Annotated in this window: 53 protein-coding genes (2 of these 53 running past the window's edge); 29 read left to right on the top strand and 24 right to left on the bottom strand. The window is 37.6% G+C overall.

What is annotated here, in order from left to right; genetic code table 11:
• From WJM97_RS06010 to WJM97_RS05985, 6 genes are all read left to right on the top strand, one after another.
• Nucleotides 1–226, top strand: the final stretch of a protein-coding gene (locus WJM97_RS06010; RefSeq protein ID WP_353932134.1) for an ADP-ribosylglycohydrolase family protein. Its footprint begins 704 nt before the window's first position; the window shows 226 of its 930 coding nt (coding positions 705–930); its start codon lies beyond the left edge, outside the window; its stop codon occupies nt 224–226.
• Between the two features lie 327 nt (nt 227–553).
• A complete protein-coding gene (locus tag WJM97_RS06005) occupies nt 554–3,184 on the top strand; it encodes an HDIG domain-containing metalloprotein (RefSeq protein WP_353932133.1) in 2,631 nt (876 codons plus the stop codon).
• A 185-nt stretch (nt 3,185–3,369) separates the two neighbouring features.
• Nucleotides 3,370–3,567: a 50S ribosomal protein L35 gene (gene rpmI, locus WJM97_RS06000; RefSeq protein WP_353932132.1), complete on the top strand. Its 198-nt coding sequence runs from the start codon at nt 3,370–3,372 to the stop codon at nt 3,565–3,567.
• 21 nt (nt 3,568–3,588) lie between these two features.
• Complete coding sequence (rplT, locus tag WJM97_RS05995) at nt 3,589–3,945, top strand: 50S ribosomal protein L20 (protein ID WP_353932131.1); 357 nt, start codon at nt 3,589–3,591, stop codon at nt 3,943–3,945.
• A 147-nt stretch (nt 3,946–4,092) separates the two neighbouring features.
• The gene (locus WJM97_RS05990; protein WP_353932130.1) at nt 4,093–4,890 is read left to right on the top strand and encodes a transporter substrate-binding domain-containing protein; all 798 of its coding nucleotides are present in this window, start codon (nt 4,093–4,095) and stop codon (nt 4,888–4,890) included.
• 124 nt (nt 4,891–5,014) lie between these two features.
• Nucleotides 5,015–5,539 carry a tetratricopeptide repeat protein gene (locus WJM97_RS05985; protein WP_353932129.1) on the top strand — a complete coding sequence of 175 codons (525 nt, stop codon included), beginning with the start codon at nt 5,015–5,017 and terminating at the stop codon, nt 5,537–5,539.
• A 653-nt stretch (nt 5,540–6,192) separates the two neighbouring features.
• Here the strand turns inward: WJM97_RS05985 and WJM97_RS05980 are convergent.
• The 4 genes from WJM97_RS05980 to fbp all read right to left on the bottom strand — a co-directional run bounded on the left by WJM97_RS05980 (nt 6,193) and on the right by fbp (nt 12,324).
• The gene (locus WJM97_RS05980; RefSeq protein WP_353932128.1) at nt 6,193–7,614 is read right to left on the bottom strand and encodes a DnaJ domain-containing protein; all 1,422 of its coding nucleotides are present in this window, start codon (nt 7,612–7,614) and stop codon (nt 6,193–6,195) included.
• A 214-nt stretch (nt 7,615–7,828) separates the two neighbouring features.
• Nucleotides 7,829–9,199 carry a glucose-6-phosphate dehydrogenase assembly protein OpcA gene (gene opcA, locus WJM97_RS05975; protein ID WP_353932127.1) on the bottom strand — a complete coding sequence of 457 codons (1,371 nt, stop codon included), beginning with the start codon at nt 9,197–9,199 and terminating at the stop codon, nt 7,829–7,831.
• Between the two features lie 122 nt (nt 9,200–9,321).
• The gene (gene zwf, locus WJM97_RS05970; RefSeq protein ID WP_353932126.1) at nt 9,322–10,851 is read right to left on the bottom strand and encodes a glucose-6-phosphate dehydrogenase; all 1,530 of its coding nucleotides are present in this window, start codon (nt 10,849–10,851) and stop codon (nt 9,322–9,324) included.
• Nucleotides 10,852–11,286: 435 nt separating this feature from the next.
• Nucleotides 11,287–12,324, bottom strand: a complete 1,038-nt coding sequence (fbp, locus tag WJM97_RS05965) for a class 1 fructose-bisphosphatase (protein WP_353932125.1) — start codon at nt 12,322–12,324, stop codon at nt 11,287–11,289.
• A gap of 285 nt (nt 12,325–12,609) precedes the next feature.
• Between fbp and WJM97_RS05960 the strand changes: the two genes are divergently transcribed.
• Nucleotides 12,610–13,182 (top strand): hypothetical protein, encoded by a 573-nt coding sequence (locus WJM97_RS05960; RefSeq protein WP_353932124.1) that lies wholly within the window; start codon nt 12,610–12,612, stop codon nt 13,180–13,182.
• A gap of 248 nt (nt 13,183–13,430) precedes the next feature.
• On the opposite strand, the gene WJM97_RS05955 is transcribed toward WJM97_RS05960, so the two are convergent.
• On the bottom strand, nt 13,431–13,895 hold the full coding sequence (locus WJM97_RS05955) for a DUF29 domain-containing protein (protein WP_353932123.1): 465 nt from the start codon (nt 13,893–13,895) through the stop codon (nt 13,431–13,433).
• Nucleotides 13,896–13,983: 88 nt separating this feature from the next.
• On the opposite strand from WJM97_RS05955, the gene WJM97_RS05950 reads away from it, so the two are divergent.
• From WJM97_RS05950 to WJM97_RS05920, 7 genes are all read left to right on the top strand, one after another.
• Nucleotides 13,984–14,292, top strand: a complete 309-nt coding sequence (locus WJM97_RS05950; protein WP_353932122.1) for a glutaredoxin family protein — start codon at nt 13,984–13,986, stop codon at nt 14,290–14,292.
• Between the two features lie 32 nt (nt 14,293–14,324).
• Nucleotides 14,325–15,815: a UDP-N-acetylmuramoyl-L-alanyl-D-glutamate--2,6-diaminopimelate ligase gene (locus tag WJM97_RS05945; protein ID WP_353932121.1), complete on the top strand. Its 1,491-nt coding sequence runs from the start codon at nt 14,325–14,327 to the stop codon at nt 15,813–15,815.
• 269 nt (nt 15,816–16,084) lie between these two features.
• On the top strand, nt 16,085–16,606 hold the full coding sequence (locus tag WJM97_RS05940) for a photosystem I assembly protein Ycf3 (protein WP_353932120.1): 522 nt from the start codon (nt 16,085–16,087) through the stop codon (nt 16,604–16,606).
• A gap of 85 nt (nt 16,607–16,691) precedes the next feature.
• Nucleotides 16,692–16,982, top strand: a complete 291-nt coding sequence (gene gatC, locus WJM97_RS05935) for an Asp-tRNA(Asn)/Glu-tRNA(Gln) amidotransferase subunit GatC (RefSeq protein WP_353932119.1) — start codon at nt 16,692–16,694, stop codon at nt 16,980–16,982.
• A gap of 86 nt (nt 16,983–17,068) precedes the next feature.
• Nucleotides 17,069–17,866, top strand: coding sequence for an SAM-dependent chlorinase/fluorinase (locus tag WJM97_RS05930; protein WP_353932118.1), 798 nt, complete (start codon nt 17,069–17,071; stop codon nt 17,864–17,866).
• Nucleotides 17,867–17,981: 115 nt separating this feature from the next.
• On the top strand, nt 17,982–18,500 hold the full coding sequence (locus WJM97_RS05925; protein WP_353932117.1) for a COP23 domain-containing protein: 519 nt from the start codon (nt 17,982–17,984) through the stop codon (nt 18,498–18,500).
• Nucleotides 18,501–18,522: 22 nt separating this feature from the next.
• Complete coding sequence (locus tag WJM97_RS05920; protein ID WP_353932116.1) at nt 18,523–19,290, top strand: serine protease; 768 nt, start codon at nt 18,523–18,525, stop codon at nt 19,288–19,290.
• A 34-nt stretch (nt 19,291–19,324) separates the two neighbouring features.
• Here WJM97_RS05920 and WJM97_RS05915 read toward each other — a convergent pair whose 3' ends face one another.
• A complete protein-coding gene (locus WJM97_RS05915; RefSeq protein WP_353932115.1) occupies nt 19,325–20,170 on the bottom strand; it encodes a DUF4351 domain-containing protein in 846 nt (281 codons plus the stop codon).
• 187 nt (nt 20,171–20,357) lie between these two features.
• Here WJM97_RS05915 and WJM97_RS05910 point away from each other — a divergent pair, with 187 nt between their 5' ends.
• Nucleotides 20,358–21,959 carry a tetratricopeptide repeat protein gene (locus WJM97_RS05910; protein WP_353932114.1) on the top strand — a complete coding sequence of 534 codons (1,602 nt, stop codon included), beginning with the start codon at nt 20,358–20,360 and terminating at the stop codon, nt 21,957–21,959.
• A 766-nt stretch (nt 21,960–22,725) separates the two neighbouring features.
• Here the strand turns inward: WJM97_RS05910 and WJM97_RS05905 are convergent.
• Complete coding sequence (locus tag WJM97_RS05905; RefSeq protein WP_353932113.1) at nt 22,726–24,129, bottom strand: protein kinase; 1,404 nt, start codon at nt 24,127–24,129, stop codon at nt 22,726–22,728.
• A gap of 134 nt (nt 24,130–24,263) precedes the next feature.
• On the opposite strand from WJM97_RS05905, the gene WJM97_RS05900 reads away from it, so the two are divergent.
• Nucleotides 24,264–24,554 carry a 4a-hydroxytetrahydrobiopterin dehydratase gene (locus WJM97_RS05900; RefSeq protein ID WP_353932112.1) on the top strand — a complete coding sequence of 97 codons (291 nt, stop codon included), beginning with the start codon at nt 24,264–24,266 and terminating at the stop codon, nt 24,552–24,554.
• A gap of 51 nt (nt 24,555–24,605) precedes the next feature.
• Here the strand turns inward: WJM97_RS05900 and WJM97_RS05895 are convergent, their stop codons facing one another.
• Nucleotides 24,606–25,637 carry a hypothetical protein gene (locus WJM97_RS05895; protein WP_353932111.1) on the bottom strand — a complete coding sequence of 344 codons (1,032 nt, stop codon included), beginning with the start codon at nt 25,635–25,637 and terminating at the stop codon, nt 24,606–24,608.
• A 301-nt stretch (nt 25,638–25,938) separates the two neighbouring features.
• Between WJM97_RS05895 and moaA the strand changes: the two genes are divergently transcribed.
• Nucleotides 25,939–26,925 (top strand): GTP 3',8-cyclase MoaA, encoded by a 987-nt coding sequence (gene moaA / locus WJM97_RS05890; protein WP_353932110.1) that lies wholly within the window; start codon nt 25,939–25,941, stop codon nt 26,923–26,925.
• Nucleotides 26,926–26,996: 71 nt separating this feature from the next.
• On the opposite strand, the gene rpsD is transcribed toward moaA, so the two are convergent.
• The gene (gene rpsD / locus WJM97_RS05885; RefSeq protein WP_353932109.1) at nt 26,997–27,605 is read right to left on the bottom strand and encodes a 30S ribosomal protein S4; all 609 of its coding nucleotides are present in this window, start codon (nt 27,603–27,605) and stop codon (nt 26,997–26,999) included.
• 303 nt (nt 27,606–27,908) lie between these two features.
• On the opposite strand from rpsD, the gene WJM97_RS05880 reads away from it, so the two are divergent.
• Nucleotides 27,909–28,433: a hypothetical protein gene (locus tag WJM97_RS05880; RefSeq protein ID WP_353932108.1), complete on the top strand. Its 525-nt coding sequence runs from the start codon at nt 27,909–27,911 to the stop codon at nt 28,431–28,433.
• 408 nt (nt 28,434–28,841) lie between these two features.
• Here WJM97_RS05880 and hetR read toward each other — a convergent pair whose 3' ends face one another.
• The 4 genes from hetR to WJM97_RS05860 all read right to left on the bottom strand — a co-directional run bounded on the left by hetR (nt 28,842) and on the right by WJM97_RS05860 (nt 35,257).
• Entirely contained in the window at nt 28,842–29,741 is a 900-nt protein-coding gene (hetR, locus tag WJM97_RS05875) for a heterocyst differentiation master regulator HetR (protein WP_353932107.1), read from the bottom strand.
• 436 nt (nt 29,742–30,177) lie between these two features.
• The gene (locus WJM97_RS05870; RefSeq protein ID WP_353932106.1) at nt 30,178–32,469 is read right to left on the bottom strand and encodes an EamA family transporter; all 2,292 of its coding nucleotides are present in this window, start codon (nt 32,467–32,469) and stop codon (nt 30,178–30,180) included.
• Between the two features lie 469 nt (nt 32,470–32,938).
• On the bottom strand, nt 32,939–34,165 hold the full coding sequence (locus tag WJM97_RS05865) for an inorganic phosphate transporter (RefSeq protein WP_353932105.1): 1,227 nt from the start codon (nt 34,163–34,165) through the stop codon (nt 32,939–32,941).
• A 45-nt stretch (nt 34,166–34,210) separates the two neighbouring features.
• On the bottom strand, nt 34,211–35,257 hold the full coding sequence (locus tag WJM97_RS05860) for a zinc-dependent dehydrogenase (protein WP_353932104.1): 1,047 nt from the start codon (nt 35,255–35,257) through the stop codon (nt 34,211–34,213).
• 363 nt (nt 35,258–35,620) lie between these two features.
• Here WJM97_RS05860 and WJM97_RS05855 point away from each other — a divergent pair, with 363 nt between their 5' ends.
• A complete protein-coding gene (locus WJM97_RS05855; RefSeq protein WP_353933117.1) occupies nt 35,621–35,728 on the top strand; it encodes a DUF4351 domain-containing protein in 108 nt (35 codons plus the stop codon).
• A 16-nt stretch (nt 35,729–35,744) separates the two neighbouring features.
• On the opposite strand, the gene WJM97_RS05850 is transcribed toward WJM97_RS05855, so the two are convergent.
• Nucleotides 35,745–36,374 carry a phosphoribosylanthranilate isomerase gene (locus tag WJM97_RS05850; protein ID WP_353932103.1) on the bottom strand — a complete coding sequence of 210 codons (630 nt, stop codon included), beginning with the start codon at nt 36,372–36,374 and terminating at the stop codon, nt 35,745–35,747.
• A 139-nt stretch (nt 36,375–36,513) separates the two neighbouring features.
• Here WJM97_RS05850 and psaK point away from each other — a divergent pair, with 139 nt between their 5' ends.
• Both psaK and WJM97_RS05840 read left to right on the top strand, forming a co-directional pair.
• Entirely contained in the window at nt 36,514–36,768 is a 255-nt protein-coding gene (gene psaK / locus WJM97_RS05845) for a photosystem I reaction center subunit PsaK (protein WP_353932102.1), read from the top strand.
• A gap of 358 nt (nt 36,769–37,126) precedes the next feature.
• Nucleotides 37,127–38,332: a site-2 protease family protein gene (locus WJM97_RS05840; protein WP_353932101.1), complete on the top strand. Its 1,206-nt coding sequence runs from the start codon at nt 37,127–37,129 to the stop codon at nt 38,330–38,332.
• A gap of 118 nt (nt 38,333–38,450) precedes the next feature.
• On the opposite strand, the gene WJM97_RS05835 is transcribed toward WJM97_RS05840, so the two are convergent.
• From WJM97_RS05835 to WJM97_RS05825, 3 genes are all read right to left on the bottom strand, one after another.
• Nucleotides 38,451–38,723: a GlsB/YeaQ/YmgE family stress response membrane protein gene (locus tag WJM97_RS05835; RefSeq protein ID WP_353933116.1), complete on the bottom strand. Its 273-nt coding sequence runs from the start codon at nt 38,721–38,723 to the stop codon at nt 38,451–38,453.
• Between the two features lie 208 nt (nt 38,724–38,931).
• Nucleotides 38,932–40,314 carry an oxygen-independent coproporphyrinogen III oxidase gene (gene hemN, locus WJM97_RS05830; RefSeq protein ID WP_353932100.1) on the bottom strand — a complete coding sequence of 461 codons (1,383 nt, stop codon included), beginning with the start codon at nt 40,312–40,314 and terminating at the stop codon, nt 38,932–38,934.
• Nucleotides 40,315–40,533: 219 nt separating this feature from the next.
• Nucleotides 40,534–41,208: a heme oxygenase (biliverdin-producing) gene (locus WJM97_RS05825; protein ID WP_353932099.1), complete on the bottom strand. Its 675-nt coding sequence runs from the start codon at nt 41,206–41,208 to the stop codon at nt 40,534–40,536.
• A 392-nt stretch (nt 41,209–41,600) separates the two neighbouring features.
• Between WJM97_RS05825 and acsF the strand changes: the two genes are divergently transcribed.
• The 4 genes from acsF to WJM97_RS05805 all read left to right on the top strand — a co-directional run bounded on the left by acsF (nt 41,601) and on the right by WJM97_RS05805 (nt 47,387).
• Complete coding sequence (gene acsF, locus WJM97_RS05820; protein ID WP_353932098.1) at nt 41,601–42,677, top strand: magnesium-protoporphyrin IX monomethyl ester (oxidative) cyclase; 1,077 nt, start codon at nt 41,601–41,603, stop codon at nt 42,675–42,677.
• 215 nt (nt 42,678–42,892) lie between these two features.
• The gene (locus WJM97_RS05815; protein ID WP_353932097.1) at nt 42,893–44,251 is read left to right on the top strand and encodes a protein kinase; all 1,359 of its coding nucleotides are present in this window, start codon (nt 42,893–42,895) and stop codon (nt 44,249–44,251) included.
• A gap of 95 nt (nt 44,252–44,346) precedes the next feature.
• Nucleotides 44,347–46,074, top strand: a complete 1,728-nt coding sequence (gene recN / locus WJM97_RS05810) for a DNA repair protein RecN (RefSeq protein ID WP_353932096.1) — start codon at nt 44,347–44,349, stop codon at nt 46,072–46,074.
• 242 nt (nt 46,075–46,316) lie between these two features.
• The gene (locus WJM97_RS05805) at nt 46,317–47,387 is read left to right on the top strand and encodes a Photosystem Q(B) protein 1 (protein WP_353932095.1); all 1,071 of its coding nucleotides are present in this window, start codon (nt 46,317–46,319) and stop codon (nt 47,385–47,387) included.
• Between the two features lie 113 nt (nt 47,388–47,500).
• On the opposite strand, the gene WJM97_RS05800 is transcribed toward WJM97_RS05805, so the two are convergent.
• From WJM97_RS05800 to WJM97_RS05790, 3 genes are all read right to left on the bottom strand, one after another.
• Nucleotides 47,501–48,865, bottom strand: a complete 1,365-nt coding sequence (locus WJM97_RS05800; RefSeq protein ID WP_353932094.1) for an aminotransferase class V-fold PLP-dependent enzyme — start codon at nt 48,863–48,865, stop codon at nt 47,501–47,503.
• A 123-nt stretch (nt 48,866–48,988) separates the two neighbouring features.
• On the bottom strand, nt 48,989–49,882 hold the full coding sequence (locus WJM97_RS05795) for a DUF4922 domain-containing protein (RefSeq protein ID WP_353932093.1): 894 nt from the start codon (nt 49,880–49,882) through the stop codon (nt 48,989–48,991).
• A 22-nt stretch (nt 49,883–49,904) separates the two neighbouring features.
• Nucleotides 49,905–50,678 (bottom strand): tryptophan-rich sensory protein, encoded by a 774-nt coding sequence (locus WJM97_RS05790; protein WP_353932092.1) that lies wholly within the window; start codon nt 50,676–50,678, stop codon nt 49,905–49,907.
• Nucleotides 50,679–50,815: 137 nt separating this feature from the next.
• Between WJM97_RS05790 and WJM97_RS05785 the strand changes: the two genes are divergently transcribed.
• Complete coding sequence (locus tag WJM97_RS05785) at nt 50,816–52,624, top strand: proline--tRNA ligase (protein WP_353932091.1); 1,809 nt, start codon at nt 50,816–50,818, stop codon at nt 52,622–52,624.
• Between the two features lie 586 nt (nt 52,625–53,210).
• Entirely contained in the window at nt 53,211–53,828 is a 618-nt protein-coding gene (locus tag WJM97_RS05780; RefSeq protein WP_353932090.1) for a GerMN domain-containing protein, read from the top strand.
• A gap of 64 nt (nt 53,829–53,892) precedes the next feature.
• Here WJM97_RS05780 and WJM97_RS05775 read toward each other — a convergent pair whose 3' ends face one another.
• From WJM97_RS05775 to efp, 3 genes are all read right to left on the bottom strand, one after another.
• Nucleotides 53,893–54,237, bottom strand: coding sequence for a metalloregulator ArsR/SmtB family transcription factor (locus tag WJM97_RS05775; protein WP_353932089.1), 345 nt, complete (start codon nt 54,235–54,237; stop codon nt 53,893–53,895).
• A gap of 66 nt (nt 54,238–54,303) precedes the next feature.
• Nucleotides 54,304–54,822, bottom strand: a complete 519-nt coding sequence (accB, locus tag WJM97_RS05770) for an acetyl-CoA carboxylase biotin carboxyl carrier protein (RefSeq protein WP_353932088.1) — start codon at nt 54,820–54,822, stop codon at nt 54,304–54,306.
• Nucleotides 54,823–55,077: 255 nt separating this feature from the next.
• Nucleotides 55,078–55,635 (bottom strand): elongation factor P, encoded by a 558-nt coding sequence (gene efp / locus WJM97_RS05765; RefSeq protein ID WP_353932087.1) that lies wholly within the window; start codon nt 55,633–55,635, stop codon nt 55,078–55,080.
• Nucleotides 55,636–55,820: 185 nt separating this feature from the next.
• On the opposite strand from efp, the gene WJM97_RS05760 reads away from it, so the two are divergent.
• Together WJM97_RS05760 and trxA are read left to right on the top strand one after the other, a co-directional pair.
• The gene (locus WJM97_RS05760) at nt 55,821–56,921 is read left to right on the top strand and encodes a peptidylprolyl isomerase (protein WP_353932086.1); all 1,101 of its coding nucleotides are present in this window, start codon (nt 55,821–55,823) and stop codon (nt 56,919–56,921) included.
• 180 nt (nt 56,922–57,101) lie between these two features.
• A complete protein-coding gene (gene trxA / locus WJM97_RS05755) occupies nt 57,102–57,419 on the top strand; it encodes a thioredoxin (RefSeq protein WP_353932085.1) in 318 nt (105 codons plus the stop codon).
• A gap of 82 nt (nt 57,420–57,501) precedes the next feature.
• Here trxA and prmA read toward each other — a convergent pair whose 3' ends face one another.
• Nucleotides 57,502–57,671, bottom strand: partial view of a 50S ribosomal protein L11 methyltransferase gene (prmA, locus tag WJM97_RS05750; protein ID WP_353932084.1) — the final stretch only. Its footprint extends 751 nt past the window's final position; the window shows 170 of its 921 coding nt (coding positions 752–921); its start codon lies off the right edge, out of view; it ends in the stop codon at nt 57,502–57,504.

Genomic DNA, 57,671 nt, shown 5'->3' with positions numbered 1-57,671 from the left:
TCCCGTTAATTGGCAAATGGTATTGTCTGGGGCTGATTCACCTGTATGGGGACAAAACATTTCGGCTCAAATCTTAAAATTAGCTAATGATATTGTGGCAGTCTGGTCAGGTGGGTATAATATCACTCCACATACTCATGGATTGACAAAAGAAGAATGTCAAGTAAATTGGGAATTAACCCCTATGCCAATCACTGCTGCACCTAGTGTAATTCGGCCACGGTAACAGACGGCTGGCACTAAGTAGGTGAGCGTTAAAAATTGTCGTTATGACAAGGCAGGGGGCAGGAGGCAGGAGGCAGGAGGGAAGAGGTTTTTAGCAATTTTATATTTTGTTACATACCTTGGTTTTTTCTTGCCGACTTACTTATCTGCTAATTATTGGCTAATAATCGCTGTGCTATATTGTAATCATTTTGGTTGTCTTGTGAAAAAATCTATCCAGTCAAATCTGTTTATGTATATAAAGTAAGGTGAATGGAATAATGGATGGAGAAGAAGTCACAATTGTTTTGTTTCGGTCTATGACAGTAAGAAACTACAGCCAGAGGTCATGAAAACGCAGCGATTTTTGCAGTCCTTGACCCAGCGACTAAGGCATTGGAGGCGACAATATAAAGTATTGTGCCGTAAAGGTAAATGGCTTTGTGTGGTAAACAGTCCTAACAGCCAAATTCTGCATAGGAGATTATTGAGGACAATTTTTAAACATCTACTTTTATATTTGTTACCTACTACTGATGATGGTGGACATCAACAGGTAAGAAAACCTCGAATGTCAAAAATAAAATCTTTACCTAGAAATCGTGGTATTTATGCAGTAGTTGGTAGTTGGTTGCATAAAAAACGTTCCTTGGTAATTTTTGCCGTAGCTGTGGTTTCCATAACGGGTTTGATGGGGCATGAATTATACAATCAGCCGCAGATGAAAACTGGGTCTATTGCCCCCCAGACATTTATGGCTCCCATGACTGCAAGTATCGAAGATAGAGAACAAACAGAAGCAAAACGCAAAGCGGCGCAGGAAAAATCTCAGCCTGTATTGATGATTAATCCTCAAAAAACTGAGCAGATTCAAGAAGATTTGCGAAAATTACTGGAAGATGGGTCAGAAATTCGGGCTATAGCTGGGTCATTTCCATTTTTTGATGTTTCTATTTTATCTGTTTCTAGCCAAGTATATCTTCGTTCTTGTTTAGAACCAGAATGGGAAAAAATTAAAGTTGCAGTGAATGAATATAGAGAAAATAATCAGTTAAAGTTGAAGTCTCAAACAGGGGATAAAAAGCGATTATTGAGATCCTTTAATCGTCCATTTCCTGTATCTAAGTCTACAATTCCCGAAGTAGATAATATTAATAGCCCGCAGTTTGATCAAGCATTATCAGAATTACAAGCTTATAGTTTAAATACTCCAGATAAAAATTTTTCCTTATTAATTGACCAAATATCGCAAGTCCGCAAAGGATATAAACAGGCGACAAATAAACTTTTTCAGATGAAGAAAGAGGGTCTATCAGGGATATATCTGGAAACTGTGTTTTTGAATTTGTCTGATCAAGACTGGGTGAAAGCACAGATGGGGATTAATAAAAGTGCAGAACGGATGCTGGCTCAAGGTATAGCTCCAGGACTACCCAACAATATTTTACAGGATGCGGCTAGTTTGCAAGTGCAAATTACTGTACCAACTGAGGCTGAACCTTTAGCAACTAAGGTTTTATTGGCTGTACTTGCCCCAAATCTCCAGAAGGATGAAGAACAAACCCAGAAACAAGCCCAAATAGTTGCGGATAATGTTCCTTCTGTGATGCGGTCAGTAAAACGGGGGGAAGTAATAGTTAAAAAAGGGGATTTAATTACCAGTTGGAAGTTTGATGTATTAGAACATTATCAACTGATTCGCCGTGAGGTAAATTGGCTGCGGTTGACAATTTTAGGTAGTTTGGTCAGTGGGGGTGTGGGGATTTTTGTGTGGGTGGATGGGCGTTTGGGTGGTCATTTGCGACAACGCGATCGCCTGTTAATTTTACTACTAACTTTGAGTATTATTAGTATTTTAGTCACGGGTGTTCCTTATACTACTTGGATTGCGACTGGTTTGTTATTGGGTAGTTTTTATGGAGCGACTTTGGGAATAACTGTGATAATTTTGTTGTCAGTTATTATTCCTATGACTTTAGAAATTGGGAAAATTAGTTTGGTTGCTGGTGCTGCGGGGGGAATTTTAAGTTGTTATTTGTCTCAGAGGTTTAAATCCCGCGAAGAGTTGGCTTTGTTGGGGATTATTATTGCTTTAATTCAAGGTGGGATTTATTTAATTTTAAATGTTTTGATTGGTGCGGCGTTTGGTTCTGGTTGGTATATTGTTTGGCAGGATTCTTTATTGTTTAGTTTATCGGGTTTGGTTTGGAGTATTACGGCTTTGGGTTTGAGTCCTTATTTAGAAAAGCTATTTGATTTAATTACACCGATTCGTTTAGCAGAATTAGCTAATCCTAATCGTCCATTGTTAAAGCGACTGGCTACAGACACCCCTGGTACTTTTCAGCATACTTTATTTGTAGCAACTTTAGCGGAAGCGGCTGCTAAGAAGTTGCGTTGTAATGTGGAATTGGTAAGGGCTGGGACTTTGTATCATGATATTGGTAAGATGCACGATCCATTGGGTTTTATTGAAAATCAAATGGGTGGCCCCAATAAACATGATACGGAAATTAAAGATCCTTGGCAGAGTGCTGAGATTATTAAAAAGCACGTAACTGAGGGTTTGGTGATGGCGCGGAAACATAGTTTACCGACGGCGATACAGGCTTTTATTCCTGAACATCAGGGTACTATGGCGATCGCCTATTTTTATCATCAAGCTCAACAATTGGCTAAGGAAGATCCTCATCTTATTGTGAATAAGGCTGATTTTTGTTACGCTGGTCCGATTCCTCAATCTAGGGAAACTGGGATTGTGATGTTGGCTGATTCTTGTGAAGCGGCTTTGCGGAGTTTGAAGGATGCGACTCCTGAACAGGCTTTGAATATGTTAAATAATATTATCCGTGCAAAGTGGCAGGATGATCAGTTAGTAGATTCGGGTTTGACTAGGGAAGAAATGCCTAAGATTGCTCAGATTTTTGTGGAGGTTTGGCAGCAGTTTCATCACAAGCGTATTGCTTATCCTAAAGGGTAATTGTTGATCACCTATTTTCGGACTTAACGGGTGACAGGTGATAGTGATAGAAGGCTTTCAGTGTCTAACTTTTAGTGTTAGTTAATGCTCTAACCTTTCTGTCCGTTGCTATAACTAATAAAATTTTGCTGAATTAGGGGTTTCTTAGTATATAATCAGGGATTGTGTTGATTAAAAATCATCCTATGCCTAAACTCAAGACTCGTAAAGCGGCAGCAAAAAGATTCCGCGCTACTGGTAGCGGCAAAATCGTCCGCCGTAAACCTTTCAAAAGCCACTTGTTAGAACACAAGTCCTCTGGCAAAAAGCGCAATTTGTCGAAAATGGCAGTTGTGAATGAACGCGACGAAGAAAACGTACGTTTAATGCTTCCTTATTTGTAAATCCTTCAGGTACTGTAGAAAATGACTCGTGTAAAGCGCGGTAATGTAGCCCGTAAACGCCGCAATAAAATTCTCAAATTAGCTAAAGGTTTCCGTGGTTCTCATTCTACTTTGTTTAGAACCGCTAACCAACAGGTGATGAAAGCACTCCGTAGTGCTTACCGCGATCGCAAAAAGAAAAAGCGCGATTTTCGTCGTCTGTGGATCACCCGTATCAATGCAGCTTCTAGACAGCAAGGTTTGAGCTATAGCCAGTTGATGGGCAACCTGAAAAAGGCTAATGTTGAAATCAACCGTAAGATGTTGGCACAATTGGCAGTTCTTGATCCTGCGAGCTTTGCAAAAGTTGCTGAACTGGCTAACTCTGTCAAAGGTTAAAGGTGGCAACGGATGAATAACGGATGTAACGGTTAGCTCCTTCGGGAAATTCAAAATTAATTAAATTGTTTGAGTTTGACAGTTTAAATTTTTAATGGGAGTTTATCGCTAAGGCGCAGTTTCTCTCTTGGAAAACGAAGGTCAATTATGAATCGCTTACATCTGGTATTATCCGCTACCTTGACTCTGATTTGGTGCTTGATTTTTTCCCTGTGTATTGGGGGAGTAAATTTGGTTGCGTCTGCTGCAACTATGGCAGAAATTCAGCAGCGCGGCTATCTAACCGTGGCAGTTAAGGATAATCTTCGTCCGTTGGGTTTTCAGGATAATCAGGGCAATTTGCAAGGGTTAGAGATTGATTTGGCTAGACAGTTGACCGCTGATTTGTTGGGTAAACCGGAGGCTGTGAAATTTAAAATTGTTGCTAATAGCGATCGCTTACCTGCGGTTTTTAATCATCAAGTTGATATGGCGATCGCCCAAATTACCGCTACTCAATCACGCTCTCGCATAGTTAGCTTCAGTGTTCCTTACTATTATGATGGGGCGGCAATAGTTACAAAAAATACTTATATTAAAGATTTTCAAGATTTAAAGCAACGTAAAATAGGGGTTCTCAATAATTCCAGTACGATATCTTATGTAAAATATTTCATCCCTAATGCAGATTTAGTTGGTGTTAATTCCTATATTCAGGGAAAAGAGAACATAGAAAATAATCAAGTTGATGCTGTTGCTGCTGATATGAGTGTTTTGAGTGGATGGGTGCAAGAAAATCCTGAATATCGAATACTAGCAACCAAACTCTCAACCCAACCTTTATCTGTAGTTATGCCCAAAGGATTACAATATGATGAATTCAGAAGAAATGTAAATGAGGCGATCGCCCGTTACACCGCTACAGGATGGCTAAAAGAACGTGCAAAATATTGGGGACTGGAGTGATGGGTGAGTGGGAGAAATATTTACCTTTTGATCTCCTTGATCTCCTCATAATTCATCATTCATTATTTCGGAAGAGTGACAAAATAGAGAGAGAAAACACATTTAATATTTTGTATGGTAGCCAATGGATACTAATCTAGCAATAATTTATCTTTCCATCTTCGTTGTTTTACTCCTGTTTGCAAGTGTAGCAGTTTTTCGTCAGATTTTTAAAACTCGTAAATTGGAAAATTCCCTTGCTCGCTTAAAAACCAAATTAACAAAAGAGAAAGGTACAGTTCAAGAATATTACGAATTAGCGAGTATTTATTCAGAGAAAAAAGTTTTTACCCAGGCAATTTCTTTATTTCAAAAAGCCATCAAAGCTGCTGAAGAAGAGGAAGAAGAAGATATTGCCCCAGTTTATAATGGTTTGGGGTATGTTTATTTTGCTCAAGAACAATATGACTTAGCAATTAGACAGTACAAAGAAGCATTGAAATTAAAACCAGATTATGTAGTAGCTTTTAATAATCTTGGTCATGCTTACGAGAAAAAGAAATTAACTGCTCAGGCATTGGAAATGTATGAAGAAGCTTTGAAACTTGCTCCTAATAATGCTACAGCAAAACGTCGGGCAGAGTCGTTAAGAAGATTAGTTTCGGCGTAATTTTCTTTGGTTTTTTGAATAGGACTCAGGGTTTAGCATTGCTAAACCCCTACAGAATTCTACCTAACTTATTTAGGGCTTGCTGAATAAATCTCAAAACATTACAGGTAAACGATTTTAGCGATTTTGACTTTCAAAAAATGCAAGCTTTGATGAGGTGAGAACTGAAAAACCTTGCATTTAATTCCTGCTTCAAGGAAAAATAGTTCCCATCCAACTCTTGAAACTGTCACCTGTCACCTGTCACCTGTCACCTGTCTCCACGACAAGACTTTTATGGCTACGCCACGCTCCGCGAACAGCAAACCCTATTTACAAAATCTGCGTGTTCAACAAACTGTAACCCAACTTGTAAAACATTGAAAAAATTTTGCATATTACCTAATTGGGGTTTGCTGTCCGCGTAGCGTGCCGTCAGGCATATAAACTTGAAAACATTGTAGGTAAAGGATTTTAGGCTATTTGAAATTGAGAAAGTGCAAGCTTTTAGGCGGTGAGAACTCGAAAACCTTGCATTTAAGTTTGATTCAAAGGAAAAATCGCTCCCATCCAACTCTTAAAACTCTCACCTGTCACCGTGGCGTAGCACCTGTCTCCACGACAAGACTTTTATGGCTACGCCACGCTCCGCGAACAGCAAACCCTATTTAATTTTACAGATCACAACGCCAAATTTTTACCTGCATATCTCGACTACCACTAGCAAGAGTTTTTCCATCAGGACTAAAAGCAATACTATTAACCCAATCAGTATGACTACCCAAAGTATATAATTGTTCTCCTGTACTAACCCGCCATAATTTTATTGTATAATCTGCACTGCCACTAGCAATATACTCACCATCAGGACTAAAAGCAACAGACCAAATATAACTGTGATGATCACTAAGAGTGCTAATTAATTTCGCTGTATTGATATCCCAGAGTTTAATAGTTTGATCATAACTACCACTAGCCAAAATCTTTTCATCAGGACTAATAGCTAAAGAATTCACCCAACTTGAATGACCTATAAAAGTATGCAGTGATTTTTTATTTTTTAAATTCCACAGTTTAATTCTTGTGTCCACACTACCACTAACAAGAATATATCTTTTTGGACAAATTGCCAAAGAGTGAATAAAGTTAGCATGACCTTTAAGAATGTGCATTAATTGTCCCATCCCTAGATGAGAAATCTTAATAGTATTGTCTTGACCACCACTAAAAATAGTTTCTCCATCTGAGGATAAACAGACCGTATAAATTGGCGTTGAATGTACTTTTAAAGTTTTAAGTAATTTACCTGTAGATACTTGCCAAATCAAAATATTGCCATCTTCACCAGCACTTACCAAAGTCTGGCTATCTGAACTAAAAGCAAGACATCTAACCCAGTTAGTATGACCAGTGAGAGTATATAGTAATTTGTGTGCGTTTAAATCCCAAATTTTAATAGTTTGATCACGACTACCACTAGCTAAAATTTGCCCATCTGGACTGATAACTACACTAAAAACCCAGCTGCTATGACTAAAAGTATGTACACATTTCCAAGGTGAAGCTTGAGATGGAGATTTTGATGGTGTAGGGGGTGGAGGTGAAGCAACTTGAGATGGTCTTTTTTTAAGCTTTAATTCTATTTCTCTAGCATTTTTAAAATCAGACTTAGCTCTATTTTCATATCCTAGTTTTGAGCAAGCTAAACCTCTATATTTATAAGCTTCAATATAATTAGGATGAAGTCGAATTGCTTGGGTAAAATCTTCAATTGCTTCACTATATTTACCCATTTGGGCTTTCTGCATTGCCATTTGGTAGAAATTTTCCGCAGAGTTAACACTATAGTCAATTCTAATTTCTTTGGACGCAGTTTGATTATTTGGCTGAATATAATCAGACTTTAATTTAGCATAAGCCTCATTGATTTCTTTGATTTTTGTCTCAGCCACTATTTTCTGTTCAGGTTGCAAGAACTGATCAGGATGCCACTTCTTAGCCATCTGACGATAAGCTTGCTTAACTTCTTCAGCAGATGCACCTAGTTTTAAACCAAGAATTTCGTAAGCGCGATGGATACCCAGATGATCACTCATGGTTAAAAATCAACACAAAAACTCATTTATATCTAGTAAATCACAAACTTGCTTTTTTTCGTCTTGTCTTCTCCTATTCCCATACTATCCGCATGGTTATTCTCTTCTTCCCTTCTTCCTTCTTGGTTCATTTAATCCTGAAAATCCTAATACAGACAAAAAAATCCCCGACCTATCAAAAAATCGGGGAATTAACAACAAATAAAAACACAAACTAACCCAACTTAATAGACTTAGTAATCACCGCCAAACTCTCCTCAAAAAGAGCCTCACGACCCCAACGTTGCACCTGTTGACTTAACAAAATTTCCGGCTTTTGTTCAGCAAGAGAACTGACTTGTTGGAACAACCCAGCAGCCTGAGCGCCACCTTGAGTTTCCATTCGCATACAACCGCCAGTCTCACTACAAATCAACGTTCCGCAATTAGCTTCACTATTAGTAGAACTCAACCGCAAAGCAATCAAATCACCAACAATTTCACCAATATCAGCCACAGGAACACCTGCTAACTCCACCTCTATTTGTCTTTGGTCTTTAGCCACAAAAACAATCTTGGTAATATCATAATCATCAGATTCCTTCTGATAAGAAACAGGTTGCCATTCCAAACGACTAGCTAACCAACCCAAATACAACAAAGCCTGGGCGGCATTGCCTTTTTCATAGTCAATATTTACCAGGTCAACTTCCCTCAAAGCCGCACGACGTTGGGGAGCATCATAAGCCTCAGCAGTTAACTCTTGCCAAGCAGACAAACGCCGCCAATTTAAATCAGCCAAAGGCACACCGGTGTCAGCCAAATCTTGCAAAGTTAACAAATCACTTTCAGGAGCATTAAAATTACAAGAATCAACAATTACATTATTACAAACCGCTGCCAATCTCTTAAACAAAGGGTTTTGAGAATCAGGAGTAGCTTTCCACCATAAAAACTTAGGTAAACCGCCAATTAACAAAGCTGGAATCATACCCCCAATCCGTTCCAAAGCCGCAGCAGTACCAGTTAGGGTAATGTATTCACAACAAATCAGCGTACTAGAAGATTGCTTTTGAATCGGACAATAAGCCGAAACCTGTGCCTTCACCCCTTCATCTTCCCCAGCAATGGGACATAAAGCAATAATCCGGCAAGGATTACGCAAAGCAATTTCATCAGCAATAGTGGGGCTAGTAGGACTGTAAGTATAGCCCATAGCCGCACCGTGACTAGCGCCTTTTTCCCCACTGTGCTGAAGTTTAAAATATTCTTCCCGTAGGACAGTCACAGTTTCAGGTGTAGGAATACCGCTTTCTGGTAAACTGTGTTGTTTTTGTAATTCCCGCAACGCCACTTCGGTTTGGGGTCCCAAAATCCCATCAATAGGACCATTGTAAAAACCAGTAGCCGCTAACAAATACTGGGTTTCTTCAGGTTCGTAAACCACCAAAGTAAAAGTTGCCGCACGGGTAGCAGCAGGTAAACCGCCATCTTCCCCTTGAATACCGTAACTTTGCCAAATTTGACTAAGTTCGTTTTCAATGTCCGTCAGGGAAACATCTTTGGGGGCTTGGAGAGAATAAATAGTAGAAGCTTGAGTAGCCATAATTGATTTTGGATTTTAGATTGATAATTGGGCATGGGGCATGGGGCATGGGACATGGGGCATTGGGCATTGGGCATATAACCCCCCTATTACCTACTACCCATTACCTACTACCCAAATACTTAAAGTCTGCGCCAACGGCGACCATCTTGATTGATAAGTAATTCTGCTTCTGCTGGTTCCCATGTACCCGCTTCATATTCGGGAACAGTCGCAGGGTCTGCGGGTAAATCCCACACAGACAAGGCAGGTGTAACTACACGCCAAGCCGCTTCTACCTCATCAGACCTTGTAAATAATGTTTGGTCGCCCATCATACAATCTAAAAACAGGCGGTCATAGGCATCAGATGTAGCTTCAATCCCAAACGAACCATAGGTAAAGTCCATATCCACAGAACGGGTACGGAAATCGCCACCGGGCATTTTCACATCAAAACGTAAGGAAATACCCTCATTTGGTTGTATCCGCAATGTCAAAATATTGGCATTTGCTTGTAATGCTGCTGAGGGAAACATTCTCGATGGCACTTCCCGGAAATGGATAGAAATTTCACTCACCTTTTTCGGCATCCGCTTTCCTGTCCGCAGATAAAAAGGTACACCTTGCCAACGCCAGTTATCCACAATAAACTTCATTGCCACATAGGTAGGTGTGGTTGACTCAGGATTTACACCTGGTTCTGTGCGATAACCAGGCACTTGTTCACCTTTCATCCAACCCGCGCTATATTGTCCACGAATGGCAGAACGAGAGAGATTATTTACATCCGCTAATCGAGTCGCTTGTAATACTTTTACTTTTTCTGTACGGATACTATCAGCATCCATGGCGTTGGGTGCTTCCATAGCAGTTAAACAATACAACTGCATCAGGTGGTTTTGCAGCATATCCCGCAGCGCACCAGCACTTTCATAATATCCCGCCCGGTCTTCTACACCCACGGTTTCCGCAACAGTGATTTGTACGTGGTCTACAAATTGCCGATTCCATAAAGGTTCAAAAATGGCATTGGCAAACCGGAACACCAATAGGTTTTGTACAGTTTCCTTACCCAAGTAGTGGTCAATGCGGTAAACTTGGTTTTCTTTACAAACCTTCTGCACTACTTGGTTCAAGCTTTGCGCTGATGCTAAATCACGACCAAAGGGTTTTTCAATCACCAAACGGCTTTTATCAGCATCGTCTAACATCCCCGCAGAACCTAGTTGTTTAATCGCTTCGGGGAAAAAGTTAGGAGCAACGGAAAGGTAAAACATCCGGTTGCCTCTTGTTCCCCGTTTCGGGTCAAGTTCCGCCAGGAAGGTTTTCAATTTTTGGTAACTTTCAGGGTTGTCAATATTACCAGGACAGTAGAATAAACCTTTAGAAAAATCTTCCCAAAGTTCTCCTAGTTCAACTTTAGGATGCGCTTCTTGCATCCCTTTTTGCATCTGCTCACGGAAGTATTCATGAGTCCAGTCACGACGAGCAACACCAACAATGGTGGTTTCTGGAGGAATGCGTCTTTCCCGACGAAGTTTAAATAATGCAGGTACGAGTTTACGCCAGGTTAAATCCCCTGACGCACCGAAGATAACAATAATTTGGGGTTCGGCCATCCCCTGTTGTTGTAAACCAACCCGCAAGGGATTTTCTAACAGATTGACCATAGGATTTTAGATTTGAGATTTGAGATTTTGGATTGGTAATGGGTAATGGGTAATGGGTAATGGGTAATGGGTAAGAATAATTTACCCAATGCCCCATGCCCAATGCCCAATGCCCTACACTGGTGACAATACCTTAATTCGCTCTTTTAAAGAGTTCATTAGGGACTGGAAGGGTTGATTAAAAGTTGAACCAATTTATAGCAATGGACAAGACAGTTATGACATCAACCAAAGCTAAAACTTAGATAATGAAAGACTTCTAGCCCTGTCACCTGTAACTTGTCACCTGTCACCTGCTATCTCAACACCTTCTACCAGTAGTTGTGACATTACTGCACCATAAATGATGCTGATGTTAGAATCTTTTAAGTTTTAGATAATCCAACTTAAAAAATCAGTTTCATACTTTTCAAAAGTTATAAATTGCCAGTTAGTTTAATCCTCTTTTTTCAAAAAAGATTCTACTTTTGCTACATCTTGTTTGCTACCAATAATTAAAGGTGTACGTTGATGTAACTGTTTTGGTACTACATCTAAAATTTCCATCTTTCCAGTAGTTGCACGTCCTCCTGCTTGTTCTATCAAAAATGCCAAAGGTGCAGATTCATAAAGCAGTCTTAATTTACCTTCTGGTTTTTGTAATGTTCCTGGATAGAGAAACACACCACCTTGAACTAAGGTTCTGTGAATATCACTCACCATTGCCCCACTATAACGGGCTGTGTATCCTTCTGTCCGATGAACATAGCGAATATACTCTCTATATGATTCGTCCCACTGCCAAAAATTTCCTTCGTTAACGCTGTAAACTGAACCATGTTCAGGAATTTTCACGTTTTCTTCGGTGAGAATAAATTCCCCTAAACTGGGGTCAAGGGTAAAGAAATGCACACCTGTACCCATACTATAAACTAGCATTGTGCTAGGTCCGTAAATAATGTAACCGGCTGCTAGTTGTTTCCTGCCATTGGTTAATAGGTCTTTAGCTTCACCATCTGAATCCGTTCCTTCCTGTTGACGGATAGAAAATATTGAACCTAAACTGAGGTTAATATCTGTGTTTGATGAACCATCAATGGGGTCATACAACAAGGTATAGCGACCAATGGGGCAGTTTTCCGGGATGTAGTAGGGTTTTTCCATTTCCTCGGAAGCTAGACGACAAACTAAGCCACTTTGCTTAAATACGGAAATAAAGACTTCGTTGGCGTAAATGTCCATTTTTTTCACAGATTCACCTTGAACATTTACTTCCCCTGTAAATCCCAGTACGTCTTCCATTAATCCCGCACGGCTGAATCTTCGGGCAATTAGTTTACCTGCCAAGGCGATACGATTCATTAAAGCACTTAAATCTTGGGCGTTGGGGCCAAAACTCTGGAGTTGTTGGAGGACGTGGCGGGAAAGGGTTGTACAATCACGGTCTAGGGTTTTGTCTGTGGATAAATCTAAAGGTTCTGATATCTGAGTCATTTTAGTTATTTCCTGGAATTTTACTATGAGGCTACTTTTATCTATGGCAATCTTTAGGGACGATGATTAGCCACTGCTTCTATAGTAGAAAGGGATTTCGATAAGTTAAATGTGATTTTATATAAACTAAAGAAATGGCGATAAAATCCTGAACTATAACGAATAAGTAAATAACTGTTTTTATTAAGTAGTGTTACTGAAATTATTAAATTTTTTGGTGATTTTTAACTCTGTTTTAAGTTGCGTATACTGTGTAAGTGAAGTACGATTTAAGACATAACTCTCATGCTAAAAATCAAAAATTCTACACTCCCTATAATAGCTAAAGCCCTTACCGTGGCTGGATTTGTAGCTTCTGTTTTGTTAGGTGCTACTCCTGCTAATGCCCTTGATTTCACTTTTTCGTTTCAAGATGTAGGGACTAACGGATTTGTTACCGGAACACTAAGTAATCTAGTAGAGGGTAATAACGCTGGTTCAGGTATTACAGCAGCAGTTACATCCAGCCCCAGTGGCGGGGGAGTCACTTCTGGTTATAATTTCCTTTCAACGTCTAGTGGCGGTAATGCCTTTGTGGTTACTGGTGGTAATATTACTTTTGCCAATGTGCTGTTTGGCTATGCTTCTATAGAATTGTACTTAGGAACACCAGGAAATTTGGGTTACACTAGCGCACTTTTTAGCTCAGGCTCATTTTACTATTCTACTTCTTCCCGATACACAATACAATTTGCTCCTGTTACTGCTGTTCCCTTTGAACTTAATTCAACTGTAGGACTAGCAACATTAGGTATTTGTTTTGGTGCTGCTAAACTGCGGAGAAAACATTTGGCCAAAAAAGTGAATGTAACAGTTTAGTTATTAATATTAGGACTTATGCAAGAAGTCTATCAAATTCCTATTCCTCTGTGTTCTCTGCGTCCTCTGCGGTTTGATATTCCGTAACTCGTGCGTAAGTCCTAATTATATTTACAGCAGGTTTAATGAGGTACACTATTGACGGGCAAGATGCCCACCCCACAAAAGTTTCATTATGATGATTTGTACCTCATAACAATGGAATATGCTGTATCGTTACCCAAATAAATAACAGTAGTGTCTAGAATTTATGGTAAATAATCTGGGTTAAGAGCATCTACAACAGAGAAAGGTGGATTTTCAGGAAATAAATCTGATGATAATTGATATCTTTTGAGAATATATTGCCTAGCTTTTTGATAACATTCTTCAAAAATATCATCGAGCATATTTCTTAAACTAGGACTTTCTTCTAGAGTTAATTCTATTTGTAATCTTTGTTTTGCAACTGTATTGCGCCATCCTCTAGCATTATTTTCTTTTTCTATTTGCCAATATTCCAGTTTCAGAATATGCTCAATTAAAATAATTAAACGACATTTTAATTCTTTTTTTTCGCTTCTACCCATGCTATTGATTTCTTCTATTAAATTTTTAATATCTAATTCTGCAAACTTGTTATTTTCTAATAAATTGGCTGTGGTTTGTAGCCAAATATAAAAATCTCGATTATACAGACTTTTTTGATCGGTTTCTATTTTTATTTTTTCCATTATTAGTTACCATTTAAATATAGATTTTTTGTTATTATAGCACAGTTAGCACACCTGCCTCTACAATAATGAAAGAACTACTAACATTATGCAATTAATCCTCTACAGTAAACCCGGTTGTCATCTCTGTGAAGGTTTACAAGAAAAACTAGAACAAATCACGAGTATTTCTTTTGATTTGGAAATCCGGGATATAACTACCCGTGAAGATTGGTTTAATGCTTATCAGTATGAAATTCCGGTTTTGTTTTTATCGAACCGCAGAGACACAGAGGACACAGAGAATATACAAGAGTTGCAACCTATACCCCGTCCTTCTCCTCGTGCAAATGTTAAGCAATTGGAACAATTACTATTAAAATATCTTCCCAATCCAGAAAAAAATAATGCAGAATAAGCGCAAGGTAATCTTGTGTTGAGGTGGGATATATGAAATTACGGGAATTGTTAGCGGTTGTTGATGGTTTGGAATACTCGAATATTGAGGATGTGGAGGTAAAGGGTATTAAAACTAATTCCCATGCTTGCGGTGTGGGAGATTTGTTTATTGGTATCCCTGGAACTAGGGTTGATGGGGGTGAGTTCTGGCCTAGTGCTTTAGCTGCTGGTGCGGTTGCTGCTATTGTCTCCCCAGAAGCTATGACTAAAAAGCCTCCTTCCTCCGCAGATGTGGTAGTTAGTAGCAGTAATATGAATAAGGTCTGCGCTCAAATTGCTGCTGCTTTTTATGGTTATCCTGGTCAAAAATTAAAGATGGTGGGTGTTACCGGCACGAACGGTAAAACCACAACTACCCACCTGATTGAATATTTTCTCACAAAAGCTAATTTAGCGACGGCTTTGTTAGGAACTCTTTATACTCGCTGGCCTGGTTTTTCTGAAACTGCGGCTTTTACTACTCCTTTTCCGGTGGACTTACAGCAAAATTTGGCCCAAGCGGTTGATGCTGGGTCTGAGTTTGGAGTAATGGAGGTCAGTTCCCATGCTTTAGCACAGGATAGGGTTTTGGGTTGTCCGTTTGCAGTGTCTGTGTTTACTAATCTTACCCAAGATCACCTTGACTATCACAAGGATATGGAAGATTATTTTGGGGCTAAGGCTTTGTTGTTTAGTCCTGATTATTTGCAAGGTAGGGCCATTATTAATGCTGATGATGAATATGGTCAGCGTTTAATTGTTGGGTTCGGTAAAGATAAAGTTTGGACTTATAGTGTTAATGATAATCATGCCGATTTCTGGATGAGTGGTTTAAGTTATCATCCCAATGGTGTGAGTGGTATTTTACATAGTCCTCAAGGTGATGTGGCTTTTACTTCTCCTCTGGTGGGACAATATAATTTAGAAAATCTTTTAGCTGCTGTAGGTGCAGTTTTACATTTGGGTGTAGATTTACAAGTTGTGGCAAAATCTATACTTGATTTTCCTGGTGTTCCTGGCAGGATGGAACGGGTGCAAATTAGCGATAAGCAAGATGTGAGCGTGATTGTAGATTATGCCCATACTCCTGATAGCTTAGAAAATTTACTGAAAGCTGCTCGTCCTTTTATACCGGGTAGAATGATTTGTGTGTTTGGTTGTGGAGGGGATAGAGATAGGACAAAACGCCCGAAAATGGGTAAAATTGCCGCAGAATTGGCTGATATTGCGGTGGTGACTTCTGATAATCCCCGGACGGAAAACCCTGATAAGATTTTAGAGGATATTTTGGCGGGGATTCCTGATAGAGTTAAACCTATGGTAATTGGCGATCGCGCTACTGCAATTCGGACTGCTATACTGGAAGCTCAACCTGGCGATGGTGTATTGTTAGCAGGTAAGGGTCACGAAGATTATCAAATTCTGGGTACTGAGAAAATCCATTTTGATGACAGGGAACAAGCACGGGAAGCTTTGAAGATGAGAAGCGTTAGTAAGGTGTAGAAAGTTGGGGAGAGGGGGAGAGGGGGAGATGGGGAGAGAGGGAGATGGGGAGAGGGGGAGATGGGGAGAGGGGGAGAAAAATTAATTTTTTATTCTTCTAAACTCCTGACTCCTGTCAACTGTCAACTGTCAACTGTCAACTGTCAACTGTCAACTGTCACCTGTCAACTGTCAACTGTCAACTGTCACCTGTCAACTGTCAACTGTCAACTGTCACCTGATCACTAAAAATCAGTTAGATTACTAATTGAGTTACCTTATGGACAATTATGCCAAGAACACAGAAAAACGATAACTTTGTTGACAAGTCTTTTACCGTCATGGCAGATATTATTCTGAAAATGCTGCCAACTAACAAAAAAGCTAAAGAGGCATTTGTATATTATCGTGATGGTATGTCAGCCCAGGCTGAGGGTGAATATGCTGAAGCTTTAGAATATTATGAGGAAGCTCTAACGTTGGAAGAAGATACCAATGATAAGAGTTACATTCTCTATAATATGGGTCTGATTTATGCCAGTAATGGTGATCATGATAAAGCGTTAGAATTTTATCATCAAGCCATTGAGTTAAATCCTCGTTTACCCCAGGCTTTAAATAATATTGCTGTGATTTATCATTTTCAAGGTGAGAAGGCTAAGGAAGAGGGAGATAACGACGCTGGAGAAGCTTTATTTGACCAAGCCGCAGATTATTGGATTCGCGCAATTCGCCTTGCTCCTAATAATTACATTGAAGCACAAAACTGGTTAAAAACTACCGGGCGATCGCAAATTGACGTATTCTTTTAATTTGGTAATAGGTAATAGGTGATTGGGTAAAAATGCCCAATGCCCAATGCCCAATGCCCAATGCCCAATGCCCTATAATTAATCTATGATAGATCGTGAACAAGTCCACAAAGTAGCTAATCTTGCTCGGTTAGAATTGACACCAGAGGAAGAGGAGAAATTTTCTAACCAACTTAGTGATATTCTGGATTACATCGAGCAGTTGAGTGAACTTGATGTTACTGATGTAGCACCGACAACTAGAGCTATTGATGTTAGTAATGTAACCAGAGAGGATAATTTACAACCTTATCCTGAACGGGAAGCGATTCTCAGCAGCGCACCTGAACAGGAAGGTGATTTCTTCAAAGTTCCTAAAATCCTCAATGCTGATTAAATCAGTTTTTTATGTAGGGTGTAAGTTAGTTTGTGCATTACGCTACCTAACGCACCCTACTTTTATTTTTATAAATTAGTAATTAAATGAATAAGTCAAGAATTATAACTTTATTGAGTGATTTTGGTAATAATGATGTATATGTTGGGGTAATGAAAGGTGTAATTTCTCAAATTAACCCAAATTTGAATTTAATAGATTTAACACACCAGATTACACCACAAAATGTTACCGCAGGTAGGTTTTGCTTGATGAATGCTTATCCTTATTTTTCCGATGGTACCGTACATTTAGCTGTGGTAGATCCGGGAGTTGGTAGTAAAAGGAGAGCGATCGCAGTACAATTAGCTCAAGGTTATCTTGTCGGACCCGATAACGGTATTTTTAGTGGTATTTTTTCACAACATCCGATTATCGCAGCAGTAGAATTAAATAATTATAAATATTGGCGGAAATCTCAACCTAGCAGCACTTTTCACGGTAGAGATATTTTCGCATCAGTCGCAGCACATTTAGCTAGTGGTGTATCTCTGCAAGAGTTAGGAAATCAAATCAATCCTGAAACTTTGATTAGGTTAAATATTGGTGAATGTCAAAGAAAAACCAATGGTGTAGAGGGTTGTATTCAATATATAGATCACTTTGGTAATTTAGTCACTAATATTCCTGCAAGTTGTGTAGAGAGTAAACCCTGGTATGTAAAAGTTAATAATTTAACTATCCCAGGATGTACTACTTACAGTGATGTGAAAATGGGGGAAGTTTTAGCTTTGGTTGGTAGTCACGGGTGGGTAGAAATTGCTGTAAATAGCGGTAATGCACAAAAGCAATTACAGATGAGATATCTTGATAATGTACAAGTCTTGTTTTTGCAGTCTTACTAATTTATACTATAGGGGTAGTTTCGCGCAAAGACGCTAAGGAGCAAAGGCGCTAAGTAAGAGAAGAAGAGATTGTTAAATTAGAGTATAAAAATTACTGTTAAAAATAAAGCTGAAAATGAAAAATAAACTATTCACAACTTTTATTTCTGGGTGTTTACTGGCTTTAGCTACTACTTTGAGTATCAGTGAACCTAGTTATGCTGGAGGTACTAAGTTTTACTGTGCTGTACTAGGTGGTGAATATTTTACCTTTGCGCGGACGGAAGATGGGAGAAGATATAAGGTGATGGGTTGGACTTCTACAGATTTTCCTAAACCTTATAATCTTAAATACCGCTGTACTACAGTCTCATCGAGATTTCAGAGAAGTTATGATAACGGAACTCTAAAAAGAATTGCTACGGGTACACTCAATAGTGAACCTGTTATTTGTGCTGGAAGCAACTCTAATATAGTCTGTAACAGCAGAAATTTACTATTTACTCTCAAACGGGGTGCAAAGGCAAAAACCGTAGCTAATAGACTATTTAATCGCAATGCTTTAGCATCTGGTGAAATTATCACTCAAAATAGTGATCCTGATCATATCATGTTTAATTTTGATATCTATTTGGATAATTTAGCAGCTGAGTAAAAAACTATCACCTTTTTGCAAATTGCTTGATTTTAACATTATCAAATTAATTACTTGTATTAGTGGTTTATCTTTGTTGCTTTCAGCTTCATCTGCAAATTTGACAGTTTATGCTGAAAATTCCCATCTGGATAAACCCAAAACCATATTTTCCCCACCGCAGATAAAACAACGAGGGAAAGATATTACTGTGAAAGTGATATCAACGCAGTTTTTGGGTTCTGGAATTTTACTGAAGCGAACAGATAATATTTATAGGATATTAACCAATGCTCATGTGTTAGCAGCAGACGAACCACCTTATCAAATAGTAACTCCAGATGGGAAAGTGCATCAAGCCGAAGTATTAAAAAATCCTGATTTAGAAAAGTATGATTTAGCAATGTTGGAATTTTCCAGCAATGAAAATTATGCAGTTGCGGTTATTGGAGACAAACCCAAAACCGGAGATGAGGTATTTGTAGTTGGTTTTCCCATCAACCAAGAAAATAGCGAAGTCGAAGAATTTACACTCACCACCGGGAAAATAGCCTTAATTTTAGATAAAGCCTTAGAAAAAGGATATCAAATAGGATACACCAACCAACTAGATAAAGGTATGAGCGGGGGAGCATTATTAAATCAACAGGGTGAGTTAGTCGGTGTCAACGGAATGCACGCTTACCCAATTTGGGATGTTCCCTCTATTTTTATAGATGGTACACCAGCAGCGGACACATTACATCAAAAAATAATTCGTCTAAGTTGGGCAGTACCCATAAACAAACTAAAACCCAACGACAAAAAATAAACCCTTTGCGTCTTTGCGTCTTTGCGTGAGATAATTACTCAGGAATATTGGCCATATAATTAACCAAATCATCTAGCTGGGAAAAATCTAACAATTCTTCCGCTAAATCTTCCAATTGGGTTAATGCTAAATTGGGAAGTTTTTCTTCTATCCTCACAGGAATATTACCAAAACGACGTTTTAACAGACGGAGAATTAAATCGAGTGCTTCTCTTTTTTTACCTTTGAGTAAACCCCGTTCTTCACCTTTTAGCAGAATATCCTGATAAATTACTGATTCTTCCATAATATCCTCCCGAAATAGTTGTTTAAGCAAACCTCTATCAAACCGTAAACCAGCTAAAAGCTGTGTACAAACAGAAATATTTTCTCGTGCTGTTCTAGATTCAATCATATCTACAGCATCAGCAACTTGGGTTAACAGATTTTCTGGTGAGTTGGTTTTTGCTAAAGTTGCTAAAGGTAAGAGTGCGGGGTTATTTAGTAAAGGTGCTGGTTCTTCTTCCCACATTCTGATGACTCTGTATTTGTGGATAGTGTTGGTGTCCACATATTGATTATTAAACACGATATCTGAAGTGGTAGGTTGGAGAAAAATCACCACTTGGTAAATATCACACCAATATTGACGTTTCAAACGAGTGTAATAATCCAACATCCGAAAATCAAGGGGTGTTTTAGATTTTGGTGTGGTTTGAAATTCTAAATGTAAAATTTTATTACCGACTTTCAAGAAAATTAACGCATCTGCACGAATGGGTTCTAAGTTAAGTTCGGTTTTCAAGATTTCTACTTCTGATGTATCAGAGGAGAGTAACCATTTAGCAAAATCTTGAGGATAGGTTTCAGCTAGGTACTTACACGTGTTATCGTAGGACAAGGTATATTATTCTCCGAATCTGGTAATTGTTATCGTCCAGATTCTTACATAATTTTTGGCCATGGTTAAAATAATTTTTCTGACAAAATTTAATCTTTCAATTTCACCCAAATGAAAACCAGCAATTTAAAAATTACATCCTGTACATCCTTAAATCCAGGAAATCCTGATTCAGACAAATATTATTATGCAATATAAATACACTATCCCCACCTTATTTATCCTCACATCTGTTACCCTGACTCAACCAGCGACAGCACAGGGTTTATCCTGCGATAAAAAAATAGATGAAATTGGGGAAAAAATCACAGTTTTAATAGATAACGGTAAAAACTCAGGTTCGGGAACTTTAATCAAACAAGAAGGAAATCTTTATACTGTTCTCACTTCTTTTCATAATTTCAAAAATACTGACTTAAAATACTCTATTGTCACCCATGATGGCCAACGTTACCCCCTCAATGTGCAGAGTGTTAAACCTTTGAAATCTGATATAGATTTAGCAGAGGTAAAATTTAGGAGTAATAACAATTATCAAGTTGCTAAATTGGGGAATTCTGATGGAGTGAAACGTCGGGATAATGTTTATGTCGGTGGTTTTCGTCCCAAAACTGCCAATATTACTGTACCTTTGTATGACTGTTTAGATGGGCAAGTTTCTGCAAATGCTAAACAGGTAACTGTGGATGGTGGTTATAATTTAATTTATACTAATCCAACTCTCAAAGGGATGAGTGGGGGACCTGTGTTAAACCAGCAGGGAGAGTTGATAGGTATTCATGGTAGGGGTGAGGATGAATATGATAATAACAAGTTAGATAGATATGCTGGTGTTCCCATTAATTTTTATTTGCAACTAGCAGCAGGAAATACTAAAACCCCCATAATTCGTCCGACACCTTCTAAGTTTACTGCTGATGATTATTTTGCTTTAGCTGGAGAAAAGTATGGCAAGGGAGATTATCAAGGGGCTATATTAGCTTATAATCGAGTTCTTAATCTAAATCCTAATAACACCGAGGCTTTATTATATCGTGGTGCTACATATTCTAAGTTAAAAGATTATCAAAAAGAGATCGCAGATTATAATCAAGCTATTAAAATTAATCCTAACTATGCTAAAGCCTACTACAACCGGGGAATTGCACATCGTAATTTAAAAGATTATCAAAAAGCGATCGCAGATTATAATCAAGCTATTAAACTTAATCCTAACTATGCTGATGCCTACAATAACCGGGGAGTTGCACGTTATGATTTAAAAGATTATCAAAAAGCGATCGCAGATTATAATCAAGCTATTAAAATTAATCCTAACTATGCTGAAGCCTACAACAACCGGGGAGTTGCACATCGTAATTTAAAAGATTATCAAAAAGCGATCGCAGATTATAATCAAGCTATTAAAATTAATCCTAACTATGCTGAAGCCTACAACAACCGGGGATTTGCACGTTATAATTTAAAAGATTATCAAAAAGCGATCGCAGATTATAATCAAGCTATTAAAATTAATCCTAACTTTGATTTAGCCTACAACAACCGGGGAATTGCACGTTATGATTTAAAAGATTATCAAAAAGCGATCGCAGATTATAATCAAGCTATTAAAATTAATCCTAACTATGCTGATGCCTACTACAACCGGGGACTTTCATATAGGAATTTAGGAAAACATGAAACAGCAATATCTGACTTTCGACAAGCTGCAAAATTGTATCAACAACAGGGTAAAAGTTCAGATTACCAAGATGCTTTAAATAGAATCAGAGAATTACAACAACGATGATAATTTCAGATCGGGATTTATGGTTACTGAGCGATGTCGCAGTACAGGATGTTTTATTTTGATGATGTTGATGAATTTTTGGGCATTTTTGATATCAATTGGTTTTCTTCCATCCCATCAATCCCAAAGGTGCGAATATCTGGCGACACAGATTCCGACTATAACTTAATCATAACCTAAATTAGAAAAATGTCAAGAGGTTTTTTAATCAAATTCAGACAACAAATCAGGACTTACGCAAAACCTACTTTAAATAGTATTGTATGGCTACGCCACGCAAGCTATCAAAATTCAAATAGTACGTAGTACGTAGGGTGTGTTAGCGTCAGCGTAACGCACCAAACCCTGAATAATGGTGCGTTACGAACTCAGTTCTAACACACCCTACAATACCTAATTTTGTATGGCTACGCCACGCAAGCTATCAAAATTCAAATAGGAGTCCTATAGATTCCTATCTCATCACTTAATTGCAACAGATTTAATAGCACCAAACCCTGAATAATGGTGCGTTACGAACTCAGTTCTAACACACCCTACAATACCTAATTTTGTATGGCTACGCCACGCAAGCTATCAAAATTCAAATAGGAGTCCTATAGATTCCTATATCATCACTTAATTGCAACAGATTCAATAGCACCAAACCCTGAATAATGGTGCGTTACGAACTCAGTTCTAACACACCCTACAATACCTAATTTTGTATGGCTACGCCACGCAAGCTATCAAAATTCAAATAGGAGTCCTATAGATTCCTATCTCATCACTTAATTGCAACAGATTTAATAGTAGTTTCCGCTGTTTTTAAAAACTGATCATAATCATCTATAGCTGCTGAATATGTAATCACATAAGCCATATTATCACTCAAAGTCATCACATACATATTTTTAATTTCCTCTTCACCATTTTTACCAGTCGCAATAATTTTTCTCCCTTCTTTATTACTGAAATAAATTGTACTTTCAGTTTTCTGAACAACTTTCCCATCTGCTAAATTATTAGTAATATCCTGTTCTTGAATTTCTTGCAATTTATCTAAAGTCCCTAAATATTCAAAACTGTTAATTATCAATCTAGCTGAAGTTTGAGGTTGAATAAAGGAAACTATCTTACCACTAACAGCATTTGGTGTTGTATTTTTAAACCAACATTGAGGATATTCAAGACTTAATTTATATTCTGTATTTTCATAACTTGCTAAATTTCCTCCACATTCAGATTGAGGACGATTAAAAAATAGAACCATTAAAATTATTCCTACTATTCCTAATCCTGAAGTTGCAATTTTTAACAACAGACCTTTAGAAATAAAACTTCCTCCAATTGGTAATGGTTGGGAAGATTTGGGTTTTAAAGGTACTAATGCTTTTAATGCTAAACTTGCGGTATGATAACGGTCTTGATGATGATAACTGACCATTTTATCTAACACATTTGCAAGTTTTTTACTAACCTGAAGATCATTTTTCCAAATTATTTTTCCAGTGCGACTATCTGGTTGTAGACTTTGTGGTTGTATTCCCGTTAGTGCTTGAATACCAATCATTCCCACAGCATAAATATCACTACTAAAAACAGGATTTCCGTTTGCTTGTTCTGGTGGTGTATATCCAGGAGTACCAATAAATGTTGGATGTTTTTGTGCTTGATTTCCTAAATTTTGCGTGCTGATTTGTTTGACTGCACCAAAATCAATAATTACTATTTTTTTATCTGTTGTTCTTCTTCTGATATTTTGAGGTTTTAAATCTCGGTGAATTACTTCTTGTTCGTGAATTACTACTAAAATTTCGAGAATTTCTATTAATAATTTAAGCACAAAATCTTCACTGAGAAGAACACCCGCAGGTAATTCTTGAGAGATATCATGTCCTTCTATATATTCTTGAACAATAAAAAAATCTTGATTTTCAGCGATATGTGCTAAAAGTTGGGGGATTTGGGGATGTTTACCGAGTTTTTCTAGTATTTTCGCTTCTCTGTCAAATAATTCTTCAGCTTTTTTTAATAGCTCCGGGTCTTGATTTTCCGGTGTAAAATGCTTGACAACACACTGAGGATTTCCAGGACGTTTGCTGTCTTCTGCTAAATAGGTAGTTCCAAAAGCACCATTTCCTATTTCTTTGATAATTTGATATCGTCCGTCTATAATTCTACCTATCATTAGATTCACCCCTCAACCCAGAATATGACTTTTGCTAATTTGTTTATATATTTATAATGTTGACACAAGCAGTACAATAATTTTTCTGATTTAGATACAATGAATATTTAGAAGTCTCTGTGTAAATAAAAAAAATGGCAGCACAAAAACTTAGCGAAACCGAACTACAACAAGCCTTAAATAGTTTACCAGGTTGGCAAATCAAAGAAGGTAAATTATATAAGGAATATAAATTTAAAGACTTTTCCACAGCTTTAGGTTGGATGGTAACTGTAGGTGTTCATGCAGAAAAAATGGGACATCACCCAGAATGGTTTAATGTTTACAACACTGTGAGAGTGAATCTTGTTACCCATGACATCGGTAATGCTATCAGTAATTTAGATGTGGAATTAGCCAAGAAAATGGAAGAAAATTATAAGTAAATAGGGAATAGGTGAAAAAAGGTAGTTTACCCATTACCCATTACCCATTACCTAATTCGTTTCCTGAATTTGTAACCTAATATGATGTTCTGTTGCACCACTAAGTTTGATTTCCATGATTTCCCCACCTAGTGGTTCTACACAACTGAGGAGCGATCGCAAACATGGCGTACTTGCACCTGTATCAACGTACAATCTATCAGCTAGGTTACTAATTTTTTTCCAAGTCATGTACAACTTAGCAATTCCCTGTTCCATTTGGGATGCTTGATTGACTAAATCAGCAGCAATACTCAAACAGCCAATTCTTTGAGCTTCTTCTAAAGCGGTTTCAATATCTACATCTTTTTCTGTTAGTGCTTGTACTTGCACGGCAGATTTGAGATATTTTGCCAGTTGTCTAGCTTCTGTAGTTGCTTGTTTGAGAGTGTCCACATCTGGATTAGCCGCTATTTCCCGTTGTAACATCTGCTGATGGGATTCGGGCAGTTTTTCCATTTCCTTCACCAGCGGAGCAATGTAGCGGGCTGGAAGGCTATTATCTGCGGCTTTTTCCTTAACGGGTTCAGGTAATAATTCTGAGGACATGGCAGTCCATTCATCGGTGAGTTGACGGACTTCTCTACGGGTGATGCGATCGCCCTTTTGGGCAGCTTCACTCACCATCTGTTGTACTTCTGGTACTGATTTAGCAGTTTCTACAAAAGCCCGTTTACTAAAATTATTAACTGTACTGGGGTCAAGTTTACCATCTTGTATTAAAGTATCAGCACTGTTAGCTAGTTGAATCCAAGAATAGGCTTGAGTTTTACTAATTTCCCTCTCCTTCAACCATTTCAGGAAACCAGTACCTCTACCATCCCCACCTTTTTTCTCCCGATCACGGATAGCGCGTAAAATGCGACCACGCCAAATTTCTGTCTGCAAATCAAAGCGATCGCATACTTGCCAAGCTACATCTAACTGCTGTAAAAAGTCAGACTCAGCAATTCCTTCATCTTCAGGATCTGGTAATTCAAAATCTAAGTCTACAGGCTGTTGCAGTGCAGCAGCAAGGTCATTCATAGAGTCGGTATCTTGCACGATGTCTAGCTCTTGTGTGTATGCAATCAACTAACTGTTACTAATTCTGCGTACTTACACAGGATCAGCAACAATTAGCAGGTAAACATTATAGTTGAAAAATCCAAAAATAGTTAAATCAATTTAACAGAAGTCAATACCTTATCCAAATTGGAAAAAGCCTTGATTCGTAGGTTGGGTTGAGGTATGAAACCCAACAAAGCAGAAAATGGCTAAGGTATTGAGCAGTACAAAAGTATTTCACCAGCAGTTTCTTAATGTTTTCGATACTCTAGAGATGAATCTATGAGTAAAAACAACTATGAATCAAGTGGACTATCTCCGCATTAGTTTAATTGACCGCTGTAATTTTCGCTGTTTGTACTGTATGCCAGAGGGTGCAGAATTACAATATATTCTCAAACAACAATTATTAACTGATCAAGAAATAATAACTCTTCTCCAAGAAGTATTTATTCCTCTTGGTTTCACTCGCTTTCGCTTAACTGGGGGTGAACCTCTACTGCGTCCTCATGTGGTGGATTTGGTTAGTAAAATTGCCCATCTTCCCCAAACTCAAGATTTGGCAATGACTACCAATGGGTTTTTATTAGCACCCATAGCCCAAAATCTCTATGACGCTGGGTTAAGAAGAATTAACATTAGTTTAGATTCTCTTGATCCAGATATTTTTGAGCAAATTATCGGTAATCATGGTCGTAAACGTTGGCAACAAGTCTGGGAAGGGATTCAAAAAGCTTATGAGGTGGGATTTGACCCGCTGAAGTTAAATGTTGTAGTTATACCCGGTGTAAATGACCATGAAGTGTTGGAATTAGCCGCTTTAACAATTAATAAAAATTGGCACGTGCGATTTATTGAATTTATGCCGATTGGTAATGGTGATTTGTTTGGCGATCGCGGTTGGGTTTCTTCCGCTGAATTACGCGATCGCATTCGTCAACGTTGGGGTTTAACAGAATCAGCAGTGCGTGGTAACGGGCCGGCGGATGTATTTCAAATTCCCGGTGCGAAGGGAACACTCGGTTTTATTAGTCAGATGTCAGAATGCTTTTGCGATCGCTGTAACCGAGTTCGTCTTGCCGCTGATGGTTGGTTACGTCCCTGTTTATTAAATGAAACTGGTCAAATAGATTTAAAATCTTCCTTACGTGCTGGCATTAGCACTTTTCAATTACAAGAACAAGTTAGAAATCTATTAAACTTTAAATCAGAAATTAACTTTAAACAACGCGACCCAGGCACTCTCGGCACTTACACCCGTACCATGTCGCAAATTGGGGGTTAGTCATTAGTCATTAGTCATTAGTCATTAGTATTTATTTTGACTTCTGACTCCTGACTACTGACCACTGACTATTAAGCTTTCCGTGAGTAGTATTCCACCACGAGCAGTTCATTCACCTGTAGCGCTACCCATTCTCTCTCAATCACAGTATTGACTTTACCAGTCAACTTGTTTTTATCAAACTCTAAATGATTGGGAAGGTTAGCTAAACCGGGATACTGCAAATTAGCTTCTACCAATTTTTTGGATGCTTCTCTATTTCTGACACCAATTTCTTCACCAGGACGGCACTGATAGCTGGCAATATTCACGACACGACCATTAACGGTCACGTGACCATGATTTACCAGTTGACGTGCTGCGGGAATGGTAGGAGCCATACCCATGCGAAAAACTGTGTTATCCAAGCGCATTTCCATTAATTGAAGCAAGACTTTTCCGGTAGAACCAGTAACACGTCTAGCTTTCCGTACATAACGGAGCATTTGCTTTTCTGTTAAACCATAGTTCAAACGCAGTTTTTGCTTTTCTTCGAGACGAATAGCATATTCAGTACGTTTTTTACGGTTTTGACCGTGTTGTCCTGGTGGATAAGCACGTCTGGCACTTTTACGAGTTAATCCTGGTAATTCGCCTAAGCGGCGGACAATTCTGAGGCGAGGCCCTCTATATCGGGACATGAGTTTCCTTTATTTAATCCTATTTAAACTTTACCCAAATATAATATTATGACATTCTTTGCTGCAATTAGCCAGAGAAATATTATAAAAATTAGGGTTTATGACAAGAGTTTTTCACAAAAGTGATAAAACTTCCTCAACTTGAGAAGGGGTTTGTATAGCAATAGACAAGGTGGTTAGGACATTTATAGACAATAAAACTCAGAGAAGAAAAGACTTTTTATACTGTCACCTGTCACTTGTTCCCTGTCACCTGCTATAAAATCATAAGTTAGCATAACCTTGGGTGTTTGGAGAATAAAAATGATAAAAAGCCAAAAACAAAGAATCAGCGGATTTATTGCCGCACCAACAATCGCCATTGCTGGATTACTTACCAATATTTTACCCAGTCAAGCTGTTATAGATTCCTATAGAAATGATTACCGTACCTGTGCGGCACAATTATTGAAATCAGGAGTGACAGCGGAAGCAGCATCTAAAGCTTGTGCTACAGCCCTCAGACCCAGAGAATTATCTAGTTGTGTGGCTAAAATCACCAAAAACACAGAAATTAACTCTACAGAGGCGCTTGTTTCCTGTCGTCAAGGTCGCCGTCCAGAAGATTTAGCTACTTGTGTAGTTGGTATTAGTAAAAGTACCCAACAAGCAATTAACCAAGCTACTTTAACCTACTGTGGACGTAGTTTGCTACCTGTCACCTTTGCTGAGTGTGTGGTTGGTTTACGCAAAGAGATTGATTTAGATCCAATGCAATCTTTAAATATTTGTATTGACGCTAATGACCGTTCTATTAGTATTGGATCTGGCTCACTTACCTCAAAATAATAAATTGTTTTCAACTGTTTATACGGAATTTACCGTTGAATGCTGACCGCTGTTTGCTGACATTTATTGTCAATTAGAAATTTCGATAATTACCCTAGTTGTAGGGTTGGCAGACTGTCTACCCTACTTTTCGTCTCAAAAACAACATATTAAGGTAAACCTGGGAAATAAACCGGACTGTGTGAATTTCACATCCCTTAAATTTACGGGCTACTACCACTATGTGAGAACTTTGCTATCTGCACATATTTAGCCACACTTATAACATCAGTAAAGGCTATGAAATGTATTTTAACTGTTGGGATGGGAATTAAGAAATCTGGCTGCAAACATTTTGGTCAAGACATTACTACCAAGAAATCAGAAAATTAGATAATAGTTACTAATTGTTGACTAATTTTTGTGGTGTTAGTCGTCTTGATTACCAAAAGCCATTTGTAAAATCATCGGTATACCTCCGTCTTGGTGATACTTATCTGCCCAAGCGCGGACAATTTCATCTAGTTCTTCCATAGCTTGCTCCATTTTTTCCATTGGGATATCCAGTTCTTCTACAGCACGCATAGAATGGGTTTTTCTCTCTGCCCAGTTTTTCATCATGCGAAAATAGCGAGCAGTGTCTTCGACCATCGTATAGGTACGTTCTTGGTCATCTGCTGGGGCATAGAAAGGACGAGTTAGGGCATAAAACGGCATTCCCCAAGGTGAGTCAATGCGTGTAACTGTTCCTGAGTAAAGCAACCGACGTTTAATATGCTCTGCTAGGGCTTCACTCAAAGGCATTTGATGGTTTTGTGGTAATTCCTCTTGCGATCGCTTGTGCAAGAATTCAATTAATTCCAAAAACTCAAAGGAAGTTACTAACTGAGCATCAGGCAAGTTTTTAGGCAACTTGCGCTCAATTTGTTTTTTCTCTTCCCCTGTCAAACTTGTTCCTGGAACACGGGATCTCCCTGGTTGCCAAGGAAATTTCTCCATCCAGACATAGGGCAATTGAATCAAGTAGCGTGGTTCTTGAGAACCTAGCATTTTCAACAATTTACCTTCAGTCAGAGCCAGTCTGACTTCTTCAACTATAATTTTTACTCGCTTTGGCTCAAGGTGATGCAAATGCCCAGTCATTCGCAGGTTTTGTCCCTGCTCCAGATAGGTCATATAAATCGCACATTTAGCTGCCGTTGCTGCTGCATCTAAAAATGCTCCATGCCTATGTCCACTGGTTCGCATGGCACTAAACGCCAGATAAAGCATGATCTGATCCATCGCACTTGGACCAAGACGTTTGATCAGATCTATGTCGTTAGTCATATTCACAGACGGATTAATTGCACGTTTACGAAAAAAATGGTAATCAAATTTAAACTTCACATTTTACACCTAAATGCAAACTTTGTCTTCACTCACTGTGAAGATTTTTATGCTTTCCCTAGAAAATTTCTATGGAAATAATTTTCAGGTAGGGTGTAAATAAGTTTTTATTTTGAACAGACGAAACAGCGCTTATTAATACTAATACCAGTTACCTTTAATGTAGTTTAGGTAATTGATGCACTTAGTTTTAGTAAGTTACCGCGCTTTTAAACTGTTCTTTTTAGTCAGTAGATATTTCTACTGCTAGGTTGTTCACTATTAAAATCAACTTTTAGTTTAGCACCAAATTTATCAAGATTTAGAAATATGAAAATAATTTAGGAATACGCTAAATTATCATTCTGTATATTTACTTTTCTTGTTTCTTGATCATTTAATTTTTGGTACTAGATGATTTTACCAGATTTTGCATTTTTTCAAGACTGATACCGACTGCACCACCAGTTACTAATAAAACTCCCAATATTTGCAGAATATCTAATTTTTCCTGAAGTATTAATCCAGCAAAAATTACAGTTAAAACTGGGACAATTGCACCAATGATCGCAGAGCGTGGTCCTCCTAATTTGCGAATACCAAAGTTGTTAAATAAGTAGCCACAAAGAGTAAGAACACCTAACATAAAAGCACTTAAAATCACTTCCAGTAAATTGGTTGTTCTAATTGCTAAACTCCAATCAGTTGGTAAAAGTACTAATAAGCAAATAAAGCTCAATAGCAACATGGTAGCGAAGTTAATTAATGCAAAGGAAACTGGATGCAGTGTTGGAGCGGACAACCTAGTAAAAATTACGTATACAGCAAAAGCTATTCCGGACATTATTCCAGAAATAATTCCCAGAGAAATATTACTAGGAGGATTAGAATAACTGGACAAGATTAATAATTGACCACAAAAAATACTAGATATAGCACTAAAAATGAATAAATTTGGTCGCTCACGAAATAGAAACCAGGCTAATAGTCCAGTCATCATGGGATAAATAAAGAACAAGGCGATCGCCACACCAGTTGTAACTTGACCAATGGCAATATAAATCAATACTTGAGATAAGAACAAAAAGCTACCACTGGCAATTGACAACAGCAAAACAGGCTTTTTTTTAGTTGTTTTCTTCGTAGCATTTTTACCTACAGAATTAAATAAATTTTGTAGGTCTTGCCAAACTGTGGGATGAAGAATAGGCGCTAACAGTAACATTAAAGGCACAACTACTAATAATCTCAGCATCAAGATAAATAAAATATTTCCCAAGGTGGGAGAGATTAACTGTTGTGTTTCAAAGTTTCCTAATAGATCCGAACCTTGGTAAAAAAGTGCTTTGATAATTACGTTATAAAGAGAAGAAGTTACCGTTGACAATACAACCAATAGAAAACCTATTTGTACTGGCGACCAATTTGGAGAGCGACGAGAACGGGATCTTTGTCTGGGTGGTGTTACTTCTTGTTTTGGAGCTAGTTGGGGAAGATTTGTCGCTAATTTTCCTCTTGAAGATTCAGAATTGGAAACAGAAAGTGGTTCTGGTGGTTTTTCTGTGGATGGTTCTGGTGTTTGTGTAACGTCAGAGTCAGGAGTGGAAATAGAAACCAGTTCTGATGGTGTTGGAGCTTGTGTAACCGACAAGTCAGGAGAAGAAACAGAAAGTGGTTCTGGTGGTTTTTCTGTGGATGGTTCTGGTGCTTGAGTAACGTCAGAGTCAGGAGCAATAACAGAAAGTGGTTCTGGTGGTTTTTCTGTGGATGGTTCTGGTGCTTGAGTAACGTCAGAGTCAGGAGCAATAACAGAAAGTGGTTCTGGTGGTTTTTCTGTAGATGGTTCTGGTGCTTGAGTAACAGAAGAGTCGGGAGTAGGAACAGAAATTGGTGCTGATGGTTTTGCTGGTGGTGATACAACTACAGCCTTTTTGAATGAATTTTCACTTTCTGGTGCATCTTGACTCAATACAGAAATAGGTTCAGGGATAATTCTCTCTGAGGCTGTTTCCGAGAAACCATTAGTGTATGGTTCTGACTGTAATACTGTTGGCGCCCCTGGTGTCAAAACTGGCAAAGAATTTTTATCTTTATTTTTCTCCAGTTCTTCCTGTAAGCGCTGAATAAATTCGGCTAATATTTCTTCCCCTTGCTGCTGCTGACTGTACATCCTTAACAACTGCTGAGAAAGATTACCTTGATAATTTTTTAGTTCTTGCTGGAGTGAACTAAAGGTAACTGTTACCGTATCATCCAGATTATTTAACATCTGGTTGACATTTTCATTAATGTGACTAGCTGTGGTAGAAGTAGCTTCAGCTGACCTGAGTACCTCTTGACTAGAGGATTCGTCTTTAGTTGATTGGTTAGCTATGTTTTTGAGTGAAGATTGCAGTTGAGAAGATATGTGTTTTGCCAAAACTTCCGCTAACTGACGAATTAGAACTTGCTGTTCTGTGATTTGACGAGCTTGTTGTAATTTGTCCTTTTCTTCTACTAATCGCTGAATATCACTAGCTAGACGAGTTTTTTCAGCCTCTAGTCGCTTGACATCATCTTGTAAAGACCTAAGAAAATTTTGTTGCAAATGTTCTAGGTCTTCAACTACATCCCAGAGGGCATTTTCTGCGGCTCTGGGCAAGTCGCCTCTGCTTCTTTGATTTTCTGATCGCTTTTCAAATCGCCCCATTAGTTTCTAACCTCTGACACCTTGAAGATAAATTAGTTATCAGTTGTAAGTTTTTAGGCTGTTGACTGTTGACTGATAACTGTGCGCTGTTGACTGTTCATTATTGACTGTTAACTGATAACTGTTTCCAAGCTTTGTGTATTAGTAGTTTGTTAAAAACCAAATTTGTGCGAAGTGTAAATTGTGTGACAGTTTCCGTTGCGGTGGAGAATTAAAGTATTGTTCTGTCAACTATAAAATATATTATTGTCCCTTAGACAATATTCTAATCAATAGGCAGCAATTCTGCAAAACTCTACAGTTTAGGCATGATTGCGAGGTATAGCTACTTTTTATTGACTAGGATTTGGTTTTAAGATTGGAGTAAAGCACCGAAAGTTTGTTGAGAAAACAGCGATTTTACTTAATTTGTTATAAGATAATGTGTTAAATTCATATAATAACAAATAGGTAAGAATCTTCATAAAATTCAGTTTGCATTTAACAGTATCCGGATGATACTGAAGATTATTGCGCTGATTACGGCACTAATGGGGACTGTAATTACCCAAGCTGCGGCGATCCCTTGGAGTGTTTGCAGTCTGATTGATTTGAGGTTTTGCACTATGCCAATCCCAACGACACCACCAACTAGGGCGTGAGATGTGGATACAGGTAAACCTAGTTTTGAGGCTACTAAAATGGTGGTGGCTGTGGCTATTTCGGCACAGAATCCGCTACTAGGTTCTAATGGTATGATATTTTCACCAATGGTAGTAATGACTTTTTTGCCGAGTATTGCTAGACCTGCAACTATGCCTGTAGCTCCAAGAATCATAATCCATAGAGGGATGGTGATCCCGTCGTTGGGGACGCTATGGTTTTGATTAATATAAAAAATTACTGCTAAGGGTGCGATCGCATTACCGATATCGTTTGAACCGTGGGCAAAGGCTACAAAACAAGCACTGATTAACTGGAAGCGGGCAAATAATTTTTCGATGGGATTGTCTTTTAAAGTTTTCCAGTTATATACTGTCAAGCCTATTGCGGCTATTGCACCTGTAAAGATGGGGATGTCGTGAGGGGGAATGTTGAAACCAATGTTTTCGGTTACAAATTTGGTCAGTGGTTGAGTTAAGGATGGCAGAACTATTACACCAAATATACTCAGTAAAATTACACTTAACCAAGGCATCCATTCTTTTATTTGTAGGCGGGGATCAGGTTGAGATAAGATCCAAGTTTGGATGAGGCTGTAAAAAAAGGCAGCGATAATGGCACTGATAATTGGGGTTAATATCCAGCCGATTGTAATTACACCAATAGATGACCAGTCTATGGCTTGTATTCCTAATCCTACCCAGGTAAAGCCGGCGATCGCCCCAACTACTGCATGAGATGAGGAAACTGGTAAACCCAGCGAGGTGGCTATTTGCAACCATACTCCTGAGGAGATAAGGACGCTGATCATTCCTAATGCGAGAGTTTGGGGTGTGGAAGTGAATAGTTCAGGGTTGGCAATTTTTGTCCCTAGTGTTTCTGTTACCCCATGTCCAAAGAATACTGCACCTGCAAATTCTAGAACTCCAGCAATTATGATTGCTTGTTTTAAGCTCACCGCTTTAGAACCAACGGAAGTTCCCATGGCGTTAGCAACGTCGTTCGCTCCCAGGTTAAAAGCGACGTATAAGGCGAGGAAGGTAAGGATAATCATGGTAAGAGGGGGAGAAAAGATTTTTCCCAGTCACCAATCCCCAATTTAGGGATAAATGAGGATTTTATAGGTTTCTGGGGTGGGTGCGATCGCCTGATTTACGGCTTTTGATAAATCTTGCAAGGAATAGCGATCGCTAATTAAGGCTGTAACATCAATACGGCGATTAAAGACGATATCTGCTGATAAATTTTGTAACCTGTAGGATGAGCTATAACTACCCATTAAGTCTATTTCCCGACGGTAAAGAATGTTGGGGTTGATGGGTATTGCCAATTCATCGGGAAATTCCGCAAAAAATAGGATTTTTCCACCTTTGCGGGTACAGTCTAAGGCTTGAAAAAATGCTTTATCACTGGGAACTGCTAACAGGGTGACATCAACACCTAAACCCCCAGTTAAGGCTTGAATTTTGGCTGGTAAATCAGGATCTCGTGCATCAAAAGCCGCTTCTGCTCCCACATCTAAGGCTTTTTCAATTCGGGAAGGAAGTAAATCAGTGGCGATCGCTTTTGCACCAAAATACTTAACTAACATAATAAACATTAACCCTATTGGACCAGCCCCAGTCACTAATACTGTTTGTCCTGGTGCAATTTGGGCTTTTTTGACTGCTTTTAAACAACAGTTGGTTGGTTCGACAAAACTGGCTTCTTCAAAACTAATATCATCAGGAATAGGAATCAAACCACCATTTTGGACAATATGACCTGGTACTTTTACATATTCAGCAAAACCACCACCACTGGCGTTAAAACCTGCGGTAGTGGAGATATTTTTGTAAACATCGCACATGGAAAAATTATCATTTAAGCAATAAGCACAACGCATACATGGTATATGGTGCATCACTGCTATCCGTTGTCCTACCTTCCATCCTTTGACATTTGCACCCACAGCAGCTATAGTTCCGGCGGTTTCATGTCCAAATATACGTGGTGGTTCATACAGAGGATAACGAATTTTTTTGATGTCTGATTGACACAAACCTACTACCTGCACTTGTACTAGCACTTCATCCGCTGCTAGTTCAGGAACTGGGATTTCTTCGTAGGATAATTGATTTACGCCTCTAAATACTTGTGCTTTCACGTTGCTTCCCGTTTACTCAACGTTATTAGATTTAACATTTTGTGGTGATCTTGAGGTGATGGATGTGGGGATTTTTTGGTGAGAAATTGTAAATCTTCTATCTGGCACTATTAAAATTTAAGTAGGCCAGAATTTTTAAGTGCTTATGAATTCAAAATTTGAGACTGAAAAGGACAAGGAACAGATAAATCAAAAAACGGAAGATGAAAAGGTTTTATGTCCTCATTGTCAGCGGACTGCAACAAATGGCATAAAATGCAAGGGTATTTGTGTTGCTGATAGCGATTATTGAAAGATTATGTGCGTTACGCTGTCGCTAACGCACCCTACACATTTTTTTTATTTTAGTGACCTTAAAATTAAATCCTGCCAAAATACAGTCTAGATATAGAAGTAATTGAAAATTTAGGAGAGGAAATTTTTGATTTAGAGACGATAGAAGATTTAGTAAATTGGCTAAAATGTGTCTGAGAAATTCGGGTTAAAACTAGAAAGTATTTAACCTTTGAAATAAAAGTGCGACTTTATCCAAGTTTTTATCTCCTGGTGAATTTTCTACACCACTGGATAAATCAATGCCATTGGGATGTAGTTTACTCAGAGCATCTATGATATTGTCTGGTGTGAGTCCTCCGGCTAAAAACCAAGGAAGGCGGGGTTTAAATTCCTGTAACATTTGCCAGTCTAGGGTTTTTCCTGTTCCTCCTAGTTGTTGGGGATGGTAGGCATCAAGTAGTAATGTATCTACCACATCAATATAGTTATTAGTTGTTTGTAAATGTTCTAAACTACGAACTCTCAAGGCTTTGATAATTTCGACTTGGGGTAAAGCTTGACGGAGTTGGGTACAAAATTCTGGTGATTCATCTCCGTGTAATTGAATAGCAGTTAATCCAGAAGTAGTTACTATGTGGCTGATTTCTGTAATATCGCTGTTTGCAAAAACGCCTATTTTATCAATTTTATCAGATAGTGGCGCGATCGCTGCCTGAATCTGCTCTATGGTAACGTAGCGTGGTGAGGTGGGTACACAAATAAATCCTAATGCTGTTGCACCGAGTGCAGCTATAGCTAGAGACTGTTGTGGTTGAATTATACCGCAAATTTTTACTCGCATTTAAGTATGACAAATTAGTGTGAGAAATTAAAAATAATTACAAATTTACAATAATTTGGCGGAAAAACTTTTGCTTTGTCCTACGTAATCCTATAATTTTGTAGGCTTACATTCATTTTTCATTGTAGGAGAAGACGTTTTGTTATCATCTATTTTACTAGCAGCCGCAGCATCTGTACCTGCAACACCTGAGTGGAGTCCTACAGTGGGGATCATTATCAGTGCCAGCAGTTTTGTGGTACTTTTACTCAGTTTAGCGAGTAAAGCTCCCAAAGTTGGACCCCAAATGCCTATACTTCCCGTGAGTGTAGCAGGGTTTATTGGTGCAATGGCTTTCGGTCATGTAATTGGTATTGGTATTGTTTTAGGACTGACTAACATCGGTCGCTTATAAGTTCATTTTAATACTCTTTTTCAATTTAGAGTAATATTTGAGCGGTAGGTATTAAAATACTTGCCGTTTTTTTATGTTTTGTTATGGTTACAAATATTTTAATGGCATTAATAAAGTATTCAAAGCGTTTGTTAGCAGTAGCATAACGTACAACAATCTTGTTGATTGTGAGTTACAAACCTCATTCTAAGAAACACTACAGTATTTTGTTGAAAAGTCAAGTAGTAATCTTATAGATTGCATTAATCTGAATAAATTGTTTATCCTATAAATAGGCAAATATTGCACCTGCGCTAGTTGTAATTCATAAACTGGGGTTTTAGGGTGGATAATAATAGAAACTAGATAAATAGACATAATGCAAAATAATAAAAATTGGCAAATAGGATCTTTATTTGGTATTCCACTATTTTTAGATCCTTTATGGTTTTTAATTGTGGGGTTAGCAACTTTAAATTTTGGTTTTGCTTACCAACAATGGGGAAATTTGGTAGCTTGGAGTGCTGGGTTAATTATGGCACTGTTGTTATTTACTTCGGTGCTGTTACATGAGTTAGGACACAGTTTAGTAGCGCAATCCCAGGGGATTAAAGTTAATTCTATTACTTTATTTTTCTTTGGTGGTATTGCTGCTATTGAGGAAGAGTCAAAAACTCCAGGGAAAGCTTTTCAAGTAGCAATTGCTGGGCCTGCGGTAAGTATTATATTGTTCTTTTTGCTAACTTTAGGATCTAATCTCATTAATGAAAATACTTTATTGAATTTCATGGTGAGGGATTTAGCAAGAATTAACTTAGTGGTGGCTTTATTTAACTTAATTCCTGGTTTACCTTTGGATGGGGGACAGGTGTTAAAAGCAGCACTGTGGAAAGTGACAGGCGATCGCTTTCAAGCTGTACATTGGGCAGCACAATCTGGTAAAATTCTGGGTTATAGTGCGATCGCTTTAGGATTTGTGATAGATTTCTTCACCCAGGAATTAATCACAGGTTTGTGGATTGTTTTATTAGGTTGGTTTGCAATTCGTAACGCCAATAGTTATGATAATGTCACCACATTACAAGAAACCCTGTTGAAACTTGTAGCTGCTGATGCAATGAGTCGTGATTTTCGGGTAGTTGATGCAGAAAAATCATTAAGAGAATTTGCAGATGTATATTTATTAGAAACTTCCTCTCATCAGGTTTATTTTGCTGCATCTGATGGCCGTTATCGGGGTTTAGTGAAAGTTGATGATTTGCGAACAACTCAAAGAAGTGAATGGGAAACTAAAACTTTACAAACAATAGTTCATCCGCTGGATACCATCCCCACTGTCACTGAATCTACTTCCTTAGCAGAGGTGATTAGTAAGTTAGAAAATGAACAAATAAACCAAGTTACTGTACTTTCTCCCGCTGGTGCTGTGGCTGGTATAATTGATAGGGGTGATACAGTTAAATGTTTAGCACAAAAGTTAAATTTACGAGTTACAGAATCGGAAATTAAAAGGATTAAAGAAGAAGGAAGTTTTTCCCCTAGTTTACAACTGGGAGTAATTGCAAAATCAATCAATGAGTTCTAAAAATTTGGGATATAAAGAAGTCAGGATATCGAGAGATTTAGAAAGAAAATATTGGCAATTCTGATTCTTAAATATCCTGAATTCTTCATTTTGTATCCTTACGAAAATTTTTATACTTTTAAACTCGACTGCTGCGTTGAAATAAAGTCCATAAATAAATAGCAATTATAGAACCAATTATTGCTACTAAAACACCAGGAATACTTAAAGTTGCAGCTGTAAATTGTAAAGTTCCAGTGCGGAAGAGTGTAAACAAAGTACCACCAATAAAAGCACCAACAATACCTAAAATCATTGTTGATAAAATTCCCCCACCTTGAGAACCTGGGTAAATAGCTTTAGCGATCGCACCAGCTAAAAGTCCTAAAATTACCCAAGCAATAATATTAATCATTTTTTTGATTACCTTTATATTTTGATATGTATCAAACTTATCGGCTATTCAAAACAGTTATTTCTATCTGATGATATATTTTGTTAAATCAAAGGATATATTGGGGAGACACAAAAGATGTTTTTTACCTAAAAAATATACCCGAACTCTTAGAGAAATCGGGTATCTGATTAATTACCAATCACCAATCACCAATTACGATTAATTAAATTGCGCGAGAGAATTTTGCTTCTCTCATTCTGCTATGAGTATCAAAGGTGACAGCAATATTTCTCACTAACAATCTACCAATATCTGTGATTTGGATTTCGTCAGCTAATAAATGTACCAACCCATCAGCTTCTAGGGGTTTTAATTCTGCTAATTCTTGACAGAAATATCTATCAAAATCAAGATGATATTTACTTTCGATATCTGATTTATGTAGCTGAAAATGAGACATAATAGACATAATTACATCCCGTCTGATGATATCATCTTGGCTTAATTTAAAGCCTTTACTGGTAGGAATTATCCCTTCTGTAACTGCTTGATAATATTCCTTTAAACCTTTATGGTTTTGAGCATAAGCATCTTCTAGCATACTAATAGAAGTAGCACCAAAACCAAACAGTTCTGTTTCTGCGTGGGTAGTATAACCTTGGAAATTGCGTTTGAGAGTTCCATTTTGTTGAGCGATCGCTAATTCATTATTAGTTTTGGCAAAATGATCCATCCCGATAAACAAATACTCGTTATTTGTTAACTCCTCGATAGTCATTTTCAGAATATCTAACTTTTCCTGCGCTCCTGGTAGTGCATTTTGATCAATTCTTTTTTGTACAGGTTTCATCCAAGGTACATAGGCAAAATTAAACACGACAATTCTATCAGGATCTAGGTCAATTGTCTTTTGTACGGTTTCCCGAAAAGTATGCAGATTTTGATGGGGTAAACCATAAATTAAATCTACATTTACACTGTCAAAATTAGCATCTTTAATCCAACCCATTGCATCAATCAGCATTTTTTCTGGTTGAATTCTGTTAACTGCTTCCTGTACTATCGGATTAAAATCTTGGATACCAAAACTAATCCGATTAAAACCAATATCCCTGAGAAATTGGATATACTCTTTATTAATATAGCGGGGGTTAATTTCAATCGAAACTTCCGCTTGTGGATCAATAGTAAAGTATCGGTTAATCTTGTTCCACAAAAATTCAACTTGATGCAGATCCAAATAATTCGGTGTTCCTCCACCCCAATGAATTTGCAGTACATTACGGCTTGTATCTATTAGTTCTGCGGTATTTTTGATTTCCTGTGCCAAATTTTGTAAATAAGGCTTGGCAATATTCTTATTATTAGAAATCACCGTATTACAACCACAGAAATAACAAGCACTTTGACAAAAAGGAATGTGGAAGTATAAAGATAGAGGTGTTTGACGTTGATTAGAATTACAGATCGCTAACTCAAAATCTTTAGCTGTGAACGCTTCAGTTAATTCTGTAGCAGGTGGATAACTTGTATATCTGGGTGCGCGAGTGTCGTACTTTTGAATCAGATCAAAATCAAATTTTACCCCAGGTAATAGAAAAACCATCAAAACCTCCGAGTTACTTGTAATTTTGCCTAGTAGTTGTAAGAATTGTCAATTTTACTTTGGGAATAATTATGAATATTTTCCCAATGTAGTGTTGTAAGATTGGCAATTTTTTTGTAGATAAATGCCAATATATTTGTATGTTCCCGTTGTAAACACGGAAACTAAATAGCTAGGAATTACTTCAAGAAACCCGGTGTTATGCAAATACTGTTACTATCAAACTAGGTCATTATATGTAGCTCGACCTAAAGCTTGAATTAAAATCGGTTCTAATTCTTTGATTATTTCCATATTCAAATAGAAAGCACTATTTGCTTCTGCTACAATTTTATCAGCAGTGGCATCATCAACAGGTAAAGTATCTAACGCTTGACGATACTTGTTTTTAAATGCTTGCTTATCTGGTATTTGGGCAAAGTTATAAAACTCAGTTCCTTCATATCCAGATAGTTTTAAAGCTGACTGAGCAACTTTTTGTAGCATTTGTCCTCCGGAAAGATCACCCATGTAGCGAGTATAGGCATGACCTAATAATAACGCAGGTTCATGATTTGATAGTTCACAAATGCGAGCAATATAATTTTTAGTAGCTGGCGATGGTTTAATGAAATTTCGCCACAGATTACCATTGTAAAATTCTATATCTTTTTCCAAAGATGCTTGACGATTTAGTTCAGGAAAATACATTATACTAATGACAGGATGTTGTTTATGCTTCTCAATTGCAGCTTCTAGTTCGCTGTAAACAAAATACAAATTACTCAGGAATTTACTAAAACATTCTCTGTCTACAACTCCTTGGACAAAACATTTCATAAAACCAACATTTTCTGCATCTGTATGAGCTTGGTGAGTACCAGAACGCAGTTTAACAGCTAAATTGTTACTCATTGTTACTTCCTTCATTTTCAAGAGAAAAGTGTGGAGAATTTCACCGACTTGTTTATCAGTTTGCCGTCGGTGTCAACCTGAAAAAATGCTATTGTAGGTTTATGAGGTGCTGGCGTAATCTATCTAGCAAATACCACCGCTAATCCAGATCATGCCTATTTTTATCTCATACAAAATATTTAACTATCAATCTTCTTAGAAATATAAAGATATTCATATTTCTTTAGACTTCAAAAATAAAATATTCAAGTAATATAGGTATTTAAGCTGTGTTGAAATAAAGTTAAATCAGGTAATTTAGTACAATTTACTTTCAATAATTTAACTGATGACTACTCAGCATTAATTATGCTTATATAGTCTTTACAAGAGTAAATATCAACAGGATGATTATGGTCAAGTCTTTGGAAACTCCCCCAGTTGAGTTACTAAAACCTGGTGTTAAAGCACCCGTGCAAGAAACATTATTAACACCCCGGTTTTATACCACAGACTTTGATGCTGTGGCGAAAATGGATATTTCTGCTCATGAAGAAGAAATTAGAGCGATAGTTGATGAACTCAAAGCAGATTATAACCGCCATCATTTTATCCGTGATGATGAATTTAAACAGTCATGGGATCACATCCAAGGTGAAAAACGCCTTGCTTTTATTGACTTTTTAGAACGTTCTTGTACTTCCGAATTTTCTGGATTTCTACTATTTAAAGAATTATCCCGTCGTCTTAAAAATAGTAGCCCTTTGTTATCAGAAGCTTTTGATTATTTAGCACGGGATGAAGCTCGTCACGCGGGTTTTTTAAATAAGTCAATGGCGGATTTTAATCTTTCCCTTGATTTAAGTTACTTAACTAAAAATCGTACCTATACCTTCTTTCCACCAGAATGGGTAATTTACACAGTTTACCTATCGGAAAAAATAGGTTATTGGCGTTATATTTTAGTATTTCGTCACATGGAACAAAATCCAGAATTCCAGTTTTATCCTTTATTTAGGAAGTTTGAAAGCTGGTGTCAGGATGAAAATAGACATGGGGACTTTTTCAAGGCTTTGTTACGTTCTCAACCCCAATTATGGAATAATTGGAAAGCACGTTTATGGGTACGTTTCTTCTTGTTAACTGTCTTTGTTACCCACACTATGACAGTTTTTGAACGGTCAGATTTCTATGAAATTTTAGGAATTCATCCCCGTAAATACAACACTCAGGTAGTTACAGAAACCAACAAAACTGCATCTAGAGCGTTTCCTGTCACCTTAAATACAAACCATCCCTATTTTTTCTGGTATTTGGAACAATGTGCAATCAATAACCAGAAATTAATTGAACTCAAGAACAGTAATGAGTCGGGAATTACTAAGTTCTTCCAAAAAATACCATTGATTAAAAATATAGTCTGGTATATGCTCAAACTTTACCTGATTAAACCTATCAATGCAGAAATGACTCGTGAAACTGTGCGTTAATTTCTGTTGAGTTTAGGAAGGTTTGTATTATTTTTAATTGCTAATCTCGCGTAATTCTTTATTTTTTGCTATTTCTGATATCCTCAATTTCCTAGAGAAGTTGAGGATTTAATTTTTTACTTTAATGTTACCAAGTTTATTTATTGGCTCTCGGAAACAATAAGCTAATCATGTAAGATATGATATATAGCATATACCCGTGACGGCTATCCAAAATGCAATCTAATATCACACTCACCATTACCACAGGTAAATTCTCAGGAAAAATGTATACATTTGACCAGCAGACTACTTTTATCATTGGTAGAAATAACGATTGTCATTTATCCATACCTAATGAGTTTTATCGGCGTGTTTCTCGCTATCATTGTTTATTAGATATCAATCCTCCAGAAATAAAAATTAAAGATTTAGGCAGTTTAAACGGTACTTATATTAATCATCAAAAAATTGGCCAGCGGGAACGTAACCAAAGCGCAAAAGAAGCTTGTACATTGGATGCTCCTGAATATAATTTAAAAGATGGTGATGAAATTAGTTTAGGTGATCTTGTCTTAAAAGTTTCGATTAAAACTCCAGTAGCAATTACTTCTAATCCTGAAATTAAACCTTTAAACCATGAAACTTCCAAAAGCAAAATAGAAAAATCTGACGCAATTGTAAATTTAAGCAAATTAGCTGATCAAGTAAATGAGGATTTACGAGTATTATCTGGTTATGAACTCATCAAATTAATTGGTAAAAGTAATTTCGGAGAAGTATATTTAGCTCAACATTGCCAGACTGGTAAATCTGTAGCTTTAAAACTGATGATACCTAAAGTTACACAGGATCAAGCTCATGTAGAAACATTCCTGCAAGAAATTAAAAATTTCCACTCATTAAAACATCCTAATATTGTAGATTTAATTGAGTATGGATATGCAGATAAGCTATTCTTTATCTGTATGGAATATTACAAAATTGGTAATGTTTATAATTTAATAAAACAACTAGGTGGAAAAATTCCTATACCTATGGCTCTAGGAATAATACTGCAAGTTTTAGATGGTTTAATATATGCTCATAATGCAGAAGTTGATCATACTAAATTAGCTAATGGTATTTTTCCTAAAGGGGCAAGATTTCTTCACCAAAATTTAACACCTCAAAATATTTTGTTATCTAATATTAACCGTAAATTAGTAGCTAAAATTGCTGATTATGGTTTAGCAAAATCATTTTATTTAACTGGTTTTAGTGGACAAGCTTTCACAAAAATAAAAAGAGATGGTAAACCTGTGTTTATTCCCCGTCAACAAGTGTTGAAATATAAAGATTGCAAACCAGATGTAGATGTTTGGGCAGCTGCGGCTTGCTTATATAATATGTTAACTGGATATGTTCCTCGTGATTTTGGTAAAGAACCATGGTTAGATATTTTACAAAATGATCCTGTACCTATTCGTCAGCGTGATCATAGTATTCCTGCTAGGTTAGCAGAGATAATAGATTTAGCTTTAGTAGAAAAACCGAAAATTCATTTTCAATCAGCAGCGGAATTTAAAGAAGCATTAGTTAAATATATTACATAGTATGGTTTTTTAACATACACATATATACATTACCAACTAGATAGAGATAAAATTGGAAGGTATCTGGCATTTACCTGCACGGAGATTATAGCCTGATGTTGCTATGCCTGAGAATTGAAAATTTTGCCCTCATTGATAAATTAGAATTAGAGTTTGGAGCTAGGTTAAATGTGTTGACAGGGGAAACCGGCGCGGGAAAGTCAATTATATTAGATGCAATTGATGCGGTTTTAGGTGGTAAAGTTTCTAGTCGCGTCATTCGCACGGGAACAAATCGTGCTTTATTAGAAGGAACTTTCAGTATAAACCCTGATTTAACTGCCTGGTTAATTGAACAAGAAATAGACTTACTTGATGATAATTCCGTGATCATTAGTAGGGAAATTACCGCTACTGTCAGTAATATCCGTAGTAGATCACGGGTAAATGGGGTATTGGTAAATCGGCAAATTATGGGTAATTTACGCGATCGCCTCGTGGAAATTACTGCCCAAGGACAAACGGTACAAGTAGGTCAATCCGCACATCTCAGAAATTGGTTAGATTTATATGGTGGTGATGCTTTAATACAGCAACGTCAAGAAGTAGCGGTTGCTTTTAGCAACTATCAACAGGCACATCAAAGTTTAGAACAGCGACGGACTTCGGAAAGGGAACGTTTACAACAACTAGATTTACTCACCTATCAAGTCCAAGAATTGAGTTTAGCAAATCTAGATGATCCCCAAGAAATGGAACAATTAACCCAGGAAAGGGAGAGGTTAAATCATGTAGTTGATTTACAACAAATGAGTTATAAAGTTTATCAATCTTTATATCAAAATGATGCAGAATCTCCTACCGCTGCTGATTTATTAGGAGATAGTGAAACACTACTAAATCAAATTGTTGAATTTGATAACCAACTGCAACCAATGTTAGAATTGGTGAGGGATGCAGTAGCAACAGTTATGGAAGTGGGCAGACAAATTAGCATTTATGGAGAAAGTTTAGAAGCTGATCCCCAAAGGTTAGAAGAAGTAGAAGAAAGACTCAGGGAATTAAAACAAATTTGTCGGAAATATGGGCCGAGTTTAGCAGAAGCGATCGCCTATTATGAAAAAATTCAAATAGAACTAGCCGAACTAAATAATCATGAACAATCTATAGAAACTCTAGAACAAAAAGAACAAATTTGTTTACAATATCTGCTCCAATTTAGTCACAAATTAACTCAATTAAGATTAAAAACAGCAACTAATTTAGAATCTCATCTATTATCTGAACTCAAACCTTTAGCAATGGATAAAGTCAGATTCCAAGTAGAAATTACCCCCACATCTCCCACAGCTACAGGTGCAGATAAAATTACCTTTATGTTTAGCCCTAACCCCGGTGAACCCATCCAACCATTAACAGAAATTGCCTCTGGGGGAGAAATGAGCCGATTTTTATTAGCATTAAAAGCTTGTTTTAATCAAAATGATTATGCAGAAACTATGGTATTTGATGAAATTGATGTAGGAGTTTCCGGCAGAGTTGCCCAAGCTATTGCCGAAAAATTATATCAACTCAGTCAAAATCAACAAGTATTATGTGTGACTCATCAACCATTAATTGCAGCAATGGCAGATAGACATTTTCGGGTTGAGAAACAAGTAATTAATAAAAATGGTAATGCTGAACAGCGTACAGTTGTCAGAGTTACCAGTTTAGATAATTTAACCACGCGGAGGGAAGAATTAGCGCAATTAGCCGGTGGTAAATCGGCAAATCAAGCCATAGCATTTGCTGAATCTTTATTAGTGCAAGCTGCAAACCATCGTCATCAACAACAAACATAAATATTTTAATATATTGTAGGAGTCAGGAGTCATCATAACAAGAATTTTAAAAACTTCTGAAAATGCTTTAAACCCTAATTTAAACCCTAAGTATATCTCTTGGTAGATAAACTATCTGCCACAAGTATGACGATAATTAGAGTAATTTTACTGTTAAATGGAAGCCTAAATGTAAGAATTCAAAGGTTAACATTCATCGAAAATAAAAAGCCAAAAATTTAAAATACTATGAGGTGAAGACAATGACTATCATTGCTCCACGTCGAGAAGAATTCGATTTCTTTAGAGTTTGGGATCGTTTTTGTGCTTGGATAACTAGCACCGAGAACCGCCTCTATATAGGCTGGTTTGGTGTATTAATGATTCCCACTTTGTTAGTTGCAACCACCTGTTTTATCCTCGCTTTCATTGCTGCACCAGGGGTAGATATGGAAGGAATTAGAGACCCCATTCGCGGTTCTTTAATGGATGGAAACAACATTATTACAGCCGCCGTAGTCCCAACTTCCGCCGCCATTGGTTTACATTTTTATCCAATTTGGGAAGCAGCTTCCATAGATGAATGGCTTTATAATGGCGGACCTTATCAACTAATTGTCCTGCATTTTTTGATTGGAATTTGGTGTTATTTAGGACGTTTATGGGAATTAAGTTACCGTTTAGGAATGCGTCCTTGGTTAGCAATTGCCTATTCTGCACCCGCAGCAGCAGCGACAGCAGTATTATTAATTTACCCCATTGGTCAAGGTAGTTTTGCTGATGGTTTACCCTTGGGAATTGCGGGAACTTTTCACTTTATGTTAGCTTTCCAAGGCGACCATAATATCTTAATGCACCCCTTCCATATGTTAGGAGTTGCGGGAATTTTTAGTGGTGCATTTTTAAGTTCTCTCCATGGTTCATTGGTGACATCTACCCTATTTAGAAAAACCACCGAAAACGAATCACCCAATACTGGCTATAAATTAGGTCAACGCCAAGTAACCTATAGCTATTTAGCTGGACATTATGGTTTTTTAGGACGTTTATTAACTCCGTTATTCGCCAGTAAAAATCACCGTTCTTTTCATTTTTTACTAGCAGCATTACCCACCATCGGTATTTGGTTTGCTGCATTAGGTGTCGGGAGTATGGCTTTTAATTTGAATGGCTTTAACTTCCATCATTCTATTTTAGATAGTCGGGGAATGGTAGTTAGAACTGAAGCTGATTTGCTGAATCGTGCTAATTTAGGAATTTTAGCAATGCACGCTCCCAATGTTCATATTTTCCCTGTAATTATGTCTTGTGGTGAAGCAATTCCTGTTAGTTAGTCATGATTATTAATACCCGACTTCTAGACAAAAGAGTCGGGTATTTAGATAGATTTTGTTTCACGCAGAGGCGCAGAGTCGCAGAGAGTTAAGAGTTGAAAGTTTTTGATTTTTCATTGTCTACAGCAGGTAGAAATAGTTTGTAAACACTGCTCTATTTCCTCCCCAGTATTATAATGTGCTAAACCAATTCTCAATAAACCACCGGATTTTTCTACACCTAATTTTTCTGTTAGTTCCATAGCATAGAAATTTCCATGCCAGGTAAAGATGCCTTTTTCTCCTAAAATTTTGGCTATTTCTGCGGGTTTTTTCCCATCAATGGTAATTGCAACGGTGGGAGTTCTCCAGTTAAATTTTTCCGGTTCTGTAATTCCATAAACCTGCACACCAGGAATTTCTAACAAACCAGAAATTAACTTTTTACTTAATTCTCTTTCATATTGTTGAATCGCTGTCATTGCTGCTAACAAAGCCGCACGACGACTATGATAAGCAGATGCTAATTCATGATTTTCTTGTGTTTCTGAAGTTAGAAATCGGGGACAATGAAAGGTAGTTAAACCTTCCCTATCTGCTGCTATTAAAGAATCAATTAATTCATTATCTAAAGTTGGGGAAACGTGACAACCTAATTTTGCTAAATAATTAATTGTCGCTACTAAACCAGCTAAACCTTCATGATTTAAAGTTCCCGTTTCCCATCTAGACGGAACTTCATTAGATGCAGGTTTAACTTTATAGGGAGAAAATCTAGTTAAATGTTCTCGTTTTGCATATAAAATTCCAACGTGGGGAGCAAAGAATTTATAAGCCGAACAAGCGAGAAAATCACAGTCTAAATGATGAACATTAATGGGTGCGTGGGGTGCATAATGGACAGCATCTACAAACACCAAAGCCCCAAAACTATGGGCTAATTTAACGATGTTGGTAATATCATTAATTGTTCCCACAGCATTAGAAGCATAGGTGACAGCAACTAATTTTGTTTTAGAATTAATCTTGGTTTCTAAATCAGTTAAATCTAGGGTACAATCGGCAATATTAACATCAACAATTTTGACCTTTACACCCTGTTCTTCTAAAGCAACCCAAGGAGAAATATTAGCAGCGTGGTCTAATTTTGTAACAACAATTTCATCACCTGGTTGTAATTCTCTCCCAATAGCGCGACTGACACTAAAAGCGAGAGTAGTCATATTTGCACTAAATACCACTTCATCATTATCGCATCCTAAAAAATCTGCGATCGCTGCTCTGGCAGAATTAATTACCGCATCAGTTCTCATGCTGGTGGTAAAATAACCATGAGCATTGGCATTAGACCTAACTAAATAATCATTGATATTATCTAACACAGCACCCGGTACTTGCGTTCCCCCAGGGCCATCAAAAAAAATCGCAGGGTTTCCGTTGATAGTTTGTGTTAATGCCGGAAATTGGGAACGAATCCATTTTATATCTAGAGATTCCATAATTATATTTCCTTATCAAAATATTTTTTAACCGCAAATAAACGCAGATAAACGCAGATTATTTTAACTTACTTACCTAAACTTTGCGTCTTTGCTCCTTTGCACCTTTGCGCGAAACTTAATTCATAATTCCTTAGAAAAGCCTAAAGCAACATTTTTTAAAATATTCATCGGACCAATATCTTTAACCAGCTGCATTTGTTGAGAATTTCTTACCAACAAAGCACCAGCAAACCCCAAAGAATTAATAGAAATTGACTCAAATTCTTCTTGAGAACGGGGTACAATTAACATCCATTCTCGTGTAGCTAAAAAGTTATATGCTCCCGATTGTTTACTATTATCAACAGCCTCAATACCTACTACCTCTAGTAAAGCATAATATTTTGCTAACGTCACCTCTGGGCTTTCTTCTGGTTCAAAAGTAGTAAAAGCGTGTAAAAAAGGAAGTCCAGGAATAGTTGCAATACCATCTTTAAATTTAGCCGCTGCTAATAAAGGTGTAATCGGTATTTCGTTTTTAGTTATTGGTACTATTTGTAAATGTTTATGTCGCTGACTCGCACCGGCAATTTTACCACCATTATAAAATACTAACCCATCCACATCACCTAAAACCGCCCACATTGCGGTAAAATCTTCTACGGTTAATAAACTCTCTTGTTCCTCGAAAGCACGGGTAATAATTAATAAATGATAATCAACAACATTGAATTTATTTAAAATACAAACATGAGTTTCAGAAACATCTGCTACAAACAAATCTTGTTCATAAGGTAAAAACGGATTAAACTCTTTACCAGTTGCCACAGTTTGTTTTTCCTGTTGCTTTTGAGCAGCTTTTTTCCGGTTCAAATTTGCTAAAATTCTGACTACAAATTTAACTTGTTCATGTTCCACAATTTCCAATTCCGTGGGAATAGATTTTAAAGCCCCACACTCTAAAGCATGGGTAGTAGTTTGTTTAATTTTATCCCACAAAGTCCCTGATTTCAACAATATTTTACCCTGAGTCATTTGTTTAGTTTCTAAGTTCTATCTATCTACGCCAACCTTTCATAAATATAATCACCATCAGCACAATTGCTAAACCTAAAGCAGTATTTCTGATGATAGAATGATCTCCATGTTTAACAGCAATTGCTACCAAAGCCCAAACTGTCACCCCTGTATAAGCAATATCTTGATAATTTAGCACCATCACAGCAGAAATTCCCGCTGCTGCTAATAACATAATTACAGTCCAAACTTCCCCACTAATACCAAAACCATTCCAATTAATAAAATACAATGCACAGGCAACATTGACAATAGTTGCGACACTAATCCAACCCAAATATATACTAATGGGATAATGAAGACAAAACTTTTTATTTTTACTGACTCGCTTTTCCCCAATTCCTAAGCGTTGATGAATCATAATTAGAGGTATCAAAATTCCCAACATTGCTAAAATAGAAACAGCGAAAAATCGGGATAAAAATAAATAAACCCAAATACACTGAGCAATAGAAGCAACTACTAACAAATACCCAGTTTTACGTAAATCTGGATCTTGTTTTTGACTAGGCAAAAATTGATAAACTCCGAAAGCAAACAAACCCAAGTAAATTACACCCCAGATGATAAAAGCATAGTTAGCGGGAATAACTAACACATCTTTAAATAAAGTGTTAGAAATTGCCCCAATGCTCATACCATTCAGCGGAGCAACGTTAGATACTACATTGACAATAAAACCGCCAACTATAGCTGCTAAGGTAGCACACTGTCGTAAAAAATCCCGATTATTACTAAAATTAGACTCTTGCATGGCAAATTGACATAAAATATATATTTTGTCTCTACTTTTAGCTTACATCTTCTTGATTTTTAGTCAGTCTGTTGACAATGAAGTGTGATGAAGATGTGGGGAAAGTGACAAGAAATTACAAATGTAAGGAAAAAACGATGCGACTATCACAAATGTTATTTGTTACACTCAGGGATGACCCAGCAGATGCGGAAATTCCCAGTCATAAACTCTTACTCCGCGCAGGTTATATTCGTCGCATCGGTAGTGGTGTCTATGCGTATCTGCCTTTAATGTGGCGAGTTTTACAAAAGATATCCCAGATAGTACGGGAAGAAATGAACGCCACCGGCGCACAAGAATGTCTATTACCGCAAATACAACCGGCTGAGTTATGGAAGGAGTCGGGAAGATGGGATACCTACACTAAAGCTGAGGGTATCATGTTTTCTCTGATTGATAGGAGGGAACAACAGTTAGGTTTAGGCCCCACCCATGAAGAAGTAATTACCGCTGTTGCCCGTGATATGATTCGTTCATATCGTCAATTACCCGTACATTTATATCAAATTCAAACTAAATTTCGGGATGAAATTCGTCCTCGTTTTGGTTTAATGCGGGGGAGAGAATTTATCATGAAAGATGGTTATTCTTTCCATGCTGATGAGGAAAGTTTAAAGCAAACTTACCAGGATATGTACCAAGCATACACTAATATGTTACGCCGTTCTGGTTTAGCTTTTCGGGCGGTAGAAGCTGACTCTGGTGCGATTGGTGGTTCTGGTTCGACGGAATTTATGGTGTTAGCAGATGCGGGAGAGGATGAAGTTCTCTACACTGAAGATGGGAAATATGCAGCAAATGTAGAAAAGGCTGTTTCTTTACCTGCGGATTTGGAAACCTCACCTTTTACTACTCTTGAAAAACGGGAAACTCCGGGAACGGATACCATAGAAAAACTTTGTAATTTCTTGAAATGTTCTCCTACTCAAGTTGTGAAAAATGTTTTATATCAAACTGTTTATGATCATGGTTTGACTGTTTTAGTGTTGGTGAATATTCGGGGAGATCAGGAAGTTAATGAGGTAAAATTACAAAATGAATTAACTAAATTAGCTCCTCAATTTAATGCTAAAACTATTATTTCTCTGAGTGTACCAACTAATGAAATAATTGCGACTTGGGCAGTAAAATCTTTACCTTTGGGTTATATTTCTCCAGATTTAGGTGATGATTATATTACGGGAACTAAACAGGTAAATGCTAAGTTTGTTCGCTTGGTTGATCAAACTGCGGTAGAGTTAAAAAACTTTGTCACCGGAGCAAATGAAACAGGCTTTCACGTAGTCGGGGCAAATTGGGGTGAGCAGTTTAAATTACCAGAATTAACAGTAGATATTCGGAAAGCTAGACCAGGCGATCGCTCTCTCCATGATTCTACCCAAACCCTAGAAACAGCAAGGGGTATAGAAGCCGGTCACATCTTCCAACTCGGTACAAAATACTCCCAAGCAATGTGTGCAGTTTATACCAATGAGCAAGGGGAAGAAAAACCTTTACTCATGGGTTGTTATGGTGTGGGAGTTTCCCGGTTAGCACAATCAGCAGTAGAACAATCCTATGATAAAGATGGGATAATTTGGCCTGTAGCGATCGCACCTTATCACGCCATTGTTACCATTCCTAATATCAAAGATGCTCAACAAATCGAAATCGCCGAAAAACTTTACACCGAACTCAATAAAGCAGGTGTAGAAACATTATTAGATGACAGAGACGAAAGAGCAGGTGTAAAATTCAAAGATGCAGATTTAATTGGCATTCCCTTTAGAATTGTTACAGGGAGAGCGATCGCTAATGGTAAAGTAGAAGTAGTCAAACGAGCAACCCGTGAAACTCAGGAAATAGCCATTGACGAAGTTGTAAACACCTTACAACAATGGATTAAACAAGCCATAGAAGGGTAAAATATAACCATTGTGGGGTGGGTATCCTACCCGCCCTTGACAAATAAACTTTGATACATAAAATGGCTAAATACAAATTTCACGATGCTGTAAAAAATGGGTAAATATTCACTCACCAATTTCAGGAAAATACCCTCAAGAAATTGATTAATATATTAGATATAGATATAATAGAGGACTGATTTAAGGAGTAAGGACAAATACACAGAAGTTTCACTACTTCATACTTATGGATATATAAATTTAACAACCTTTACCACTCATAAAGATGTAGGGTATTAAATATCTACCCATCCACTCTGTTAATAACCGTATTTCAAGAATTGATTATATTTGTAGCAAAGTTTATGTGACGGAAGAGAACTGTCAACCTAAAATTAAAGATCAGATAAAGTTACTATGGGTGCAAAATTATTAATTGCTGAAATAGGCAAATATCAAGTTAGCAGATAAGTTACCAGAAATATCAATCATATATCCAGGCATCTATCAGTTTTAAGAAACTCATCAAACTTCCATATCGTCTTTTATCAGGCTACTCCTCACATCAATAGTAATTCAACCCTTTGTCAAGCAGGTTATATATATGAATGAACAACAAAGAACAACTAACCGTAATATTTCATCAGGTGTAATAGCAGCAGTATCGGCAGCTGTTGTAGCTGTTAGCGGTGGAGTAGCTTGGTTCACATCCCAAACCCCCAAAACTCCCCCCACACCAGGAAACACTTCTCAAACTATTAAACAACCAGAACAGCCATTAACCACCCAAGGTAATGAACAAACAGCCAATATTTATTGGTTAAAACCAACAGAAAAAAGCCTTGAATTAGTCCCACAGCCATTAAAAATATCAGCAGCACAGCCCCAGCAAGCCTTAGAAAACGTTTTTAAAACATTATTGGCAGGACCAACGGAAGGTACAAATTCCACAACCATTCCCCCAGAAACCAAACTGCTGAGTCTAAAAGTAGAAGATAATGAAGTCCACGTTAATTTATCTTCTGACTTTACTACTGGTGGTGGTAGTAGCTCAATGGTTGGTCGTGTAGGTCAGGTTGTCTACACTGCAACAACCTTAAATCCTAATGCCAAAGTTTACATTGAAGTTGATGGTAAACCCTTAGATGTTTTAGGTGGTGAAGGGGTAGAAATTCCACAACCATTAACTCGGACAAGTTTTAACGAAAATTATCCTCTTTAGTCATTGGTCATTGGTCATTAGCCATAGAAAAAAATACTCATGACTAATGACTAATAACTAATAACTAATTTTTATTTAACACCCTAAAACTACGGGCTTGTTCCTCCAGCCTCATAGCGAGGCGATTACAAACCCGATTACATAAATCAAAAATCATTTCATCTTCCACCCGATAGTAAGCGCAAGTTCCTTCACTACGACGGCTGAGGATTCCGGCTTGCCACATTACTTTCAGGTGCTTCGATACATTCGCCTGAGAAGTTTGTGTTGCATCTACTAACTCTTGCACACATTTTTCATCATCCTGTAATAAGTGTAAAAGGCGTAGGCGCATCGGCTCACTTAACAGGCTAAAGTATTCAGCTACTTGTTGTACAACTTCCGGTGGTACAGTCAACGCTTGTTTCATCAGGATTAACCCGTAAGTATTGTAGAGTTTTAACAAAAACTTTGATGGTCATTTAGATATTAATACTTAATCGGGATTAATTCGCATCAGAGGTTGACCATATTCTACTGGTTCACCATTTTGAACGAGAATTTCCATCACCTGTCCAGAGACTTCGGCTTCTATCTCATTCATCAACTTCATTGCTTCAATAATACAAACTGATTGACCAGTCTTGACGCGATCGCCCACTTCCACAAATGGATCTTCACCAGGCGCAGGAGCGCGATAGAATGTCCCCACCATTGGTGATTCGACTTCTACCCACTTAGATGATGAGGAATTAACTGCCACAGGGGATGGTGAACTAGGAGTAGAATTATCACGGCTAACAATCGTTTCTGACAACGGTGCAGGTACAGATGTAGGAGTTATTCCTGTACTCACAATGCCGCTGGTAGTTGCTTGATCAGTCGGCAGTACAGTATTGTTAACACCTTTACGTACTACTAGCTCAAATTCATCGCTTTTGAGAGTTACCTCAGTGATGTCAGTTTGGGCAATAGTCGCTAACAATTGGCGGATTTCATTAAAGTCTAATGGCACAATATTTTTTACCTCGACCTAACTGTAAATTAGAATTTTAAGTATGGTAATCAACAAACATTTAAAAACAGGATACTAGATTACTAAGAACAATTAATACATTAATAAAATATTAAATGTTACTGACACCCCATCTAGGAGGTAATACCAAGAAATTTTGTTGTATTTCTGGGTATTACTAGAGATAATTCATTGCTCCTACTTGGTGGGATGACAAGGACTAGAAATCAATCTTAGATATCCCCAAAATGCTGTTTATTCCCTACCTAAATATTTATCTTCTCTGGTATCTATCTTGATCCGTTCACCTTGAGAAATAAACAAGGGAACCATCACCTGGGCGCCGGTTTCTAATATTGCTGGTTTAGTGCCACCAGTAGCAGTATCACCTTTAACACCAGGGTCTGTTTCAGTTATTTCCAGAACTACAGAATTAGGTAGTTGCACTTCTAATACTTGTTCCCCCCACTTGATAACTTCCACATCCATACCTTCCTTGAGGTATTTGACGCGATCACCAATTTGGGCAACACTCAATCTACCTTCTTCATAGGTTTCCATATCCATAAACACGAAGTCGTCACCCTCTTTATAGGTGTGCTGCATCGTGATTTTCTCTAAAGTAGCTTGGGGTACAGTTTCCCCAGCCCGGAACGTTTTTTCCACCACGCTGCCATTTTGAACATTTTTCAGTTTAGTTCTCACAAAAGCAGAACCTTTGCCTGGCTTAACGTGAAGAAATTCAACTACTCGCCATACAGACCCGTCTAGTACAATAGAAACACCGGGTCGAAAGTCATTACTAGAGATCATGAAACTTTTAAATTGTGGAAGACAGTCGGCATTTATTGTACCCGTAATTAGTCATTAGTCATTAGTCATTAGGCATTGGGTTATTCATATTCTCTATCTTCCAATTACCAATCCCCTGAATATGGGAAGATGAATGATGGGTGAATTCCAGTCAAAAAATTTTGATGCTGCATTTGAGAAATTCCATGTTTAACCTCATAAAGTCCTGGCTGAAATACAGCCTCAAAGCAATACTGCTGGTAACAATACTTGTAGGTATCACCACATTTGCTTGGACTCCATCCAGTTATGCTGCCTTACCTGCGGGTAACGCCATCACAGACGGGAAAGCCTTGTTAAGGTATGCACTCCCCATTGACAATAAACCAGTACGGAAATTGCAAGGTAGTTTAGAAGATATTGCCAATCAACTACGTGCCAACAAAAGATGGGGTGCTGTTTCCAGAGACCTCAAACAAGCATCACGGATTTTAGATCAACCCTCCAAAATCTTAGCAAGCGTTCCAGAAGAACGCCAAGAGCAAGCAGAAGCTTGGATTACTGAACTAAAATCTGGTATTGCAGAACTACAAGAAATAGTTAACAACAAACAAAAAGACCCAATTCTAGAAGGTAGAGCCAAATTACTTAAAACTGTCTCCTTGCTAGAAGAATCAATGGTTAAAGGATTTCCCTTTGAAGTCCCCGATGAGTACAGTAACTTACCTCAACTCAAAGGTCGCGCTACTATTGCCATTAAAACAAACAAAGGTGATTTAGCTGTAGTAGTAGATGGTTATAGCGCCCCTGTAACTGCTGGTAATTTTGTTGATTTAGTACAACGGGGTTTCTATGATGGGTTAGAATTTACCCGTTCTGAAGAATCTTATGTACTACAAACTGGAGATCCACCAGGTAAAGAAGTAGGTTTTATTGACCCTAAAACTGGTGAATATCGGGCTATTCCCTTGGAAATATTGGCAGAAGGTGATAAAGAACCAACCTATGGTATTACCCTAGAACAAGCGGGACGTTATCTGGATATGCCAGTTTTACCATTCTCTTCCTTTGGGGCTTTAGCAATGGCACGTCCTGAAAGTGATGTAGATGGCGGTTCTTCTCAAGTGTTCTTCTTTTTGTTTGAACCAGAACTGACCCCCGCAGGACGCAACCTTTTAGATGGTCGCTATTCCGTCTTTGGTTATCTGATCGAGGGTAGAGATATTTTAGATACACTCAAAGCTGGTGACAAAATTGAATCAGCCACAGTTATCCAAGGTATGGAAAATTTAATTCAGCCAGCTTAATCAGTTACTGGAGATAAGTGGGTGATTGGGTGAGGGGGTAAATAAATTATTACCCATTACCCATTACCCATTACCCATTACCCTAAACATTTCATTTATCAAGAAAATATAAAATTGCACCGATTTTATATTCTAAGAACTACTATAAAAATAAACTATTAGAAATAGGTGTATGTCATCATGACAACTAAAAAGCAATTTAACAGCTTTGAAGAAATGCTATCTGGTTCTGATGTACCTGTATTAGTAGATTTTTATGCTGACTGGTGTGGCCCATGTAAAATGATGGTGCCAATTTTAGAACAAGTTAATAATCAATTAAAAGACCGTCTACGCATCGTAAAAATTGACACAGAAAAGTACACGCAGTTAGCTAGTCAGTATGGAATTGAGGCTTTACCAACTTTAGTATTGTTTAAGCAAGGCCAGCCAGTGGATAGAATTGAAGGTGTAGTTAAAGCACCACAATTAATTCAACATTTAAAAACTCTGATTTAATGGTGATGGGTAATGGGTAATAGGTAATAGGTAATTGGTAATTGGTAAAAATATTCTCCCCTCCACACCCAACACCCTATTCTTAAGACCGACGGGCATTTAAACAACACCATTCTTTTCTTTTCCACAGAGTGGCTACCACCCAACCATTTTGTTCTAAAACGTCGGCTACAGCCTTTGATTGCTCTAATAAAATACCGCTAAATATACCCCAGGTGCTAGGTTTGGCAATGCTACTCATTTCTGGGATTA

Origin of the sequence: Okeanomitos corallinicola TIOX110 (genome assembly GCF_038050375.1) — a bacterium.
GTDB classification, from domain to species: Bacteria; Cyanobacteriota; Cyanobacteriia; order Cyanobacteriales; family Nostocaceae; genus Okeanomitos; species Okeanomitos corallinicola.
The sequence above is the reverse complement of the archived record's forward strand: the minus strand, read 5'-3'. Positions and strand labels throughout refer to the sequence as shown.

Bases quoted from the DNA above. Each gene is read 5' to 3' on its own strand.
- gatC (WP_353932119.1), top strand. From the start codon at position 16,692: ATGATAGATCGTGAACAAGTCCACAAAGTAGCTAATCTTGCTCGGTTA.
- WJM97_RS06005 (WP_353932133.1), top strand. From the start codon at position 554: ATGAAAACGCAGCGATTTTTGCAGTCCTTGACCCAGCGACTAAGGCAT.
- WJM97_RS05805 (WP_353932095.1), top strand. From the start codon at position 46,317: ATGACTATCATTGCTCCACGTCGAGAAGAATTCGATTTCTTTAGAGTT.
- WJM97_RS05900 (WP_353932112.1), top strand. From the start codon at position 24,264: ATGGCAGCACAAAAACTTAGCGAAACCGAACTACAACAAGCCTTAAAT.
- WJM97_RS05775 (WP_353932089.1), bottom strand. From the start codon at position 54,237: ATGAAACAAGCGTTGACTGTACCACCGGAAGTTGTACAACAAGTAGCT.
- efp (WP_353932087.1), bottom strand. From the start codon at position 55,635: ATGATCTCTAGTAATGACTTTCGACCCGGTGTTTCTATTGTACTAGAC.
- rpsD (WP_353932109.1), bottom strand. From the start codon at position 27,605: ATGTCCCGATATAGAGGGCCTCGCCTCAGAATTGTCCGCCGCTTAGGC.
- WJM97_RS05985 (WP_353932129.1), top strand. From the start codon at position 5,015: ATGGATACTAATCTAGCAATAATTTATCTTTCCATCTTCGTTGTTTTA.
- WJM97_RS05760 (WP_353932086.1), top strand. From the start codon at position 55,821: ATGTTTAACCTCATAAAGTCCTGGCTGAAATACAGCCTCAAAGCAATA.
- moaA (WP_353932110.1), top strand. From the start codon at position 25,939: ATGAATCAAGTGGACTATCTCCGCATTAGTTTAATTGACCGCTGTAAT.
- WJM97_RS05960 (WP_353932124.1), top strand. From the start codon at position 12,610: ATGCTAAAAATCAAAAATTCTACACTCCCTATAATAGCTAAAGCCCTT.
- WJM97_RS05790 (WP_353932092.1), bottom strand. From the start codon at position 50,678: ATGCAAGAGTCTAATTTTAGTAATAATCGGGATTTTTTACGACAGTGT.
- WJM97_RS05925 (WP_353932117.1), top strand. From the start codon at position 17,982: ATGAAAAATAAACTATTCACAACTTTTATTTCTGGGTGTTTACTGGCT.
- WJM97_RS05825 (WP_353932099.1), bottom strand. From the start codon at position 41,208: ATGAGTAACAATTTAGCTGTTAAACTGCGTTCTGGTACTCACCAAGCT.
- recN (WP_353932096.1), top strand. From the start codon at position 44,347: ATGTTGCTATGCCTGAGAATTGAAAATTTTGCCCTCATTGATAAATTA.
- WJM97_RS05870 (WP_353932106.1), bottom strand. From the start codon at position 32,469: ATGGGGCGATTTGAAAAGCGATCAGAAAATCAAAGAAGCAGAGGCGAC.
- WJM97_RS05880 (WP_353932108.1), top strand. From the start codon at position 27,909: ATGATAAAAAGCCAAAAACAAAGAATCAGCGGATTTATTGCCGCACCA.
- rpmI (WP_353932132.1), top strand. From the start codon at position 3,370: ATGCCTAAACTCAAGACTCGTAAAGCGGCAGCAAAAAGATTCCGCGCT.
- WJM97_RS05795 (WP_353932093.1), bottom strand. From the start codon at position 49,882: ATGACTCAGGGTAAAATATTGTTGAAATCAGGGACTTTGTGGGATAAA.
- WJM97_RS05905 (WP_353932113.1), bottom strand. From the start codon at position 24,129: ATGATAGGTAGAATTATAGACGGACGATATCAAATTATCAAAGAAATA.
- WJM97_RS05950 (WP_353932122.1), top strand. From the start codon at position 13,984: ATGCAATTAATCCTCTACAGTAAACCCGGTTGTCATCTCTGTGAAGGT.
- WJM97_RS05940 (WP_353932120.1), top strand. From the start codon at position 16,085: ATGCCAAGAACACAGAAAAACGATAACTTTGTTGACAAGTCTTTTACC.
- acsF (WP_353932098.1), top strand. From the start codon at position 41,601: ATGGTCAAGTCTTTGGAAACTCCCCCAGTTGAGTTACTAAAACCTGGT.
- WJM97_RS05840 (WP_353932101.1), top strand. From the start codon at position 37,127: ATGCAAAATAATAAAAATTGGCAAATAGGATCTTTATTTGGTATTCCA.
- zwf (WP_353932126.1), bottom strand. From the start codon at position 10,851: ATGGTCAATCTGTTAGAAAATCCCTTGCGGGTTGGTTTACAACAACAG.
- WJM97_RS05780 (WP_353932090.1), top strand. From the start codon at position 53,211: ATGAATGAACAACAAAGAACAACTAACCGTAATATTTCATCAGGTGTA.
- WJM97_RS05865 (WP_353932105.1), bottom strand. From the start codon at position 34,165: ATGATTATCCTTACCTTCCTCGCCTTATACGTCGCTTTTAACCTGGGA.
- fbp (WP_353932125.1), bottom strand. From the start codon at position 12,324: ATGACTCAGATATCAGAACCTTTAGATTTATCCACAGACAAAACCCTA.
- WJM97_RS05785 (WP_353932091.1), top strand. From the start codon at position 50,816: ATGCGACTATCACAAATGTTATTTGTTACACTCAGGGATGACCCAGCA.
- WJM97_RS05945 (WP_353932121.1), top strand. From the start codon at position 14,325: ATGAAATTACGGGAATTGTTAGCGGTTGTTGATGGTTTGGAATACTCG.
- hetR (WP_353932107.1), bottom strand. From the start codon at position 29,741: ATGACTAACGACATAGATCTGATCAAACGTCTTGGTCCAAGTGCGATG.
- hemN (WP_353932100.1), bottom strand. From the start codon at position 40,314: ATGGTTTTTCTATTACCTGGGGTAAAATTTGATTTTGATCTGATTCAA.
- rplT (WP_353932131.1), top strand. From the start codon at position 3,589: ATGACTCGTGTAAAGCGCGGTAATGTAGCCCGTAAACGCCGCAATAAA.
- WJM97_RS05800 (WP_353932094.1), bottom strand. From the start codon at position 48,865: ATGGAATCTCTAGATATAAAATGGATTCGTTCCCAATTTCCGGCATTA.
- WJM97_RS05955 (WP_353932123.1), bottom strand. From the start codon at position 13,895: ATGGAAAAAATAAAAATAGAAACCGATCAAAAAAGTCTGTATAATCGA.
- WJM97_RS05980 (WP_353932128.1), bottom strand. From the start codon at position 7,614: ATGAGTGATCATCTGGGTATCCATCGCGCTTACGAAATTCTTGGTTTA.
- opcA (WP_353932127.1), bottom strand. From the start codon at position 9,199: ATGGCTACTCAAGCTTCTACTATTTATTCTCTCCAAGCCCCCAAAGAT.
- WJM97_RS05930 (WP_353932118.1), top strand. From the start codon at position 17,069: ATGAATAAGTCAAGAATTATAACTTTATTGAGTGATTTTGGTAATAAT.
- WJM97_RS05990 (WP_353932130.1), top strand. From the start codon at position 4,093: ATGAATCGCTTACATCTGGTATTATCCGCTACCTTGACTCTGATTTGG.
- WJM97_RS05850 (WP_353932103.1), bottom strand. From the start codon at position 36,374: ATGCGAGTAAAAATTTGCGGTATAATTCAACCACAACAGTCTCTAGCT.
- WJM97_RS05815 (WP_353932097.1), top strand. From the start codon at position 42,893: ATGCAATCTAATATCACACTCACCATTACCACAGGTAAATTCTCAGGA.
- WJM97_RS05910 (WP_353932114.1), top strand. From the start codon at position 20,358: ATGCAATATAAATACACTATCCCCACCTTATTTATCCTCACATCTGTT.
- trxA (WP_353932085.1), top strand. From the start codon at position 57,102: ATGACAACTAAAAAGCAATTTAACAGCTTTGAAGAAATGCTATCTGGT.